Raw genomic sequence first — 54,265 nt, 5'->3', positions numbered from 1 at the left:
CGATTCAGCAAGAGCCTGGACTCCCTTTAGGAACCAGTTCCGCGCAGCGAAGTTAGCGTCCGCCGAAAACGGCGAAGGCCGTGAGAAGCGGCAGTTCGGAGCTGGCGATGACGATCCTCAAATGGGCGCTGATCTTCCTACTTGTCTCGATCGTGGCCGGCGTGCTCGGCTTTACCGGCATCTCGGCCGCCTCGGCCGACGTCGCCCGCTTCCTGTTCTACGTCTTCGTCGTGATCTTCCTGGTGCTGCTGATATTGGGACTCACGATCTTCAGGGCGTAGCTGATTTCATTCGTCATTCCAGGGCGGTCCGAAGGACCGAACCCGGAAGCTCGAGATTCCCGGTGCGCAATTGCGCACCTGAGGTCTGGTCCCTCGGACCATCCCGGAATGACAACATCGAGAGCTACCCCACTTCCTCGATCTTCACCTTGTCCGGATAAAACGCCAGATGGCCTGAAATCTCCGTCATCGCGGGGAAGGGCGTCTCGTAGGTCCAGATCGCGTTGTCCAGCGTCTTGCCGTCGGCCTTGACGCTGTAATAGTTCGCGTCCCCCTTGTAGGGGCAATGGGTCACACGGTCGGTACGCTCCAACAGGGCCATGTTGGTGTCCTCCCGCGGCACATATTGCACCGCCGGATATCTGGCCTCCTTCAAGGTCAGCGCCTTGCTGGTCTCGGCGATCACGATGTCGCCCGCGGTGACGCGGACGCGCCTCGGGTTTGGGGTGATGGTGATCGGGTGGTCGGGGCCTGGAAGCTTCATGATTTCACGCCTTTTCGATCAATCTGCCGCGCGCGGCACTTTGTCGTGCCTTTGTCCTGATGGGATCAGGGATATAGTGCCGGAAAGCGTGACGTAGAAGTCCGTTCACGCTAAGTTTGGCCTTGCCGGCGAGGGGACCCCGGCAGCGAATCGATGATGAGGCTGCTGTGCAGCCAAATAAGGAGCAAGACCCGAATGCCCATGGACGCCCACGATATCGAGGCGATGATCAAGGCAGCGATCCCCGATGCCGAGGTGACCATCCGTGACCTCGCCGGCGACGGCGACCACTATGCCGCGACCGTGATCTCGGAATCCTTCCGCGGCAAGTCGCGCGTCCAGCAGCACCAGATCGTCTACCAGTCCCTGCGTGGCCAGATGGGCGGCGTGCTGCACGCGCTGGCGCTGCAAACCGGCGTACCAGGTACCTGACGAAGCTGCACCTGACCTGACCAGCGCCACGGGGGACGATGATGGCTGCGGACAATCCGCACGGCGCGATGTTCCGCGTCATCACGCCGAACCAGCACAGCCGCGTCACCAATGCCGAGCTGTTCTTCGACCTCGTCTTCGTCTTCGCCGTCACGCAGATCTCTCACGCGCTGCTGCACCATTTCACGCCGCTCGGCGCGGTGCACGTCGGGGTGCTGTTTCTCGCGGTGTGGTGGGTCTGGGTCTTCACCGCCTGGGTCACCAACTGGCTCAATCCCGAGCTGACGCCGGTCCGGCTGCTGCTGTTTGCGATGATGCTGGGCGGCCTCGTGCTGTCGACCACGATTCCGACCGCCTTCGAGGGGCGTGGCCTGTGGTTCGCCATTGCTTACGCGGCCATGCAGGTCGGACGTACCGCGTTCTGGCTGTTCGCAACGCCGGCGCACAGGACCCTGGTGCGGCACAACGCGATCCGCATCCTGGTCTGGCTCTCCGTCTCCGCGATCTTCTGGATCCTCGGCGGCCTCGCCCATGACGAGGCGCGGCTGTGGTTCTGGATCGCCGCCCTGACGATCGAATACATCTCGCCCGCGGCCCGCTTCTGGGTCCCCAGGCTCGGCTTCTCGTCGGTCGAGGCCTGGGCCGTCGAGGGCGGCCACATGGCCGAGCGCTGCTCCCTGTTCGTCATCATTGCGCTCGGCGAGGCGGTCGTCGTCAACGGCGCGACCTTCGCCGAGCTGGAATGGACCGCGGCCAACATCCTGGCCTTCGTCTCGGCACTGGTCGGTGCCATCGCGATGTGGTGGGTCTATTTCCACAAGGGCGCCGAAGCCGGGTCCGAGTGGATCTCGAAGTCCACCGAATCCGGCCGTCTGGCGCGGCTCGCCTACACCTATCTGCACCTGCCGATCGTTGCCGGCATCATCCTGACGGCGGTGTCGGACGAGCTGGTGCTGAAGCATCCGACCGGCCATTCCGACATTCGGACGGTTTTGAGCACGATCGGCGGCCCGCTGGTGTTTCTGGTCGGCACCATCCTGTTCAAGCACTCGGTCCGCGGCTTCCTCCAGCTTTCGCACGGCATCGGCATCATCCTGCTGCTGGTGCTGTGGTGGTTCGCGTCGGAACTGTCGCCGCTATGGCTCTCGATCGCGACGAGCGCGATCATGATCGTGGTGGCGGTGTGGGAATCGGTGTCGCTGGGGGCGAAGGTGGAGGAGGCCGAGGAGCGTTGAACGCGGACCTGCGCAAGCGCCTCGTCCTTCGAGACGACCGCTCCGCGGTCTCCTCAGGATGAGGCTCATCAGCATCGGTGCACGTTGAAACTGTCGCCGCACAGTCGGTCCTCATCCTGAGGGCCCGCCTTAAGGCGGGCGTCTCGAAGGATGTGCTGCGGAGGGAAGAAGATCTCAAACAGCGGCGTCGGAGCTCTTACCCCGCGACCTCCAGCGCGTGCACCGAGAACATCTTCGCCGCATCCGTCCAGCTCTCGCGGACGCGCCAGCCCGCGCCCTGGGCCAGCGCGGCAAAGCGCTCGATGCTGTATTTGTAGCTGTTCTCGGTGTGGATGCTCTCGCCCGGGCGGAACGAGAAGCTGGTGCCGAGCAGGCGCACGGTCTGGCTCTTCTTGCTGATCAGGTGCATCTCGATGCGGTGCCGCTCGCGATTGTAGATCGCGCGATGGGTGAAGGCGGACAGGTCGAAATTGCCGCCGAGCTCGCGGTTGATGCGCACCAGCACATTGAGGTTGAAGCGCGCGGTGACGCCGGACGCATCGTTATAGGCGTCGAAGAGGATCCGCTCGTCCTTCTCGAGATCGGCGCCGATGATCATCTGCGCGCCTTTGCCGAGGATCTTGCGCGCGCTTCTCAGGAAGGCCTGCGCTTCCTGCGGCTCGAAATTGCCGATGGTCGAGCCGGGGAAGAAGCCGACCTTCGGTAGGGAGGCGACGGCCACCGGCAGCTCGAACGGCGTGGTGAAGTCGGCTGCGACCGGATAGATGCCGAGCGCCGGGAAATCCCGCTTCAGGCCGCTCGCCTGTGCCTTCAGGAAGTCGCCGGAGATGTCGACGGGGACATAGGCCGCGAATCTGCAATGATTGAGCAGCAGGCGCACCTTCGTGGTCGCGCCGGCGCCGAACTCGACCAGCGCGGCGTGCTCCGGGATGATTCTTGCGATCTCGCTGCCGCGCTCCTTCAGGATCGATAGCTCAGTGCGCGTCGGATAATATTCCGGCAGCTTGGTGATCGCCTCGAACAGCTCCGATCCGGTCGCGTCATAGAAGTATTTCGGCGACAGCCTTTTCGGCTGCTGCGAGAGGTCCTCGATGGCCTCACGGGCGAAAGCGGTGGTCTGCTCGTCGGGAAGATGGGCTTCGGCCAAAGCGCTGGCGTGCACATTCATGATACTCTCCTGAACGCGCTGTCCGGCGCGCATCTGTCGTCGGAATTTTTCAGTCGTAATCGGCAAGCCGCAGTCCGGTGAACTGCCAGCGGTGGTGCGGATAGAAGAAGTTACGATAGGTGATACGGCTGTGGTCCGCCGGAGTTGCAAGCGAGGAGCCGCGCAGCACCAACTGGTTGACCATGAACTTGCCGTTGTACTCGCCGAGCGCGCCCTCGACGGCGCGATAGCCGGGGTAGGGCGCGTACGAGCTGCGGGTCCATTGCCAGACAAGGCCGAAGGCGTCGTTGAGCTGGCCGGTGCGGGCCGCGACTTCCCATTCCATCTCGGTCGGCAGGTGCTTGCCGGACCAGCGCGCGAACGCATCCGCCTCGTAATAGCTGACGTGGCAGACCGGCGCGTCCGGATCGACCGGCTTGAGGCCGGCCAGCGTCATCACCTGCCATGCGCCGTCGACCTCGCGCCAATAGCCGGGGGCCTGCCAATCTTCCTTGCCGGCCGCGGCAAAGCCGTCCATCAGCCACAGGGTTGCGGTCCGGTAGCCGCCATCCTGCATGAAGGCGAGCCACTCGGCATTGGTGACCAGATTGCGGGCGATCCTGACCGGACCGACCAGGGCGCGGTGCGCCGGCTTCTCGTTGTCGAAATGAAAGCCGTCGTCGACATGGCCGACGGTGTGGATGCCTTCGTTCAGCGTCAGCCAGTCATCGCCGCCGCGCGTGGTGGCCGGGAAGCGCCAGTCCGGATCATAGGCCGGGTAGATCGGGTTTTGCGCAAAGGCATGCAGGATGTCGGTGAACATCAATTCCTGATGCTGCTGCTCGTGGTTGAGCCCGACCTCCACCAGCGGCGCGATTGTGCGCAGCTTGTCCGCTCCGGCCTCGCGGAAGAATTTGCTGACGGCCGCATCGACGTATTTGCGATAGGCGCCGACCTCGTCGGCGCTGGGGCGCGTGATGTCGCCGCGATGATTGCGGGCATGCCGCGGCCCGGCGCTGACGTAATAGGAATTGAACAGGAACGCGAAATCGGGATGGAAGGGCCGGTAGCCGGCAGCATGCTCGCCGAGCAGGAATTGCTCCCAGAACCAGGTGGTATGGGCCCGGTGCCATTTGGTCGGGCTGGCATCGGGCATGGACTGGATCTGCTGGTCCTCGGGCGACAGCGGCGCGGCCCGCCGTTCGGTCTCATTGCGAACGCCGAGGAACGCCGCTTCCAGGCGCTGGGCGAGGTCGTCCTGGTGGGAGGACGGTGACGAAAGCTGGGGCGCAACCGTGGCTGAGGCTTGTTTCGTCACGTTTTTCTCCAGACAGGACAAGAGAACGTTGTTGGCGTTGCCCGGTTCCAAAACCGAGGTTCGTCCTAGATAGGGGCTCCGTTACGGTATGAAAGTCCTCTGCGGCGATGATATTAATGTCATCAGCCTATGGACCCGGCGGGCTCAACCCGGCCGCCCAAGGACCCGTCGCCGCCATTTTACTTTGGATGCACAACGGTTTGGGCTACATATATAGGCAGGTATCGGGTTAAATCGGCGGAGCCGGCCCGAAGCAATTGGTGAGGGCTCTGCCCCAGAAGGACACGGATATGAGCATCGCGGAATTCATCGACAATGAAGTGAAATCCAACGACGTGGTTCTGTTCATGAAGGGGACGCCGCAATTTCCGCAGTGCGGTTTCTCCGGCCAGGTCGTCCAGATCCTCGACCATATCGGTGTCGGCTATAAGGGCCTCAACGTTCTCGAATCCGCCGAGCTCCGCAACGGCATCAAGGAATATTCGAACTGGCCGACCATTCCGCAGCTCTACGTGAAGGGCGAGTTCATCGGCGGCTGCGACATCGTCCGCGAGATGTTCCAGGCCGGTGAATTGCAGCAGCTCTTCTCCGAGAAGGGCGTCGTCGTCGCGGCCTGACACGTGACCGTGCTGACGCGCCGGATTGGCGGCGCGGAGCTCGAAGTCATCGTCGCCGATATCACCACATTGAGTGTTGACGCCATCGTCAACGCCGCGAACACGTCGCTCCTTGGCGGGGGCGGCGTGGATGGCGCGATCCACCGGGTAGCCGGGCCCGAGCTCGTCGCCGAATGCCGCATGCTCAACGGTTGCAAGACGGGCGACGCGAAGATCACCAGGGGCTATCGGCTCAAGGCCGCGCATGTGATCCACACCGTCGGTCCGGTGTGGAATGGCGGCACGCTGGGCGAGGACGATCTGCTCGCCTCCTGCTATCGGCGGTCCATGGCGCTTTGCGCGAAGCACGAGCTGATCTCGGTGGCATTTCCCGCGATTTCGACCGGCATTTATCGCTTTCCTGCCGAACGGGCGGCCGATATCGCCGTGCGCACGACGATCGAAGGGCTGGCTTTGGCGCCGACCGTCGCTCGCGTCGTGTTCTGCTGCTTCTCCGAGCCGAGCGCCAAGCTCCATGCCGAGACGCTTGCGCAACACGGCGGCCCTTGTGCCGATTGAGCTGGTCAGTACACTCCGAGCGCCATGTTCCGGGGAGGGGATATGATTTCACGATCTGGGTTGCGTGTGCTCGCCTGCGGCGCGCTGCTGTCGCTTGCCGCGATGTCGCTGGCGCGCGCCGAGGGCACCTACGAGATTCCAGCCGGCGCCCACTTCAATCAGGAAAAGCTCGGCAGGATCACCGAGTTCTTCAAGAACGAGGTCGCGACCGGCAAGATCGCCGGTGCAAACGTGCTGATCCAGCAGCATGGCAAGCCGGTCTATCACGAAATCTTCGGCGTGCAGGACGTGGTCAGCAAGGCTCCGATCACGGACAAGACCATCTTCCGCCTGTTCTCGATGACCAAGGCAATCACGGCGGTGGTCGCGATGCAATTGGTCGAGGACGGCAAGATCAAGCTGGATGATCCCGTCTCGAAATACATTCCGTCCTTTGCCAACGTGAAGGTCGGCGTCGAGAAGAAGGCGGAGGACGGCACCAAGTCGCTCGAGCTGGTGCCGCCGAAGCGGGCGATGACCGTGCACGATCTGATGACGCACACCTCCGGCATCACCTACGGCTTCTACGGCGACAGCCTGGTCCGCAAGGCCTATCGCGAGGCCAACATCTATGCCGGCGATTTCGATCTGGCCGAGTTCGCCGAACGCATCGCCAAGCTGCCGTTGCACAACCAGCCGGGCGCGCTCTGGCAATACGGCCACTCCACCGACGTGCTGGCGCGTGTGATGGAGGTCGCTGCCGGCAAGCCGCTGATCGACATCATGCGCGAGAAGCTGCTCGATCCTCTCGGCATGGTCGATACCGGCTTTTTGGTCACGGACCCCGAGAAGCAGAAGATTCTGGCCCAGCCAGTGCCGAACGATTCCGATTTCCGCGTCGGCCGCATCAATGATCCCACGGTCGTCAAGAAGATCATGTTTGCCAGCGGTGGCATGGTCACGACCATGGCGGATTACAAGCGCTTTTCGCAGATGCTGCTCAACGGCGGCAGTCTCGATGGCAAGACCATTCTCAAGCCTGAGACGTTCAAGCTGATGGTGACCGATCAGGTCGGCCCGGGCTCCGGCGTCGAGCGCGACTATTTCTACTTTCCCGGCGACGGTTTCGGCTTCGGCCTCGGGCTTGCCGTCCGTACCGATCCCGGCAACGCCAAGCCGCCGCCGCCCGGCAACCTCGGCGAACTGAAGTGGGACGGGGCCTCCGGCTGCTATTTCGTGATCGACCCCAAGCAGGACATGTTCTTCGTGCTGCTGGAGCAGACCCCAAGCGAGCGCCAGCGCGTGCAGCGAACATTGAAGCAGCTGGTCTATGAAGCCATGGAGAACTGACATGAACGGGCGCCGCGCGCTCTTCGCGGCGCTCGTCTTTTTGTTCGGCGCCGTAGGTGCACGGGCGGGCTCAGAGGGCCGCGCACACAGCTTCACGCCCGAAGGCCTGGCAAGAGTCTCCGACTACATCAGGAACGAGATCGCGACCGGCAAATTTCCGGGCGCGATTCTGCTGCTCCAGCAACACGGCAAGCCGGTCTATTACGAGAATTTCGGCGTCCGCGACGTTGCGACCGAACTTTCGATGAGCGCGGATACGATCTTCCGCCTCTATTCGATGTCCAAGCCGATCACCTCAGTCCTGGCGATGATGCTGGTCGAGGAGGGTAAGCTTGCGATCAGCGATCCCGTCTCGAAATACATTCCGGCCTTTGCCGGCATGAAGGTCGGCGTCGAGAAGAAGGCCGAGGACGACAAGGTCTCGCTGGAGCTGGAGCCGCTCAAGCGAGCGGTGACGATCGAGGATTTGATGCGGCATACCGCCGGGATCCCTTACGGCTATTATGGCGGGGACCTGGTGAACAAGCTCTATGCCGACGCCGGACTGTTCGACAGGAATTCGACCAATGCCGAATTCGTCGCGAAGATCACTGCACTGCCGCTTGCCGAACAGCCCGGCACGATCTGGGATTACGGCCACTCCACCGACGTGCTCGGGCGCATCATCGAGGTGATCTCGGGGGAATCGCTGTTCGAGTTCGCGAAGAAGCGGCTGCTCGACCCACTCGGGATGAAGGACACGGCGTTTTACGTCGCCGATCCCGCCAAATGGCCGCGTATCGCCGAGCCGATGCCGCAGGATCGGGCGATCAGCCCGATCACGCAGGTTCGCGATATCAGGAAGCCGCTGCGATGGGAGTCGGGCGGCGGCGGTCTCGTCGGCACGGTCGGCGACTATGCGCGCTTCTCACAAATGCTGCTCAACGGCGGCACGCTTGAAGGTCGACGCTACCTGAAGCCGGAAACCATCGCCTTGATGACGTCGGATCACATCGGTCCCCAAACCCGCATCGAACGCGACAAGAACTACTATCCGGGTGAGACCAGCGGCTACGGCCTCGGCTTCGCCGTGCGTATCGCGGTGCCGCCGGGCACGAAGTGGCCGCTTGGCGAATATCGCTGGGACGGCGTCGGCGGCACCTTCTTCTTCATCGATCCTGAGGACGACCTGTTCGGAATCTTCATGGTGCAGACCCCCTCGCAGCGCGGCCGGATCCAGCTCGCGCTGAAGACGCTGATCTATCAGGCGATGGGGCGGTAGACTCTCGTTTTGACGCGTTTTCTTTACGCGAACCGGTATCCACTTCGCTCGAAAACGCTCCGATTACGCCCCGCGCACGATCTCGCGCACGTAGCCGATCGTCTCCTCGATCTGGCTCGCATCGACGTCCAGATGCGTGCAGGCCCGGATGCGGCCGTCCATCATCGCGAGCGTGACGCCGCGCTGGCGCAGCGCTGCGACCATCTTGTCGCCGGGGATGCCGGCGCCGTCGGGCTTGAAGAACACGAGATTGGTCTCGGGCTCCTGCACCTCGATGCCCGAGATCTGCGACAATCCGCGCGCGAGCGCCCGCGCATTGGCGTGGTCGTCGGCGAGGCGGTCGACGTGGTAGTCGAGGGCGTAGATGCAGGCCGCGGCGCAGATGCCGGCCTGCCGCATCGAGCCGCCGAGGCGCTGCTTCCACTGCCAGACCGCGTCGATGAAGGCGCGCGAGCCTGCGAGCACGCCGCCGATCGGCGCGCCCAGGCCCTTGGAGAAGTCGATCCAGGCCGAGTCCCAGCCCGCGGTCATGTCGCGCGGGGAGATGCCGCTCGCAACGGTGGCGTTGAGCAGGCGTGCGCCGTCCATATGGGTGACGAGGCCGTGCTGCCTGGCGATCGCGACGATCTCGTCGAGCACCGCCTTCTTCCAGATCGTGCCGCCACCGATATTGGCGGTCTGCTCGACGCTGACGACGGTCTGCGGCGGCTGGTAGCGCGTGCGCGGATGCAGCGCCTTGCGAAACGTCTCCGGCGTGAACTGGCCATCGGGGCCCTTGAGCTGGGTGACCTGGAAGCCGCCGATCGCCGCATGCGCGCCGCCTTCGCGCGCGATGATATGCGCGGTCTCATGGGCGAGGATCTCGTCGCCGGGGCGGCAATGCACCAGCGTCGCGGTGACGTTGCACATCGTGCCCGAGGGCATGTAGACCGCCGCCTCCTTGCCGAGCAGATCGGCCACGCGTTCGCACAGCGCGTTCACGGTCGGATCGTCGCCGACCTGCTCGTCACCGACCTCCGCGCGCGCCATCGCCTCGCGCATCCCCGCCGTCGGCTTGGTCTGCGTGTCCGACAGCAGATTGATGCGCACCGGCGGCGCCTTGGGATCGACGGCGGGAGGGGTGTAGAGCATGGCTTGTCTCGTCATTTTATCTAGTCGAACAGCTGCGGTCTGATGTCTTGCGCGCCGTGAAGAATGGCACGGATTTCGACGTGGTCGGATTGCACCGTGTAGAAAATCAGATGGGATTGGAAGCGGAAACGTCGATAGCCTGCCGCAAGCTCGTCCACTTGTTGGCCGATCAGGGGGAAGTCGGCCAGAAGTCCGAAGGAACGGATCAGGCCCGCGTAGTAGGCCTCTGCCTGATATTTGCCGAAACGGCTCTCGGTGAAGTCGTAGATGTCGATCAAATCGGCCCGGGTGCGCTCCGATAACCGGTACTCAGCCATGGCGGCGTTGAGCAACGCGTTCGCGCGCGGCGGCGAGGATGTCGTCAGGGGTGTCCAAGGTGAACTTGTTGCAATCTGCCTGAGCGAACAGCGCTTGATAACGGCGGACCTGCTCGTCGCGGGGCAGCTTAGCCCATGCTTCAAGCTCCGCCTCGGAAGGCGTTGCCGACGGGCTGATGTTGGCGAGCTGGTCGGTCGTCTGGGACATCGACAGCACGATACCACAACAAAAAGGCCCCGGAAACCGGGGCCTTTGAATGTCGTTCTGCCGAAGCTATCAGCGCGAATAGAATTCGACGACCAGATGCGGCTCCATCTGCACCGGGAACGGCACGTCGGAGAGGCCGGGGATGCGCGCGTACTTCGCGGTCATCTTGCCGTGGTCGACTTCGAGATAGTCCGGGACCTCGCGCTCGGGAAGCTGGCTGGCTTCGAGCACGTGGGCGAGCTGCTTGGAGCTTTCCTTGACCTCGACCACGTCGCCGACCTTGAGCTGATAGCTCGAGATGTTGACCTTGCGGCCGTTCACCTTGACGTGGCCGTGGTTGATGAACTGGCGTGCGGCGAAGATCGTGGAGACGAACTTGGCGCGGTACACGACCGCGTCGAGACGACGCTCCAGCAGGCCGATCAGGTTCTCGCCGGTGTCACCCTTGAGGCGGCTGGCCTCGACATAGATGCCGTGGAACTGGCGCTCGCTGATGTTGGCGTAATAGCCCTTCAGCTTCTGCTTGGCGCGCAGCTGCACGCCGAAGTCGGAGAGCTTGCCCTTGCGGCGCTGGCCATGCTGGCCGGGGCCGTACTCGCGGCGGTTCACGGGGCTCTTCGGGCGGCCCCAGATGTTCTGGCCCATACGGCGATCGATCTTGTACTTCGCCTCACTGCGCTTAGTCATCGCGTCCTCTACAGGTCATGGTTTGAGGAAACGCGCCCTCCTGTGTGACGGGATGGTCCCGGCACCGACAGGTCCGATCCCCAAAGCTTAAGGGAGAGGACCACGGGTCGCGAAACGCTTCGCGGGCCGAAACGGCCCGCGAGCAGGCGGCTTTTAGGGGAGTTTGGGGTTGGCTGTCAATTCTTTAGCCGGTCAGTCCTGAGCGTGCGACAACGGTATTCTTATGTCCTGACCGCCCGGACCGGCTTTGACCCCGCCGCCCGCAATTCGGCAGCAATTTCAGTGTTCAGGGCCTGTTCCAGCCGGGTCAGGACCCGCGCGATCGGGGCGGCGTCGGTGACGCGGTGGTCCCAGCGGATCACGACGTGGATGGTCTGGTCCGGCTGGACCAGCCCATAGCTCACGACAAAGGGGCCCGGCGTGATCGGGTGCAGCTCGCCGCCGCCATAGGCCGCCACCGAGCTCACCCCGAAGCTGCCGAACCAGTTGCCGCGCTGACGGCCCAAATTCAGACCGACGGCCCAGGACAGGCGCCGCAATGGCAGCGGCAGGCGCGTCGCCCGCATGATCTTGCGGAACATCGGGACGTCCTCGATCGGGGCCGTCTTGCCGCGTCGGATTTCCGCATCGATGGCTGCCAGCGAAAGAGCCTCAGGAGCGGCGATTCGCTGCGGCAGCACACATTCCTCGCCATCATCGACCCGCGCGATCGCGACCGTCGCCACGCTCTTCGGCAGCTCATAGAGGGCCGGCCAGGGCCATTTCGTGTAAACCGTGCGCAGGATCGGCTCGTCCTTTGCAACCAGGGCGAAAGCCTTGACGAACATCGCGGCCCAGCCGGCGGGCGCGGTTGCGCCCGCGCGGGCCTCCAGCAGGGGGCGGATATTGAGCGAACGGGCCAGTGAAACGAAAGGTACGCCCATCGAGGCGTGCATGAGGTCGCAGATCAGACGGCGCCGCAGCGAAATGGTCTTGGGCGTCCCGCGCATAGGCCTCCGGTTCCAAATCAAAGATCAAAATATGTGCAGCGAGCGGAGCCCGCCCGCTCGCTCTAGCATGAACCAATCCGCTTGGGGCCGGTCGGTTCGCCGCACTAGGCATCGCCAAAGACGAACCTCACTTAGACCAAAAAATCATCTATTTTCAATTGTTTATATCTTGAGCGCGCGGTCCTGGCGACGCCGCGGTAATGATTCAATCGGCTCGTTCAGCGCCTGACCCCCTCGTATGCCGCCATGATGCCGCGCTGGAACAGCGACCAGTCGAAGCCCAGCGCGATCGCGCGGTAGCCGCGGTCGATCAGCGCATTGGCCTGGTCGGCGCTGCGCGCCACCCCGCCGATCGGCACGCCGCTCCTGAGGATGCCGGCCTCGGCACGCGCGATCAGGTCCAGCAATTGCGGATCGTCCATCTGGCCGCGCTTGTTGATGGAGGTGGCGAGATCGCCGGGACCGATCACCGCGACGTCGATACCGGGCGTTGTCATGATCTCGTCGATGCGATCGACCGCATCGACGTGCTCGATCGTGATCATGCAGATCATCTCCTCGTCGGCAGAGGCCATGTAATCAGGCATCGACTGGCCCCAGCGGAACGGCGCGTGGAAGGGGCCCCAGAGCCGGTCGCCGCGCGGCGGGTAGCGCACGCTGCGCACTGCCTTCTCGGCATCCGCCCGGCTCGTGATCATCGGGAAGTTGATGCCGAAGGCACCGATGTCCATCGGCGCTTTCGCCAGCCACGGCTCGTTCGCGGCGATCCGCACCAGGGGCGTGCACGGTGTACCCGTGGTCGCGGCGATCATCGCATGTGCTTCGGTCAATCCAATCGGGCCGTGCTCGAGATCGACGATGATCCAGTCCAGCGAGCGCGCCATGATCTGCACCATCTGCACGCTCGGGATGGTCGCGATCGCGCCGAAGGCGGGGCGGCCCTCGCGCCACAATTGACGGAGGCGGTTCAGCGGCTTTGCGGGGACCGACATGGAAAAACCTGCGGGACGATGGCGACGGCAAAGCCTAGCAGCGCGCCGCTAGGGCGCAAGCTCAGGCCAGCGCGCGTCCGCCGAAGAACGCCGTCAGCGTGGCGCTGAGACCATGCACGCGGTTCGATGTAAAAATCATCTCGGCGCCGGACTGCACGATGCCGCCGATCCGCTGGCCGAGCAGGTCGGAGACGCGGCGGGCGATCGCGGGCGCCGGATCGATCCAGTCGACCGGCCAGGGCGCGAGCATCTTCATCCGGTCGAGCAGCAGCGGGTAATGCGTGCAGGCGAGCACCACGGTGTCGGTGCGCGATGTTGCATCCGAGGGGTCGCCGACGAAGCAGGGAGCGAGCTCGGCGAGGATGGCTTCGTCGCTGATCGGAGCCCCGCTGAGCTCGGCTTCGGCCAGCGAAGCGAGCGCGGGCGAGCCGACCAGCGTCACCTCGCATCCTTGCGCGAAATCGCGGATCAGCGCCTTGGTGTACTCGCGCTTCACCGTGCCCTTGGTGCCGAGCACCGAGACGCGGCGGGTCTTGGACTGCGCGCAGGCCGGCTTGATCGCCGGCACGGTGCCGACGAAGGGCACGGAATAGGCGGCGCGCAGGTGAGACAGGACCAGGGTGGACGCCGTGTTGCAGGCGATGACGACGAGGTCCGGATCATGCCGGCCGATCAGCTCCCCCATCAGCGGCACGACGCGGGCGATGATCTCGTCCTCGCTGTGGTGGCCATAGGGGAAGAAGGCGTCGTCGGCGACATAGACGTAATGCGCGTCCGGGCGGGCGGCTACGACCTCACGCAGCACAGTGAGCCCGCCAAGGCCGGAATCGAACACCAGGATCGTCGGAGAATTGGTCACGTCGCCACCCTAGCCCGGCATGGTTACCATTCGGTTTTTGGGGCGATTTTGCGGCGTGGGGCCGGGACCGCAGGTCGGGACGCCGAATTTCCGGCTTATGCGATATTCGCCATCGGGTCGGCCGAAGCGGCAAGGGGGCGTCCGCCCGCAGGTTGACAGCTCACACTAGCCGCGGAACAAGACGGCGTTTCGCCGGTCGGCGATCTCGCAGAGAAAGCAACATGCTCACGGTCCACCATCTCGGTAAATCGCAATCCGAACGCATTGTCTGGCTCTGCGAGGAGCTCGAAATTCCTTATGAGATGAAGCGTTACACGCGCGATGCCGCGACCATGCTGGCGCCGGCCGAGTACAAGGCGCTGCATCCGGCCGGCACGGCGCCGGTCATCACCGACGGCGAGCTGGTGCTTGCGGAATCCGGCGCCGTCGTCGACTACATCGTTGCTAAATACGGCAACGACCGGCTCGTGCTCGGTCCCAATGATCCCGCCTTCGCCCAATTTCTGTATTGGCTTCATTTCGCCAACGGCACCTTGCAGCCCGGCATGGGGCGGATGATGATCCTGAGCCGGCTCGATCTCGCCAGGGACAACCCGACCCTGCTCGCCATGAAGGGGCGCCTCGACCGCGCCTACGATCTTCTCGACGCACGGCTTCGCGAGTCCGAATATCTGGCGGGCAGCGCCTTCACCACGGCCGACATCATGACGGTGTTCTCGCTCACCACGATGCGTTATTTCCAGCCCTATGATCTCGCGCGCTGTCAGAATGTGGTCAAATATCTCGGCCGTATCGGCGCCCGCCCGGCATACCGTCGCGCGATGGAGAAGGGCGATCCCGGCATGGCGCTGCTCTTGAGTTGAGCGGCAGCGCTTACGCGATCCTGTTCGTGGTGGTCCCGCGCTCGGATGCCAGCTGCTTCTGCAGGCGGTCGATGTTCTGCAACAGGCGCTGGCTGGTCAGCACCAGGAAGTAATAGCCGAACTGCGGATCCTGGAAGTAGATCTCCAGCAGCCGGTCATAGGTGATCGTCAGCACCTGGCCGTCCTCGATGCATTCAACCGTTCCCGTGCGCCGGTTGTCCGGTGTGAGGAAGCCGAGCTCGCCCATCAGCGCTCCGGGCAGGATCTCGACGTTGATCTCCTTGACCAGGAACTTGCCGGTGACGGTGAGGAACATCTCCTGCGCGGGATCTCGCAGCTTGAAGAGGATGTCGCCGCGGCGATATCTGCGTTCGGTCATGAACGGCTTGAGCCATTCGATCGACATGTCGCCTTCGGCCGCATGCCGCGCCTTCTTGACCAGCTTGAGCATCTGCCGCAGGCGCAGGGCGTTGATCGGCAGCAGCAGCAGATAGAGCAGGAACGTGGCGACGTTGGCGGTGAGTGCGCCGAAAGCGGCGAAGAACGCGCAGCCGATCATGTTGGCGACGCGCAGGGGCACCATCGTCCGCATCAGGAGGGTGGCGACGAAGAAGCCGGCGCCGACCGCTGCGAACAAATTGGCGAACGTGATGTTGTGGACAAAGATCTCCAGCAGCCGATTGAAGATCGCGTCGTAGGTGACGTTGTCGGGATCGAGGCCCATCTGGACCAGGATTTTCGCGATCCTGAGGTTGTCCGTGGCCGCCTCGAGGATGCGGTCGAGGATCGACGAAATGTCTGCGCTGCCGGACGGCATGGTACTAACCCCACGTAAGGCATTCAGTCCTGGTCGGCACCCGTATAGCCGAAATCGAATGACGGCCGCTTGAATGACGCTTCCGGCCATCGTGCCGCAAGAGGCAAATTTTAGCCTGATCGGGCGTTTCGGCAATTGCCCGTTGGTTGCGCGTCTGGCCGCGGAGGCCGTGATTCGGGCCAGCCGCGGAGGATCCGGCGTCGCGGACGGGCTTGGGCGACAGCGAAGGGCGACCTTCGCTTACGGCTTGGCGGCGGGTTGCACGACCTGCTGCTCGACGAGACCAAGGCGCCCCGGCAGCGAGCCGGCGCGCAGCAGCATGGCGACGCTGTTGGCCTCCTCCAGGGTGAAATTGCCGGAAATCTGGCCGGAGCCGCCGGTGATGGGCTCGCGGATCACGGGAGCGGAGATCACCTTGTCATCGAGCACGATGGCAAAGGGCTTTCCGACGTTCTCTGCCGTGATATGGGCAAAGCGCCGCGTGCCGCGGCCGTTGAAGCGGAACGAGGCGATCGGCTCCTTGCTCTCGCCGGTCAGTCCCGGGCCGGCATAGCTGATATCGCCGCCCTCGAGCGCGCTGTCCTTGGCGACGAGATAAGGACGCTGGTCCTTGAAGCCGAGCAGGACTTCCGTGCCCGCCGGCGGCGTGCCCGATTGCGCCTGCTCTGCGGACATCGAGAGGTCAATCAGGCGGAAGCCGACCTTGACCTTCCTGGCGAAGATCGCGGCGATTTGCTCGGGCTCCATCATCCCCGGCAGGAAGATACGGATGCGGTCCGTCCCCTCAGGTTGGACGCTGGCGAACTTGACGCCGGCGTCCTTGAGGCGCTGCTCGATCATGGCGATGGAATCTTCGACGAGATCGCGCAGCCGCGCAGCGGATGCGGCATCGGTCGGCGCAAGCCTGACCAGCCCGTCGCCGGCGTCGGTGACGGTGAGCGCGTGCGTGGGCAATCCCTCCGCCGCCGCGACGAGCTTGCGCGTGAGCTGTTCGCGGCCTCTGGCGTCCGCGATCCTCACGTCGACGCCGCCGTCGCGGATCGCAAGTCCGGAGAACGCGATGCGGCCCTCGCGCAGGATCTTGTAGACGTCGTCGCGCAAATCCGTGACGACCGCCTCGCGCAAGGCGTCGGCGTCCACCCTGTAGACGATGCGCGATCCGCCCAACTTCTCCATCTTGTCGGCGATGAAGGCCGCGACCTTGACGCGCACCTTGTCGAGCTGGCTGTCGGCAAGCGCGACGCCGGGCAGGGCGATCGCCGATACCGTCGCAAACGCAGCGATCAGCCGTGTGATCCGGTTCCGCAGGGGCATCGTCATGGTGACCTCGTGTCTTGCGGCAGGGCGCTGGCGGGCGAATTCAGTGCCAGTTCTTGGTCCCCGGATCAGGCGCAGAGGTTCAAGCGCCATTGCGGCTGGGCAATGGACGAAATGGAAATCATCCATCATTCTGGTCCGGGTCGGCCGGGCATTAGGCCGAGCCCTTCGCCGAACCAAAACGTCAAAAGATACGTGGCGGGGACAAGCATCTGAGGGAGGACGGAATTTCATGGCGGGCATCCACGCGCTCGATCGGTTGATCGGCAACGACTATCCGGCTCTGCTCACGGACGAGGAGGTCCGGGCGTTCGAGCAGGTTCCCTACGCCGACCGCGTCGCGGCCGAGAGCACCTATGACGCCATCAGGCTTGGTGCGGAGCGCAATCCCGACGGGGCGGCGATCCAGTTCCTGCAAAATGCCGATCCCGCCGACACGCCTTTGGTCGTCACGCACCGCGATTTCATCGCGCGCGTCACCCAGGCCGCCAACATGTTTCACGCGCTCGGCGCTGGGAAGGGCGACGTCATCAGCTTCATGCTGCCGTTGGTGCCGGATGCGTTCGTCACTCTGTTCGGCGCCGAGGCCGCCGGCATCGCCAATCCCGTCAATCCGCTGCTCGAGCCGCACCAGATCGCCGAAATCCTGGAAGCTGCGAACACCAAGATCCTGGTGGCGCTCGGGCCGATGCCCGGCACCGACATCTGGCAGAAGGTCGAGCAGATCCGCCCGCAGCTGAAGCATCTGAAGGCCATCGTGCAGGTGTTCGGCGGCGGCGATCCGGCCAATGGCATCTTCGCCTTCAGCGACCTGATCAAGCAGCAGTCGTCGGATCGGCTCGTCAGCGGACGCAAGATTCGCGGCAGCGACATCGCCGCCTATTTCCACACCGGCGGCACCACCGGCACGCCGAAGCTGGTGCGGCATACCCATGCCAACCAGGTCTATCAGGCCTGGGCGCTCAATCTGCTGTTGCAGGGGAAGCCCGGCGCCAACCTGCTGTTCGGCATGCCGCTGTTTCACGTCGGCGGATCGCTGACACAGGTGCTTACGATGCTGTCGGGCGGGGGCTCGCTGGTCGTGCTGTCGCCGAGCGGCTGGCGCAACCCGAATGCGGTGAAGAACATCTGGCAGCTCGTCGCGCGCTTCAAGCCCGAAGCGCTGTCGAGCGTGCCGACCGTGCTCGCCGCGACGCTCGCGGTGCCGCCGGGGAACACGGACATCTCGAGCCTAAAATATGCGGCAGGGGGCGGCTCGGCTATTCCGGTCGCCGTCGGCTCGGCGATTCAGGAGAAGCTGAAGCTGCCGGTTGTCGAGGTCTACGGCATGACCGAGACCTCGAGCGTGCACACGCTCGCTTATCCGGGCCGGCCGATCCGGCTCGGCTCGGTCGGCCTTCCCATGCCTTACGCGCGGGTGCGCATCGTGCAGTTCGACGCCGATGGCCGCCTGATCCGCGACTGCAAGCCGGACGAGATCGGGGTCGTCATCATGGCCGGCCCCGGCGTGTTCAGCGGCTATCTCAACGACGAGCACAACAAGGGCGCTTTCATCGACGGTGTCTGGGTCAATTCCGGCGATCTCGGCCGGCTCGATGCCGACGGCTATCTCTGGATCACCGGCCGCGCCAAGGATCTCGTGATCCGCGGTGGCCACAACATCGACCCGGCGCCGATCGAGGAGATCATGTTCCGTCATCCCGCCGTCGGCTTCGCCGCCGTGGTCGGCCAGCCCGATGCTTACGCGGGCGAACTGCCGGTGGGCTATGTGCAGCTGAAGCCCGGCGCAAAGGTCGAGCCGGGCGAGCTGGAAGCCTGGGTGCGCGAGCGCACGCCGGAGCGCGCCGCAGTTCCGGTGCAGGTCATCCCGATCGACCCGATGCCGGTGACGGGCGTCGGCAAGGTGTTCAAGCCGCAACTGCGCTGGGACGCCGCCGCGCGCGTGTTCACCAAGGTGCTGGCGCCGCTAGTCGAGCGCGGCATCGATTGCAAGGTCAAGGTCGGTCCGCACGGCAGCCACGGCTCGATCGTGACCGTGACGCTGACGGGCCTGCCGGCGAGCCAGCGCGAAGCGGTGGAGAGCGAGGTGCACGCACTGCTCGCCCCATTCGTGATGCGCCACGAGGTGGTGCAGGCATAGGTATGATGGCACGTCGGATCGACCAAGCTCGCGCCGCGCCTGTGGGGCGAGGCCCGACTGCATTAGCCATAAGCCGCAATCGAGGAGTTTATGTGATCGACCTCACATAGGAAAATTTGGCTTTCATCGATGCTCCGGATAGTCTCAGGGAATTGCATCCGGGGGGACGCAAGTGATTCCGTTTCGGCTGTTTGGTTTATTGATTTTTGCGACCTTGCTGGCCTGCGGATCGGCACATGCCGATCGGCGGGTCGCGCTCGTCATCGGCAATTCCGCCTACAAGAGCGCGCCCAAGCTCACCAATCCCGTGAACGATGCCACCCTGGTCGGCGGCATGTTCAAGAAGGCGGGCTTCGATTCCGTCGACGTCCGGTTGGATCTGAGTGCGAGCGAGATGCGGCGCATGTTGCGCGAGTTCGCCGGCAGGTCGCGCGACGCGGAAATGGCGGTGATCTATTATGCCGGCCACGGCATCGAGCTCGACGGCAACAATTATCTCATTCCGACCGACGCCACGCTGGAGACGGATGGCGACGTTCTCGACGAGACCATCCCTGTCGAGCGCGCATTGTTCGCAGTCGAGCCCGCCAAGCAGCTGCGTTTGATCATCCTTGATGCCTGCCGCGATAACCCGTTTGCGAAGACGATGAAGCGCACGCTGGCCTCGCGGGCGATCGGACGGGGCCTTGCCAAGGTGGAGCCAACCAGCCCGAATACGATGATTGCCTTTGCCGCGAAGGCCGGCTCGACTGCATCCGACGGCGATTCTCGCAACAGTCCGTTTGCTACCGCGCTGGTCGAGCACCTGCCGAAGCCGGGCCTCGATCTGCGCAAGGCGTTCGGCTTCGTACGCGACGACGTGCTCAAGACGACCGGCTACAAGCAGGAGCCTTACGTCTACGGCTCGCTCGGCGGCGACGACGTGCCGCTCGTGGTGAAGCCGGCGGCAACCGGTCCGCAGGCAAACCCGCAGGACGCCGTTCGCAGGGACTACGAGCTCGCGCTCCAGCTTGCGACGCGCGATGCCTGGGAAGCCTTTTTGGCGGCGTATCCGGACGGCTTCTATGCCAACCTCGCCAAGGGACAGTTGAACAAGATCGGCGCCGAAGAGACGCGCGTTGCTGCCGAGCAAAAGGCCAAGGCGGCCGAGCACGAAAAGGCAAGGCTTATTGCCGAGCGCGCCCAGAAGGCCGAGCAGGAGAAGGCGGCTGCTGCGGCCAAGGCCGCCGAAGAGGCGCGAATCGCTGCGGAGAAGCAAAAGCAGATCGAACAGGCCAAGGCGGAAGCGGCCGAGCAGCAGCGCAAGGCCGCCGAGGCGGCGGCCGCGAAAGCGCTGGCCGAGAAACAGGCGGCAGAGAAGGCCAAGGCCGAGCTGGCGGCCAAGCAGGCCGCCGAGAGAGCGGAGCAGGGCGTAAAGCCGGCCGCCGATCGGCAGATTCCTGAGGTCGAGAACCAGAAAGTTGCTGCGCTCTCGCCGGGGCCGAAGTCGACCTTATCGGCGGCCGAACTCGCGAAATCCGTGCAGAGCGAACTGCGCCGCGTCGGCTGCCTGACCTCAGCGGCGGAGGGCGAGTGGAGCTCGGCCGCGCAGCGTTCGCTGACGCTCTTCAACAAATACGCCGGCACCCAGTTCGACGTGAAGCTCGCCAGCATCGACGCACTCGACGCGCTGAAGGCAAAGCCGGGACGGGTCTGTCCGCTGGTGTGCAATTTCGGCTTCAAGGCCGACGGCGATCAATGCGTGAAGATCACCTGCCGCGCCGGCTATCGCGTCGGCGACGACAACGAGTGCGAGAAGGTGCAAGAGAAGAAGCCGGTCGCGACTCGCGAGGAACCGAAGAAGCGCGATCAGGACAGGAAAGAGGCGGAATCTGCGGCACCAAAGTCGCAAGCGTCCGGTCAGATGATCTGCAATCAAGCCGGCTGCAGACCGGTCGCAAAGGGCTGCCGTCTTGGTACGGTGGCTAGTCCAGGCAGCGGAGTCATGAAGATGACTGGCGAGATCTGCAACTGACCAGACCGCGCCTCGTCTCGCATTAACAAGACTGGTCCTACCCCGCCGGCATCCGCGTTTCGACCAGGCGCGCCCAGAACGAGGCGCCGTGGCCGAGGATGTTGTCGTTGAATACGTAGGCCGGGTGGTGGCACTCGTTGCCGTCGCCCATGCCGACCAGCACCATCGCGCCGGGGCGTGCTTCCAGCATGAACGAAAAGTCCTCGGCGCCCATCATCGGGACGAACTTGTCGTTGACGCGATCGGCGCCGACGATATCGCGCGCGACGTCGGCGGCAAGGCCGGCCTCGCGGGCATGGTTCATCGTCACCGGATACATCCGCGTGTATTTCGTCTCGGCCGAGCCGCCATAGGCGCGGGCGATGCTGTCGGCGACTTCGCCGATGCGGCGTTCAACGAGATCGCGCACCTCAGGGTCGAGCGTGCGCACGGTGCCGGCAAGCTCAGCGACCTCCGGGATGATGTTGAAGGCGGTGCCGGAGTGGAATTGCGTGATCGAGATGACCGCGGACTTCAACGGATCGACGTTGCGCGCCACGATCGATTGCAGCGCACCCACGATCTGCGAGCCGATCAGCACGCTGTCGACCGACTTAGGCGGACCGGCGCCGGCGTGGCCACCCTTGCCGCGAACGGTGATCTGGATGTTGTCGGAGGAGGCGAGCATCGGCCCGGGCGTGGTGGCGAAATGGCCCTCGGGCAGGTTCGGCATGTTGTGCATGCCGTAGACCTCCTGGATGTTCCAGCGCGTCATCAGCCCGTCCTCGACCATGGCCTTGCCGCCGCCGCCGCCTTCCTCGGCGGGCTGGAAGATCATCACGGCCGTGCCATCGAAATTGCGAGTCTCGGCGAGATATTTGGCCGCGCCCAGCAGCATCGCGGTGTGGCCGTCATGGCCGCAGGCGTGCATCTTGCCGGGTACCTTGGAGGCATAAGGCACGCCCGACGTCTCCATGATCGGCAGTGCGTCCATGTCGGCGCGCAGGCCGATGGTCTTGCCGGATGCCGACTTGCGGCCACGGATCACGCCGACCACGCCGGTGCGGCCGATGCCCGTCACCACCTCGTCGCAGCCGAATTCGCGCAAGCGATCGGCGACGATGCCGGCGGTGCGGTGGACTTCGTAGAGCAGCTCGGGGTTCTCGTGGAAGTCGTGGCGCCAGGCGGCCATTTCGTCGGAGAGGGCGGCGACGCGGTTGACGATGGGCATGAGGGAATCCGTTTTTTGTCGTCGTTTGTAGGGTGGGTTAGCCCTGCAGATGCGCATAGCGCATCTGCGCGGCGTAACCCATCATTGTTTGTCTCCGTGGGAGCGAAAGAGGTGGGTTACGCCCAGCGGACTGCGCTTCGCGCAGGCCGCAAGGCTAACCCACCCTATACGATCCTACGCTTCTCCGAACACGCGCTTGAAGATCGTGTCGACGTGCTTGAGGTGATAGCCCAGGTCGAACTGCTCCTCGATCTCGGCGTCGGTGAGATATTTCTTCACCTCACTGTCCTTCTTCAACAGCTGGAGGAAGTCGCCTTCGCCGCGCCAGACCGGCATGGCGTTGCGCTGCACCAGCTTGTAGGCGTCCTCGCGGCTGGCGCCCTTCTGGGTCAGCGCCAGCAGCACGCGCTGCGAATGCACGAGGCCGCCGAGGCGGTCGAGGTTCTTCTGCATGTTGGCGGGATAGACCAGCAGCTTGTCGATCAGGCCGGCGAGGCGCACCAGCGCGAAGTCGAGCGTCACGGTCGCGTCGGGGCCCATCATGCGCTCGGCCGAGGAGTGCGAAATGTCGCGCTCGTGCCAGAGCACGACGTTCTCCAGCGCCGGCGTCACATAGGCGCGCACCATGCGGGACAGGCCGGTGAGGTTCTCCGACAGCACCGGGTTGCGCTTGTGCGGCATCGCGGAGGAGCCCTTTTGTCCCTCCGAGAAGAACTCTTCGGCCTCCAGCACTTCGGTGCGCTGCATGTGGCGGATTTCCACCGCGATGCGCTCGATCGAGGAGGCGATCACGCCGAGGGTCGAGAAATACATGGCGTGACGGTCGCGCGGGATCACTTGCGTCGAGATCGGCTCCGGCACCAGGCCCATGGCTTTCGCGACATGCTCTTCGACGCGCGGGTCGATCTGCGCGAAGGTGCCGACGGCGCCGGAGATGGCGCAGGTCGCGACTTCCTTGCGTGCCGCGATCAGGCGCTCCTTGGCGCGCGTGAACTCGGCATAGGCATAAGCGAGCTTGAGGCCGAAGGTCACGGGCTCGGCATGGATGCCATGGCTGCGGCCGATGGTCGGCGTCATCTTGTGCTCGAAGGCGCGCTTCTTCAGTGCGGCCAGCACCTTGTCGAGGTCGGCAAGCAAGAGGTCGGCGGCGCGGGTGAGCTGGACGTTGAGGCAGGTGTCGAGCACGTCCGAGGAGGTCATGCCCTGGTGGACGAAGCGCGCCTCGGGGCCGACGATCTCGGCGAGGTGGGTGAGGAAGGCGATGACGTCGTGCTTGGTCTCGCGCTCGATCTCGTCGATGCGGGCGACGTCGAAGACGGCGTCCTTGGCCTTGGCCCAGACCGTCCTGGCGGCCTCCTTGGGGATGGTCCCGAGCTCGGCGAGAGCGTCCGCCGCATGCGCCTCGATCTCGAACCAGATCTTGAACCGGGTCTGCGGCTCCCAGATCGAGGCCATTTCCGGGCGGGTGTAGCGGGGGATCATTGGGCGGCTCCAGGAAGGTGGGCGGGCGGTCCCGAAAAGGGCGGCGCCGGCCAAAATGCTTTTTACGCCGTGATTTAACAGAGCGGGCAGGGCGAAACAAACGATCTGGGCCTTCAGGAGAGGGGGATCGCCGACCTTTCCACCGGACCGGCCGGCCGGGATGGCGGCGCCTGGGCGCAGATATTAACTGTCAATCACGGATCATTGACTGACAGATATTGAAATCTGTCAGCGAGATGTGTATATCCGTTCCGGGACGCTCCGATTGGGCGTCCCGCGACAGCCCCGGGGAGCCCGACATCCACAGCGGATCGGAGGGCGGATTGAAGAACGGGACCGCGGACGAATGGAGACTTGGACAATGACGACCGAAATCCTCAATTTCACCGGCGCGATTGGGCATTGGCTCAATTTGCTGGTGGCGCGCCAGATCGCGGCGCAGGCTGCAAAACTGCCTCATTAAGGCATAGGCTTTCCGAACGACCGGCACGGGCGCTTCGGAAGCAGCCCTACTGCCGGGTAACTGAGCCCCGAACGGGAACATGGTGCTGGCATGAATGAAGCCGTTGTCTTGACGCCGGAGCGGATCCTCGAAGTCACCGAGGACGTGCTCAGGCGCTACGGACTTGCCAAGGCCACCGTGGTCGACGTTGCCCGTGCGCTCGATGTGAGCCACGGCAGCGTCTACCGCCATTTCCCCAGCAAGGCCTCGCTGCGCGAGGCCGTTGCCAAGCGCTGGCTGGACCGCATCGATGCCCCGCTGCTGGCGATCGCCAAGGAGCAGGGGCCCGCGCCTGACAGGCTCGAGCGCTGGTTGCGCACGCTGTTCGCGGCCAAGCGTTCGCGCGTGCTCGACGATCCCGAGATGTTCGAAACTTATCTAACCCTGGCCCGCGAGGCCTGCGCGGCCGTCAAATGCCACAAGGACACCATGATCGACCAGATCGCGGGGATCCTGACTGACGGCGTGAAGAACGGCGAATTCGCCGTGGACGACGTCAAGGCGACCGCGCGCGCGGTCTTCGATGCGACCGTCCGCTTCCACCATCCGGCTCATGCCGAGGAATGGAAGGACGCCGATCTCTCCGCGCGCGTCGATGCGACACTGGCGCTGCTGCTGCGTGGGTTGAAGGCGGCCTAAGGCCGCCTTTCACGCCTTGGTCTTTCAATCAACCTCGCGTCTTCTGGAGAGCGGCGCCGTCGCGGAGCGAGGGTGCCGAATGTCTTCGCGTGTGGAAGGCAGGATCGGACGACGGCACGACCGGAGGACTATCCGGATAGGCATTGACTGCGATTTCGACGGCGTCCTTTGACCGCCTTCGAAGCCGGTAGAATGTCAGTTCCTGATCGAACATCGGGCAGCGAAAGTGGACGATGGCCGTGTCCGGCAGGCGGCAAAGTTCGTCGATGAGCTCGCCTACGGTGATGATCGGGGGATGGTCGATTGCCTTGGGGTGACCCTTACTCATGACCCTTTACTCCTTCTCTGCCGTACTAACCGGAGCCGGATCGGAACCGTTCCAATTTCGTTCAGCAGATTGAAGCACCCTCGAGGGCTGTGCGGCAGCTTTGCTGCTAAATCCTCGTCAGCCCGCAGGTCGCGGCGAGCCGCACCAGCTGCGCATCGGTGCGCGCGCCGGTCTTCGACTTGATCAGGTAGTGATAGTTCTGCACGGTCTTGACGCTGAGATTGAGATGCGCCGCGATCTCCTCGGTGGTGGCGCCGCCGGCGAACTGGCGCAGGATCTCGATCTCGCGCTCACCCAGTTGGTCCAGCACCGAGCCGGTCGGCGACAGGCTGTCCTCTGCCAGCACATGTGCGATGTCATCGCTCATGGCGCGCTCGCCGCGGGCGACGCTGCGGATGGCGTTGACGACTGCGGACGGCTCGCTGCTCTTGGTGACGAAGCCGGATGCGCCGGCGCCGAAGGCTGATTTCACCAGCACGGCCTCGTTGTGCATGGTGAAGACGAGAATGCGTGCACGCGGGCTGCGCGCGCGGATGTTGCGAATGGCCTCCAACCCGCTCGCGCCGGGCATAGAGATATCCAATACGACGACATCGGGGTCATGCGCCTTGAACGCGCTGTAGGCGTCCGCGGCGTTGTCGGCTTCGGCCACGACATGCAGATCGCCCTGGCTTTCCAGCACGCGCCGGTAGCCTTGCCGCACGATCGGATGGTCGTCGACCAGCAGCACGGAGATGCCTGTTGCCGCCACCTCGCTCATTTCCGCCTCACGCAGCGAGCGGAATGGTTGCGGCCACGCTGAGGCCGCCGCGGGCGGGCAGGATCGACAGCGATCCGCCGGCCGCCGTGACGCGCTCGCGGATACCGGTCAGGCCGAAGCCGGCCGATTGCGCGACGCGCTCCGCATCGCCGCCGCCGTCGTCCTCGACGCGGATCAGCAGCGCATCCTCCTCGCCCGCGCGCCGCTCGACGCGGAGCGAGATCTCGCGCGCTGCACTGTGGCGCAGCGCGTTGGTCAGGCATTCCTGTGCCACGCGATAGGCCGTTGTGGCGGCCGGACCGCTGATGTCGGTGAGGTCGCCCCTGAGATCGAGCTGGATCGCCGGTCGCGCCGCGCTGTGCGAGCGCCAGCTGTCGACGAGATTGACGAGGCTCGCCTCGAGCCCGAGCTCCTCCGGCAGCGGATTGCGCAGCCGCCTCAGCGCATCGCGCAGCGAGGCCATCAGATGGTGCGTCGCCTGCGAGATCATGCGCGCGTCCTGCGCGATCCCATCGTCCTTGCTCTGCTTCGTGCTCGCCGTCTCGATCGTGTTGGCGAAGGCGAGGATGGCGGACAGGTTCTGCCCGAACTCGTCGTGCAGCTCGCGGGCGAGCGCGCGGCGCTCGTCGTCGCGGATCTCGATCAGGCGCCGCGTCAGCGCGGCGCGCTGCTCGGTCGCTTCCTCCAGCCGGCCGCCGAGCTCGCCGACGGCGCTGCCGATCATCGCCAGCTCCATGGAGCGGAAGCGCGGCAGCCTGGTGCGATACTGACCGCGCGCCATGCGCTGAAGCGCGGTGACGATCGCGCGCGCCGGCGCAAGTGCGTGCGCGATGGCGAGCGAGGCGAGCAGGGCGATCGCCGCCGCCATCAGCAGCGCGACGTCGATGACGTTGAGGATGTAGTCCCAGGCGAGCGAGATCGCGGCGGTAGCATCCGGCGTCGCAACGACGGTGCCGGCGGCCGCAGCGCGCGGACTGACGGGCCGCACCACCTCGGCGTGGCTGCCGAGGAAGGTCGGCACGATGGCCGCGAACCAGCGTGGCGGCGTCTTGCCCAGCCCCTCGCTCTGGCCGCAGAGCGGCTTCTCGAAGGCCGCGGCGGGCTGGAACTCGACGCAGACGCCGGGTGAGATCAGCTTCATCGTCTCCAGGGTACGCCAATCCGGAACCGGCAGTAGATGCTCGCGCGCCCTGCTGCTGCGCAACAACAGCTCGCGCCAATACAGCGCCTGAAGCGCCTGCGCGACCCGCTGCGCCGAAGCCGCCGTCGCCCGATCGACGCTGCGATAGGCCTCGAACGTAGCCCATATTGTCGCGGCTGCCAGGCACAGCGCTACGATCAGAAGCAGGCGGGCGACAAGCTGAAGCACGAGGCGCATGCGATCACCCCCGACGTTTGGTAAGGTCAGCCTAACAACGCCGCCGTGCCTTGCCAATCGCAGCGAACGCCGGGATTGCAGCTCGGGCAAATTTCCCAAGCCGGATTGGGCATGGGTCTTTGGACCTGAAACGGCGGCTTTGATCTAATCGGCGAGGACACGTTGCAGGCCGGTGCTTGCAAGCCAGGAGCGGTGCAGCATGAGTTCGATGACGATTGGACCAATTGCGAGCCAGGCTGCCGATCCATCCGAGCGCAGCGCGTTGCTGTTCTGGATGATCTTCACCGGGCTCTCGATCTTTGCCGTCGTGCTGTTGTGGCGCTTCGGCTTGATCCATCTGATGCTGACCTCGGACCGCACTTACATTTCCAGCGTCATCGCGGCGCTTTACATTGTCACCTGCGGCCATTGCTTCCTGCGGACGCGGGCGATCGCGCGGGAAGGGGCGGCGGCGCGGCGCTGCCGCGCAGTGCTGTCGGCGGCCGGCGGCAGCAAGGCGCTCGATGCAAGCGCTGTGGCGCTGCCGCGCGGACTGGTGCGCGACCACATCGAAAGCCTGGTGACCAAGGCCGCCGCGCAGGGCTATCGCCCGGTCGATCAGACGCTGCTGCTGCGGACGCTCGCCGACCGCCTGCGCGGCTCCAACGGGTTCGGGGCCTTCGTCTCGGATACGCTGATGAAGCTCGGCCTGCTCGGCACCATCATCGGCTTCATCATCATGCTGGCGCCGATCGCGGGGCTCGATGCCGCAGACAAGGTCGCGATGCGCTCCTCGATGGGCTTGATGAGCGACGGCATGGCGGTCGCGATGTACACGACACTCGCCGGCCTCGTCGGCTCGATCCTGGTCCGCATCCAGTACTACATGCTGGATGCCGCGACCCAGCGGGTGTTCTCGGATGCGGTGGTGCTGACCGAGACTTATGTGACGCCGGTGCTCGAGCGAAAAGGCGCTGGAACGCCGTCATGATGGATGATTTCGGTCTCTATCCGCGCGAGGAGCCGTTCGACCCGCTGGGCGTCATGCTGTTCAAGGCGCTGCAGGTGATCGCGTTCCTGTTCTTCCTGGCGTTGCTCGCGGTCTCTCCGGATGCCAAGGACGGCAAGATCGACTCCAAGGCGGAGTTCATGATCACGCTGGACTGGCCGGACAGCCACCCCGACGATCTCGACCTGTTCGTGCAGGATCCCGCCGGCAACATCGCCTGGTATCGCCACCGCGAGGCCGGCTTCCTGACGCTCGACCGCGACGATCGCGGCGGGGCCAACGATTTCATCATCGTCAACGGCAAGAAGATCGCCTCGCCCATCCGCGAGGAGATCGTCACCGTGCGCGGCATCCTCGCCGGCGAATACACCGTCAACGTCTCGCATTTCGTTGCCACCACCGGCGAGCCTGTGACGGCCAATGTGAAGGTGCAGAAGCTCAATCCAACCGCGCAGGTGATCTTCGACAACAAGTTCACGCTCGACCATACCGGCGACGAGAAGACCGCGGTCCGATTCCGCATCGATGCGGAAGGCAAGGTCGTCAATGTCGATCAGCGGCCGAAATCGCTGCTGGAGACGTTCCGCAGCAGCTGGCGCAACGGCGCCGACGTCGACCCCAAGACCGGTGTGAGCAGGAACGCTGTGAGGGTGCGCCGTGAGTAATCCGCAGACGGTCATCCTGACGCTGTCGGTCGCTTATGCCGTCATCGGCGCGCTGCTGCTGGTCGTGCTGGTCTATGCGCGGCTGCACTGGTCGCTGAAGGCGGTCGCCGTGGTCGTGACCAGCACCTTCTACATCTTCAGCTTCACCGAAATGCGCGGGCTGCTCGGCTGGGCCAGCTCCGACCGGCTGCCTGTTACCTTCAAGCTGCTGAAGGCCCGTATCGTCGAGCCGCATTCGCTTCAAGGCGATCCCGGCTCGATCTATCTCTGGGTCGAGGCGCTGGACGAGGACAATCGCCCGAGCGGCATCCCGCGCGCCTTTCGTGTGCCCTACAATGACCGGCTGGCCGACAAGACCCACGCCGCGGAGAACGAGATCGCGGCCGGTCATCCGCAAGGCGGGCGCGCCGCGGATTTCGGCGGCGGCGACGGCAGCCTGATCGACATGGTCCGGGAGTATGTGACGCCCAAGACCATCCTGGAGACCAGCGGCGGCGATTCCTCGACCGGCGAGTTCAATGCCCCGCCGGCCGGTGCCCAAGGCGCCGTGTTCACCCCGATTCCGCCGCCTCGGATGCCGCCGAAGGACGAGCAATAGGCCCTTCACCATCACGGCAGGGCAGTGCTGGCAAACGGCCCGGTGCTGGCGCATCTTGTTGACGTCCCTCAATTTGGCCTCATCGGCCTCGAGTAGGGTTTTGAGGGTGGAGGGTGCGTGCTTCTCGCTGTCTTCTCGGATATCCATGGCAACCGGCAGGCGTTCGAGGCCTGCCTGAGGGTTGCCCGCGCCAGGGGCGCGGAGCAGTTCGTCCTGCTCGGCGATTTCGTCGGCTATGGCGCCGATCCGGAATGGGCGGTGGACACCGCGATGCAGCTGGTCGCGCAGGGCGCCGTCGCGGTGCGCGGCAATCACGACCAGGCGATCAATTCCACGGCCGAGACCATGAACACCGAGGCGCAGATCGCGATCGAATGGACCCGCGGCCGCCTCGACACCGCGCAGCGGCGGTTCCTGGCCGAATTGCCGATGCAGGTGGAGGACGATGGCCGCCTGTTCGTGCACGCGGAAGCCTCGCATCCGCAGCGCTGGCACTATGTCCGCTCGACCGTGGACGCCGCCAAGAGCCTGATTGCGACGCAGGCCCACGTCACCTTTTGCGGCCACATCCACAGGCCGGCGCTCTATTCGATGTCGGTGACGGCGAAGATGACGAGCTTCGTGCCGAAGACCGACGTCCCCGTGCAGCTCCTGCGCGGACGGCAATGGCTCGCGGTGCTCGGCTCGGTCGGCCAGCCCCGCGATGGTGATCCGTCGGCGGCCTTCGCGCTGTTCGACACGGTGTCGAGCCAGATCACCTATTGCCGTGCGCCCTACGATATCGAGACGGCCGCGAGCCGGATCCGCGACAACGGCCTGCCGCATTGGCTCGCCGACCGGCTTTCGCAGGGGCGCTAGAGGCCGATGCCGAAACCCCTGGTCAGATCAGGTGCGGAGATCGACGGTTACACCATCGGCGAATGTGTGCATGCCGGCGGCATGGCGACGCTGTGGACCGTCACCCATCCCGGCATCGACGTGCCCATGCTGATGAAGATCCCGCGGGTGTCGGAGGGCGAGGACCCCGCCGCGATCGTCTCCTTCGAGATGGAGATGATGATCCTGCCGCGGCTTGCGGGGCCGCACGTGCCGGCCTGCTTCGGCACCGGCGATTTTGCCCGCCAAGCCCATGTCGTGATCGAGCGCATTTCAGGTGCCACGCTGTACAAGCGGCTCCCCGACCTGCCGCTGCCTTATGACGAGGCACGGCAGCTCGTCGCCAAGATCGCGACAGCGCTTGCCGATCTGCATCGGCAGAACGTGATCCATCACGACATCAAGCCGAGCAGCATCATGTTTCGCGAGAGCGGCGAGGCGGTGCTGATCGACTACGGCCTGTCGCATCACAACCACCTGCCGGACCTCCTCCAGGAGGAATTCCGCCTGCCTTACGGCACCGCGCCCTATATGGCACCCGAGCGGCTGCTCGGGGTGCGCGACGATCCGCGCAGCGATCTGTTTTCGCTCGGCGTGCTGCTCTATTTCTTCACCACCGGCGAGCGGCCGTTCGGCGAGGGCGAGACGCTACGGGCGATGCGGCGCCGGCTGTGGCGCGATCCGCATCCGCCGCGGAAGCTTCGCGCGGATTATCCGCCCTGGCTTCAGGAGGTGGTGTTGCGGTGTCTGGAGATCGAGCCGGTGTGGCGCTATCCGACGGCGTCCCAGCTCGCCTTCGATCTCGCCCATCCCGACAAGGTCAAGCTCACCGCGCGCTCGGAGCGGGTGAAACGCGATTCCCTCGGCGTCGCCTGGCGGCGGCGCTTCAACCAGGGCGCCATGGCGCCGCGTGCGAAATCGGACGTCGCAGCCCAGATCGCATCGAGCCCGATCCTCGCCGTTGCGCTCGACACGGCGGAGGGCGCTCCGGAGCTGAACGAGGCGCTGCGCGTGACCACCGAGCGCATCCTCGCCACCTTGCCCTCGGCGCGGCTTGCCTGCGTCAACGTGCTCAAGCTGAACCGGATCGCGATCGATCGGACATTGGACCAGCAGGGCTCCAACAAGCATATTGATCGCCTGGTCGCGCTCAGGCATTGGGCAACGCCGCTCAAGCTGGACGAGAGCCGGCTGTCGGCTCACGTGCTGGAGGCTGTCGACCCCGCCGCCGCGATCCTGGAGTTTGCCGAGGCCAACCAGGTCGACCACGTCATCATCGGCGCCCGGCAGAGCTCGTTCCGGCGCACGCTGCTCGGCAGCGTGTCGGCCAAGGTGGCCTCGGAGGCGAGCTGCACCGTCACCGTGGTGCGGCCGCCGCGGATGGCTGGGGAAGGCGGCGGGCCGGAGGCCGGCGAAGGTTAGGCCGGCCGGGGCGATTTGCGGGGCTGGATCAGGCTGCGTGGACGGCCATGGCGCGCTTGCGGCGGATCGGCCAGGAGAATTGCGGCCCCGGCTCGCCGTGATCCGCGCTGCCGCCAAAATACTGGATGATCTCGCGGCAGGGCTCGCAATTGAACAGGTTACGCGACGCGGACGCCTTGGTCATTTCCTTCAGGCAATTCGGGCAATGCGGTTTCATGGGGCGGTCCGGAAAAGAAGTCTCAGTGGCGGCGCGGCGAGCCAAGCGAACGCTCGAGGTCCGAATTGTCGAGCCCGGCATTATCGTCCAGCGTGCCATCGGTGCGCTCGAGGCGGCCGAAGAAATCATCGAGGCTCGGATGCGGGCGCCGTGGAATCCGGCACCTGCGCTTCGGCTGACGCTTCACGAGTGCGATCTGCATGGATGTCAGCCCCTGTCGCGGGCGCGGCCGATGTTGCGGGCCGAACGGGCCGGGGCCTCGACCGGGCCGGCCGATGGACCAAACACGACAAACGCACTGAAACCAATCCACAACGCCACGCCAGTCCAAACCAGGGTCGTCGTCATGATGTGCTCCCGCGAAAACAGGCAGGAATCACTTGCAGTGATTTGCGCGAATCAGTGAAGTCCGGATGAGTACGGACCACGGTTACAATTTTAAGCTTTGCGCGTTGCAGAACCCGTAGAAGCCGCAGTTCTTTCCGGGTGCGACCGACGTACTTTGCCGGTGCGCGCATGATCGAGGATATCCCGGATGCGCCGTGCGTCTCGAACACAGCGAAACCCATATCGCCCGGTGTAGTCGGTATCGGGCGAACGGGTCGAGCACCCTGACGCAAAGTTGAGGTGGCCGACGCCGCCGCCGATGTCGAGGATTTCGAACACTGCATCCATGGCGTCGAACGAAGTAGCAGTCACGCTGCGTCTGCTCCAGGCCGTGCGCACGATCAGCGCGCGGCGGTCGGTGATCACATAAAGCGTCTGCAGGTCTTGCAGCAGCATCACGAACGGAGCTGCAACCATCCCAACTCCAAGCATCGCGAGAGGTTGGGTCGCTTGGTCGATCCAATCGTTCCTGACGGCGATGACTGTCAGCAACAGCCAGGGGAATCCGATCCACCAGAGCAACCGCCACATCATCATGCGGGCAACGCCGTCGGGCTGACCCTGCCAGACCACCTGCTCCCCCTCCTGAAGGGTCTCGGCGAGCAGGCGCCGCAGGCCTGCGCAAAACAGAGTGGTGCGGAGTTCATCCATCCCCGTTGGTCGCAGCGGCCGCAGCACCGGTTCGGATAGCGATGGTCTCAGATTGCCTCGCCGCGTGCCCCAAGTGCCGCGTTGCGGATCGCGGCGATGTTGGCCTTGTAGGCGTCCTGCGTGCCACCCTTGAACACCGAGGTGCCGGCGACGAAGGCGTTGGCGCCGGCCGCGGCGAGCGCGCCCGCAACATCGGGGCCGACGCCGCCGTCGACCTCGATGTCGATCGGACGGCCCGCTACCATTGCCCGGATGTCGCGGATCTTGTTGATCGCGGAGGGAATGAAGGCCTGGCCGCCGAAGCCCGGATTGACCGACATCACCAGCACGAGGTCGACGAGGTCGAGGACGAATTCGAGCGCGCTGATCGGCGTCGCCGGATTGAGCGAGACGCCGGCCTTCTTGCCGAGCGCGCGGATCGCCTGGAGCGAGCGGTGCAGGTGGGGACCCGCCTCCGCGTGCACGGTGATGTGGTCGCAGCCGGCTTTGGCGAAGGCCTCGAGATAGGGATCGCAGGGCGAGATCATCAGATGCGCGTCGAAGATCTTCTTGGTGTGCGGGCGCATCGCCTTGATGACATCAGGGCCATAGGAGATGTTCGGAACGAAGTGCCCGTCCATCACGTCGAGATGGATCCAGTCGGCACCGGCGGCGTCTACACTGCGCACCTCCTCACCGAGCTTGGAGAAGTCCGAGGCCAGGATCGAGGGCGCGATGGCCAGTGGGCGGGGGGCGAAAGCTTGTGTCATGGCGCGTTTTCCCGTGGCGGACGGACGACGAATGGCCTCGCCTAACATGGGCCCTTGTGGCGGGCAATGCAGGAGGGACGCGCTTCCTGTGGGCGGAAATTTCTGCCGCTGGCGGCATGAATTGCCGATGTTCCCGCGCCCTGCACGACCTGATGGGTGCGGATTTCATTGAGCTTTTCGCGATGGCACGGTGCTTGCTGACTTCAGCCGGAGAACATTGATCGCGGCATGTCGCATCCCGTTGGAGTTGTGCAATGTTGTTAGCCCTAGGTGCGGTATCGAGCGCGCTCGACGCGATCCAGTCGCTGACGAACTCGAAATCGTCCTCGGCGGCGCACAAGACGGGCGCCTCGCAGAGCGCGCCGGTCAATCCGTTCGCAATCGACAGTGGCAGCAGCAGCACGGCCGGCGCGACCTCGTCGGTCAATGCAGGCAAATATCCGCAGATCTCGTCGGAGACGATGAACGCGCTGTTCGCGGCGCAGAGCCAGTCGGCCGACGGCGCGGCCTCGTCGAACTCGACCTCCTCGACGTCGAAGAGCCGGGAGGCTGCGCTGAAGGATCTGTTCTCGCAGATCGACGCGGACGGCGACGGCAAGATCACCCAGTCCGAGTTCGAGGGCGCGCTCGGCGCGGGCGGCACCAACCTGGCCCAGGCCGACGACGTGTTCTCGAAGATGGATGCGAATGCGGATGGCAGCATCAATCTCGGCGAGATGACGAAGGCGCTGAGGGGCGGTCACGGCCGTGATCACGCGCAGGGCGCGGGCGATGGCTCGGATTCCTCGTCGCAATCCAGCCGCGGCTCGACGTCGACCACGACGACCAATGCCGACGGCTCGACCACCACCACCGTCACCTATGCCGACGGCTTCAAGATGTCGACGACGGTGCCGGGCGCCGCCAGCGCGTCGAATGCGAAAGGTGGCGGCAACTCGCCTTATGACTGGTTCGGGCAGATGATGCAGCGCCAGGCGCAGGCCACTGCGGGAGCGGCGGCTTCATCGATGTCGATCAGCGTGTGAGTGCATCCTGAAGCTAGAGCATGATCCGGAAAAGTGCGTAGCGTTCTCCGAAAAGATCATGCTCAAACAATAACCTAAAGCGCGATGACGATTCATCCTCATCGCATCGCGCTTTAGCTCGCATATTCGTGCGTGATGTCACGATAGGCATAGCGGTCGCGGATCTCGCGATTGAAGAACGTTCCTTTTGCGCGCGCATCCCCGAACGCGGCAGCGACCTCGGGCGGAACATCCTCATAGACATAGAGGCGTCCGCTGACGAACGTCACCTTCAGCTCGCGTGTATCGGGCGCATAGCGAAAGAAGCGGATCACGGAAGAGGGCATGGCCGCACACCTTGTCCGCCGGGTAACGCTTTGGGGGCCGTTTCGTTTCTCGCCTAGCCGAACCGGTCCTTCCAGGCCGCCTGCGCGCCCGGAAAGGGCAAGGCCGTCGCGCTGTAGACGCCGCGGGCGATCGCGCGGGCGACCACGTTGGCGGCGATCGTGCCGAGCTCGGTGAGGCCAACCAGCGGCTCGATCGGCTTTTCGCACGTGGCGGCGGCAAACAGCACGTCGCCGTCGGTCGGCGCGTGCACCGGATAGATCGCGCGGGCGAAGCCGGTATGCGCGATCATCGCCAGCCGCTTGGCCTGGGGCTTGGTCAGCACCGCGTTGGTTACGACGGCGCCGATGGTGGTGTTTTCGCGCGCGCTCGCGGCAGGTCCGCCCTTGATGCGCATGCGGAGCATGTCCTCGGTGAACTTGTCCGGCAGGCCGCGTCCGCCGAATTCGCCGTCCACCTCGAACGGTGCCGCCCAGAACCACGGGCCATTGCCGACGGTGACGCTGCCCACCGCGTTGACGGCGACGACCGCCGCGACCTTGATTCCGCCCGGCGTCACGGCCGACGCCGAGCCGAGCCCGCCCTTGAACGTCGCGGTGGTGGCGCCGAAGCCGGCGCCGACGCTGCCAAGGGCGAAATCCGCGCTGGCGGCGGCGGTCGCCGCGGCATAGCCGAGGTCGCGATAGGGCGAGAAGCGTCCCCAGGCCTTGTCGCCGCCATTGAGCAGGTCGAACAGGATCGCCCCCGGAACGATCGGGATCAGCGCTTCGCGAACCCGGTGGCCGCGGCCCTGCTCGGCGAGCCAGGCCTGCACGCCGCCGCCGGTGTCGAGGCCGAAGGCCGAGCCGCCCGACAGCGCGATCGCGTCGACGCGCTCGACGGTGTTGGCAAGATCGAGCAGTGCATCCTCGCGCGTGCCGGGGCCGCCGCCGCGAACGTCGATCGCGGCGATCGCGGGAGAATCGAAGATGATCGCGGTCGCGCCGGAGCCGACTTTCGGGTCCTCGGCATGGCCGACCCGGACGCCGGCGATGTCGGTGAGAAGGTTCTTCACGGCGGCCTCGTCGTCGAGAGCAATTCACGATCTGCGATAGCGCAGCAATGCCGCGGGCTCAACAGGCGAGCGCGGTCCTCAGCATCTTGGCGAGCTCGGACTTGCGGTAGGGCTTGGCCAGCAGCAGCACGCCGGAATCGAGCCGGCCGTGATGGACGATGGCGTTTTCGGTGTAGCCCGAGGTGAACAGCGTCTTCAAATCTGGGCGGCGCTTGTGCGCTTCGTCGGCCAGCTGGCGGCCGTTCATGTTGCCGGGCATGATGATGTCGGTGAACAGCAGGTCGATGGTCTCGTCGCTGTCGATGATATTGAGCGCCTCGGCGCCGTTGGCGGCCTCGAGCGCGGTATAGCCGAGACTTTTGACCTGCGTCACGACATACTGCCGCACCAGCGCATCGTCCTCGACGATCAGGATCTTCTCGTTGCCGCCGGTGATGGGCGCATTCTGGAGCGCCTCGAACTCGGTCTCCTGCACCCCGGTCGAGCGCGGCAGGTAGATCTTCACGCTCGTGCCGTGGCCTTCCTCGCTGTAGATCTTGATGTGGCCGCCCGACTGCTTGACGAAGCCGAACACCATGCTGAGGCCGAGGCCGGTGCCCTTGCCGACCTCCTTGGTGGTGAAGAAGGGATCGAACACCCGGTCGATCAGCTCGGCAGGAATGCCGCTGCCGGTGTCGCTGACGGCGATCATCACGTAATTGCCGGCGACGACGTCGGGATTCATGCTGGCATAGCCGTCGTCGAGGAAGATGTTGCGGGTCTCCAGCACCAGGGTGCCGCCCTCGGGCATGGCGTCGCGCGCGTTCAGCGCGAGATTGAGGATCGCGGTGGACAACTGGCCCGGGTCGACCAGCGTCGGCCAGGCATCCTCGGTGAGCTGCGGCATGATGCTGATCTGCTCGCCGAGCGTCGGATGCAGCAGCTTGGCGGCTTCGAGCACCAGTGCGTTGACGTCGATCTCCCGCGGCTGGAGCGGCTGCTTGCGGGCGAAGGCGAGCAGATGCTTGGTCAGCTGCGCGCCGCGCTCGGCGGCGTCGTCGATCAGCTTGGTGATGGCGGCAAGCTCGGGCCGGTCGGCGACCGCGTCGCTGAGAATGCCGATCGTGCCCGTGATGACGGTCAGCACGTTGTTGAAGTCGTGGGCGACGCCGCCGGTCAACTGGCCGATCGAGTCCATTTTCTGGACCTGCCGGAGCTGGGCTTCGGCGGCCTGCTTGTCGGTGAGGTCGCGGCCGATGAAGAAGTGGCGCTTCACCGGCTCGGACCACGTGCCCATCCAGTTCAGCGAGACCTCGTGACCGTCGTAATGGTAATAGCGCGCCTCGAAGCTGCGCTTGACCGCGCCGCGACGGGCTGCGCGCATCTCGCTCCGCGTCTTCTCGAGATCGTCGGGATGGATGAACTCGATCGCGCTGTGCCCGACCATGTCCTCGGGGCTGTAGCCGAGAATGTTCTGCACGCTCGGGCTGACCTGGATGAAATTGCCGTAGCCGTCGGTGACCAGGATCAGGTCCTGCGATGTCTCGAAGATGCGCTGCCGTTCCTCGGTCTCGCGGCGCAGCTTCTCTCTGGCCTGCTTCTCTTCGGTGATGTCATGGGCGATCTTGGAAGCGCCGATGATCTCTCCATCGTCGGTCCGCAGCGGTGAGATGTTCAGGACGACGTCCAGCGGGCGGCCGTCTTTACGGGTTCGGACGGTCTCGTGCTGGGCGATCGACTCGTTGCTGGCGATCCGGTTGAGGATGCTCCTGACTTCGCCCTTGCGATCCGGCGGCACGATGATGTCGATCGGCTTGCCGACGGCCTCTGTGGCGGAGTAGCCGAACAGATGTTCGGCGGCCTTGTTCCAGCCGGTGATGATGCCGTCGAGCGACTTGGTGATGATCGCGTCATTGGACGATTCGACCACTGCGCCGTACAGCGCGAGGCGCTTGCCGAAATAGTCGCGTTCCGAGGCCGATTGCTGGCGCAGCCTTCCGACGAGGCCCACCGTACGCGCCTGCAGGCGGACATTCTCGATCAGAAGCACCGCGAGCACGAAGGTCGCCGCGGCGAGGCCGTAGAGCCGGCCGGCATAGAAGCCGAGATCGAAGCGCGCGACGTTGACGATCGCCGACAGTGCGATGTCGAACAGCCAGGCGCACATGACCACCATGAGCCAGATATCGATCACCGTATGCGGCCTGCGGAACCAGAGCGAGACCAGCGCGGCAAAGCTCAGCGACCACACGAAGGACACAACTCCGATCATGGTCGCCGTGTAGCGGCCCTCGCTCAGCAGGACCGGCAACCGATCGTGCTGTGCGGTGACGATCCAGGCGAAGACGGCCATCGCGGCGATGACGCAGAGCACGCTGCCATAAATCGCGTTGCTTGCCGCGCCGCGGATCCGGGGGCCACCGTCCTTTTCCTTCAGCCAGGCAAACGCCATCACACAGAGCGGAAAGCCGGCGTGCCAGACCATGTAGAGCCAGACCGTGGTCTGCCGGCCCGCGCCCAGGAGTCCGGTCGGTGCGAACAGCCCGGGGAAGGTGAGGGCATGAACCAGCGCCGCCGCGGCGGTGAAGAGATAGCCGCTCGCGAGCCACAGCAGCGCGCGGGTCCGCAGGATCGCAAATTGCGATAGCAGCAACACGGCCGTGACGATGTCGCTCACGGCCAGCGCGGATTGATAGCTGGCGACGAAGGCGGGGACCGGCAGGAGCGGGGTACCGGCGAAGGGCACGGCCGCGGCGAACAGCAGGGAGGACACACCGACAATCGTCAATGCTGCAGTGCGGTCGGTCGAGGTGGCCGGCAGGGTCGACAGAAAGGTGGTTCGGTCGATCGTTGCAGGCACGTCCAGTTCGCGCGCCTCGGTGTTGAGCAGGTCGGGTTTGAGCATCTCCGCTAGTCTCATTCGCCGGCAATCCGTTCATCGTAGCGGGTTTTGGGCGCGGGTCGTGACGGAACCGGTTTGCGACTCAACCGAGGGTTACAGCTTACCTAATTTCGGTGGATGCGCGGAACAGGGATCAGTAAGGTGCGCTTTACGGGGCGGGGTCATAATGCCCATCCGCTGCGGCGGGTTCCAGGTTTGAAACAGGCGATTTTGGTTTCGAGATCGGGAGTTGCTCCGATGCCACGCGTGCTCATCATCGACGACCAGAAGGACGTCCGTGCGATGATCGCGATCGTGCTTCGGGTCAATCGTTTCGAGGTCGTGGAGGCCGAAAGCGGCGCGGCGGGTCTGAAGGCCTTTGCGGAAAGCCCCTTTGACGCGGCGATCGTCGACATCTTCCTCGGCGATACCAATGGCGTCGATGTCATCACGGCCCTGCGCGAGCGCGCGCCGGCGCTGCCCGTGATTGCGGTATCCGGGATGACGGCGCTCGATTTCATGGACCAATCGCCCCACCTCGCCAACGTCGCCTGCCTGCAAAAGCCGTTTCGGCCGAACGATCTGCTGCAAGCGCTCCGCAAGGCCCAGGCCGCGGCGGGCGGCGAGATCTCGGCCGCGGTCTGACCGGGCAAAAGAACGCCCCGGCAAGCCGGGGCGCGGTCGCGATGGCAGAGCCTTCGGGGATCGCTGATCGGGATCCCCGACGAGCTTCCTTGATCAGGAACCCTTGATCAAGAACCCTTGGCGCCGAGCTCGGCGTAATTGCCCTTGGCGTCCCACTTGTAGACGACATAGTCGATCTGCTTGAGGTCGCCCTTGGCGTCAATTTCGATCGGGCCGAGCACCGTGTCCCACTTGCCGGCCTTGATGGTCTCCATGACCTTCTTGGCGTCGGTGGTGCCGGCCTTCTTGACCGCCTGCGTCCAGACCTGCAGCGCAGCGTAGGTATAGAGCGTATAGCCTTCCGGATCGATGCCCTTGGCCTTGAACGCCTCGACGATCTTCTTCGCGGTCGGCTTGTTGCGCGGATCGGGACCGAAGGTGAACAGCGTGCCTTCGCCGGCGGGACCGGTGATGGAGGCGTACTCCTTGTCGGCGAGCGCGTCGCCCGACATCAGCACCGTCTTCAGGCCCTGATCGCGCATCTGGCGCAGGATGAGGCCGGCTTCCTGATGGTAACCGCCGACATAGACGAGCTCGACATTCTCCTTCTTCAGGCGCGAGACGATCGCGTTGAAGTCCTTGTCGCCCTTGTTGTAGCTCTCGTAGAGCTTCTCGGTGATGCCGGCCTTGTTGAGCGCCTTCTTGGTCTCGTCCGCAAGTCCCTTGCCGTAGGTGGTCTTGTCGTTGAGGATGGCGATGTTCTTGCCCTTGTAGTTCTTGGCGATGTATTGCGCGGCGATCAGGCCCTGCTGGTCGTCGCGGCCGCACACCCGCGCCACGTTCCACAGCTTGCGCTCGGTGAAGAGCGGGTTGGTCGAAGCCGGAGTGATTTGCAGGACGTTGCCGTCCGCATAGGCTTCAGAGGCCGGGATCGAAGACGACGAGCAGAAATGGCCGGCGACGAACGGGATCTTGGCGCCGGCGATCTTTTCCGCCACCGAGCGGGCCTGTTTCGGATCGCAGGCGTCGTCCTCGGCGTTGAGCGCGAGCTTCTTGCCGTTGACGCCACCGGCGGCGTTGATGTCGGCGATGGCCATCTCGGCGCCGTTCTTCATCTGGCGGCCGAAGGCGGACTCGCCGCCGGTCATCGGGCCTGCGACTGCGACGGTGACATCCTGCGCGAATGCCGCGCTCGACAGCGCGAGCGATGCGCCGAATGCTAGACCGATGAGCTTCAGTGATTTCATGAGATACCTCGCGGGTGGTCGCCTGTGGAAGTTGCCGGGCATGCCCGGTTCAAACCGGCGCCATTCTTGAATGAATTCGAGGAGAAGTCACCGGCAAAATACGGGCATAGGTCAAGATATCTAGCCGCATTCTCGCGCAGGGCGGGGCCGGTCAGTGCCGGCCGCCTTCCAGATAAGCGGCGCGGATCTCGGGGCGCTGCAGCAATTCGGCGCCGCTGCCGGCCAGCGTGATCAGGCCATTGACCATGACATAGCCGCGGTGGGCGAGCTTGAGGGCATGGTTGGCGTTCTGCTCGACGATCAGCACGGTCAGGCCGTCCTGCCGGTTCAGTGTGCGGATGGCGTCGAAAATCTGCCGCGCGATGAGCGGGGCGAGCCCCAGCGAGGGTTCATCGAGCATGAGCAGGCGAGGGCGGCTCATCAAGGCGCGGCCGATCGCCAGCATCTGCTGCTCGCCGCCGGACAGGGTTCCGCCGCGCTGGGCGAAACGCTCCTTCAGGCGGGGAAACAGGGCGAACACGCGCTCGAGCGTGCTCTCCCGTTCCGCCGGCGTGCTCTCGGTGACGTCAGCCCCCATCTGGAGGTTCTCGGCGACGCTCATGCGCGGGAAGATGCGGCGGCCTTCGGGCGACTGCGCGATGCGCAAATGGGCGATCTCGTGGGTCGGGACGGCCGTGATGTCCTTGCCCTCGTACAGGATCTGCCCGGCGCGGGCGCGCGGCTTGCCGAAGATCGTCATCATCAGCGTCGACTTGCCGGCGCCGTTGGCGCCGATCAGCGCGACGATCTCGCCGGAATTGATGTCGACGTCGACGCCCTTCAAGGCCTCGATCTTGCCGTAGGCCGCGCGCAGGCCCCGGATCGCGAGCAGGGGGGATGCCGCCGTCACGATCCGCTCTCCATGACGGCCATGGCCTCTTCCTCGTCGGCGCCGAGATAGGCGGCGATCACCTTGGGATCGTCGCGCACCTCGCGCGGCGTGCCTTGTGCGATCTTCACGCCGTGATCCATCACCACGATGTGGTCGGAGATCTCCATCACGACCGACATGTCATGCTCGATCAGGAGGATCGACGTTCCCAGCTCGTTGCGGATCGAAAGCAGGAGCTCGTTCAACGCGGCGCTCTCTCGTGCGTTGAGGCCGGCAGCCGGCTCGTCAAGGCACAGGAGTGCAGGTTCGGTGCACATCGCGCGCGCGATCTCGAGGCGGCGCTGATCGCCATAGGCGAGATTGCCGGCCGCATCGTCGGCGCGGTCGAGCAGGTTGACCCGCTTCAGCCAGTCGGTGGCGAGATCGATCGCGCGCTTTTCGGCGTCGCGATAGGCGGGCGCGCCGACAAGGCCGAGCAAGGTGAAGCCCGAGGCGCGCATCAGCATGTTGTGCTGCGCCACCATCAGGTTTTCGAGCACGGTCATCCCGGGAAACAGGCGGATATTCTGGAAGGTGCGCGCGACCTTGGCCTGTTTGGCGATACGGAAGTCGTTGAGCCGCTCGAGCGCGATTTCCCTGCCGTCATCGTGGGTGAGGCGGATGGCGCCGCCGGTCGGCTTGTAGAAGCCGGTGATGCAGTTGAACACGGTGGTCTTGCCGGCACCGTTCGGTCCGATCAGCGCCGTAATCTTGTGCCGCTCCGCCGCGAACGACAGGTCCTGCACGGCAACGATGCCGCCGAAGCGCATGGTGAGCTGATCGACGTTGAGGATCCGTTCGCCGCTCATCCGTGGCCTTCCTTGACGAGGTCGGAGGAGATGGCCTGCGCCTTCTTCAGATAGACGGTCGGCGCGCGATGGCCGACGAGGCCCCGTGGCCGCCAGATCATGATCAGCACCATGGCCCAGCCGAACACCAGCATGCGATAGGTCTCGAGGCCGCGGAACAGCTCGAACCCGCCGATCATGGTCAGCGCCGCGAGCGCGACGCCGAGCTGCGAGCCCATGCCGCCGAGCACGACGATGGCGAGCACCAGCGCCGATTCCTGGAAGGTGAAGGATTCCGGGCTGATGAAGCCCTGGCGGGTGGCGAAGAAGGCGCCGGCGAAGCCGCCGAACATCGCGCCGGTCGCGAACGCCGTGAGCTTGGTCGTCGTGGTGTTGATGCCGAGCGCGCGGCAGGCGACCTCGTCCTCGCGCAAGGCCTCCCAGGCGCGCCCGATCGGCAGCCGGCGCAGGCGGATCGTCACCCAGTTGGTGAGCAGCGCCAGCGCCAGGATCAGATAGAACAGGAAGACGATACGGTGGGTCGGCGAATACTCGATGCGGAGCATGGCGGCCAGCCCATCGTCGGTGTTGCTCAGCGGAATGCCGAACAGGGTCGGACGCGGAATACCGGATACGCCGTTCGGTCCGCCGGTCAGACTCTGCCAATTGATCAGGACGAGGCGGATGATCTCGCCGAAGGCGAGCGTCACGATGGCGAGATAGTCGCCGCGCAGGCGCAGCACGGGAAAGCCGAGCAGCACGCCCCAGAATGCGGCGAGGATGCCGGCGAGCGGCAGGCAGATCCAGAACGACCAGCCGAAATTGGTGGCGAGCAGCGCGTAGGAATAGGCGCCGACCGCATAGAAGGCGACGTAGCCGAGATCGAGCAGGCCGGCGAGCCCGACCACGACGTTGAGGCCCCAGCCCAGCATCACATAGGTGAGCACGAGAATGGCGAGGTCGAGGATGTAGCGCTGGTTATAGAAGATGACGGGCACCAGCAGCGTGAAGATCAGCAGCGCGGGTGCAAGGTAGCGGCCGACCAGCGACATGCCCTTCTGCACCGCTGGTGGCACCAGCTTCTCGGTGCCGGCCGGGCCGATCCATTGCCTGAGCAGCTCGATGACGATCGAGCCGCCGAACACGGCGGCGACGAGGGAGGCGAGCTCGCCGAATCGCGTCCAGTAAGTGAGCTGGCCGTCGGAGCCCGCCTCGGTGCGGATGCCGACCATCAGCGAGAATAGCACCAGCGCGATCACTGCGTTGATGAAGGCGGTCTTGAGGAGGGCGGGGATGCCCGTTGCAGGTTTGGTCGTGTGGGTCGAGGGAGCTGTCACGCGCGTCAGACTTTTTCGACTTCGGGACGGCCGAGCAGGCCGGTCGGCATGAAGATCAGCACGACGATCAGGATCGAGAACGCCGCGACGTCCTTGTACTCGACCGAGAAATAGGCCGACCAGAACGTCTCGATCAGGCCGATCGCGAGCCCGCCGAGCATGGCGCCGGGCAGCGAGCCGATGCCGCCGAGCACGGCGGCAGTGAAGGCCTTGATGCCGGCGACGAAGCCCATGAAGAAGTCGACCAGGCCGTAATACAGCAGGTACATCAGGCCCGCGACGGCGGCGAGCGCGGCGCCGATCACGAAGGTCATGGAGATGGTGCGGTCGACGTCGACGCCGAGCAGCGCCGCCATGGTCTGATCCTGCTCGCAGGCGCGCATGTCGCGCCCGAGCCGGGTGCGCGACACCAGCCAGGTGAAGATCGCCAACAGCACGATGGTGGTGAGGACCACCATGATCTGGATGTTGGAGAGCTGGATCACGAAGCCGTCGGCGCTCTCGTGCAGCGTATAGCCGCCGGTGATGAAGGGCGGGATCGGCTTGACGCGGGCGCCTTGCGCCACTTGCGAATAATTCGTCAGCACGAACGACATGCCGATGGCCGACAGCATCGGGGCGAGGCGGAAGGAATGGCGCAGCGGCCGGTAGGCGATGCGCTCGATGGTCCAGCCATAGAGCGCGGTGATTGCCATCGACACCAGCAGCACCACGAGCAGGATCACGGGAACGGCCGTGAGGCCGAGCGAGATCAGGATCAGGAAGGTGATGAGGGCGATGAAGCCGCCGATCATGAAGACGTCGCCATGAGCGAAGTTGATCATGCCGACGATGCCGTAGACCATCGTGTAGCCGATCGCGATCAGGCCGTAGATGGAGCCGAGCACGAGGCCGTTGATGAGCTGCTGGGCGAAATAATCCATAAGCTGCCGTACCCAAACTTGACGCGGCTCAAAGGGAGCTCTTGCAGAGAGTTCTTGGGCCCCGGCAGCCCTTGAGCGTTCACATGGTTTTGTAACAGGAGGGAACTGGCGGCTGCAACTGGCCCGGTCTCCGCCTTAAGGCTTGTACAGAGATCATTTTGCCGCCGGGTTCCCGCACCTGCGAGGAACCGGGTTCCGCAGGCAACCAAAGTGGATGCGGGCCGTTGTCTTCCCTCTGACGTCCAACAAGGGAGTTTCCCCGAATGACGAAGCAGCAGAACCAGAATCCGGGTCAGCAGAACCAGAACCCCGGCCAGCAGCGCCCCGGGCAGCAGCAGGGCGGCGGTCAGAAACCCGGACAGCAGCAGCAGAACGATCCGATGCGCCAGGGTGATCGCCCGGGCCAGCAGGGTCAGCAGGACAAGTAGTTTGGGAGCCCAGAAGTAAGAGGGTGAGGCCCTGCCGAGAGGCGGGGCCTTTTTCTTATTGAAGAGTCGTTCCGGGGCGACTCGAAGAGCCGAACCCGAAAATCTCGAGATTCCGGGTCTGGGGCTGCGCACCCGAATGACGCCACGGGAGCAGGCAGTTAAGGTAAACAAAGGGTTTAAATTGCCGCCACAGTCTGATGCGAGTTAGCTCCGGCATGACCGCCGCCTTCCATCGAAGGCGCGGCAAACCAGGCGGGAAGCGGCATGTTCAGGAACTGGCGGATCGGCTCGGTCAACGGCGCGCTGCTGGCGGCCTATTTCATTCCCGTATGGAGCCTCGTCGCCTTCAACATCATTGTTGCGCCCGTGCACGGCCTTTACGAGCGGCCGAGCGTCGCGGTGGCGCTGTATCTGAGCGACCACCTGCAGATGGCGGGCATGGACACGGTGCGTGCCGCCTGGCTGCTGGCGCTCGGACGGCTGACCGTGGTGGCGTTCTTCGCGATCTATCTCGTGCTGCTCTGCATTCCCCGAACCCGCAAGGGCGGCGGCAGTGACGAGGCGCTCGGTATTGCGCTGGCGATCGGCAGCCTGATCTCCTTTGCCAGCATGGTGATGGCCTCGAAGGTCGGCGAGCTGGCCGCGCTTCGGCTGCACGCCACCGAGCTTCTGCTCTTGCTCGGTGCGGCCATCGTGGTCGTGATCGAGAAGCCGGCGGCTGCGCCGAAGACGGCCGAGGCCGCCGCGCCGCCGAATATTCAGCCTTTAGGTCTTGAGCAGGCCGAGCTCCTGCACAATCGCTGAGGCTTCCTTGACGGCGTGGTTCGCCGCCGGCACACCGCAATAGATCGCCTGCTGCAGCAGGATCTCCTTGATGTCGTCGGGCGTGAAGCCGCCCTCGGCGAGCGCCGCACGCACGTGCAGGCGGAATTCGTCCCATTGCCCGAGCGCGACCATGGTGCCGATCACGAGCACGCGCCGCGTGCGTTCGTCGAAATGCGGCCGCGTCCAGATCTCGCCCCAGGCGTAGCGGGTGATCAGGTCCTGGAAGTCGGTGTTGAACGCATTGCGGTTCGCGATCGACTTGTCGACCCAGGCATTACCCAGCACCTTGCGGCGCACGTTCATGCCGGCATCGCGGCGCTTCTGGTCGTCCATTGTTTCCTCCTTCGTCATTGCGAGCGCAGCGAAGCAATCCAGGATATTTCCGCGGCGGCAGTCTGGATTGCTTCGCTGCGCTCGCAATGACGAGTTGTGAGATCAGCGCTGCGTCAGGAACCCCACCACCGCATCCGTGAACGCATGCGGCTGCTCGACGTTCGAGATGTGCGCGGCGTCGATGATGGTCATGCTGGCGCCGGGAATGTTGGAGCGGATCAATTCGGCCGCCGAGATCGGCGTCGCCACGTCGTGGCGGCCGGCGATCACCAGCGTCGGGCTCTTGATCTTCGGCAGCAGCGCGCGCTGGTCCAGCGTCGACAGCGCCTCGCAGCAGGCGAGATAGCCTTCAACGGGGGACGCCAGCAGCATCGATTTCATCTTTGCGGTGATCGCAGGCTCGCGCTCGCGGAAATCCTGGGTGAGCCAGCCCGCGATCACGGCGTCGGCGACCGCGGCGATGCCGCCTTTTTTCACCGCCTCGATTCGTTCCAGCCATCGGGTCGGCTCGGCATAATAGCAGGAGGTGTTGGCGAGGATGAGCTTGCCGAACCTTTCGGGCGCGTTAGCGCCGAGCCATTGCCCGACCATGCCGCCCATCGACAGGCCGCACCAATGCACCTTCTCGATGTTGAGATCGTCGAGGATCGCGAGCACGTCGCGGCCGAAGCGCTCCATCGTGTAGGGGCCGGGCGGAACGTTCGACTTGCCGTGGCCGCGGCGGTCGTAGCGGATGACGCGGAACACCTGCGTCAGCGCTTTCACCTGTGGCTCCCACATCTGCAGCGTGCAGCCGAGCGAGTTCGACAGCATCAAGGTCGGCCCGCCGTCGCGGCCTTCGACGGAGACGTTGAGGAGGCATCCGTCGGCATCGATCATGGGCATGCGGCGTCTCCACTCCTAATCTTGATCGAGGTTGTCGAGCAGCCGGTCGATCAACGCCTGTGACGCCCCTTGATAGGCCATCGGCTCGAACAATGCCGCAATTTTTTCCGGCGTAAGGTGCGCGGTGACTTGCGAATCGGCCGACAGCACCTCGCGCAGATGCTTCTTCTCGGCGACGGCGCGCTTGCTCGCGGCCTCGACGAGATGATGTGCATCGCTCTTGCCGATGGCTTCGGCGAGCGCGAAGGTCACGGCCTCCGCCATGATCAGCCCGTGCGTCGCATCGAGATTACTGCGCATGCGCGCCGCATCGACCTCGAGACCCTCGGCGATGTCGACGACGGCAGCCAACGCGCCGGAGGTGACCAGCATCAATTGCGGCAGCGTCGGCCATTCGGCGTGCCAGGGGCCGGCACTGCGTTCATGGTCCTGCACCTGGGCGGCGAAAATCGTCGCGGCGAGCTGCGGGGCCATGGTCGCGGCGCCCAGCGCGCTCGCGGCGGCGACCGGGTTGCGCTTGTGCGGCATGGTCGAGGAGCCGCCGCGGCCTTCGCCGGCCGGCTCGAACGCTTCGGCGACGTCGGTCTGCATCAGCAGCGAGACGTCGCGCGCGATCTTGCCGCAGCTGCCGGCCAGAATGGCGAAGCAGGATGCAGCCTCGGCGATGCGGTCGCGATGGGTATGCCAGGGCGCCTCCGGCAGCGGCAGGTTCAGCTCCTGCGCCAGCCGTTCGGCCACCGCGAGCCCCTTGTCGCCGAGCGCAGCGAGCGTGCCGGCGGCGCCGCCGAATTGCAGGGCGAGGCCCTCGCGGGAGAGCCGCCGCAGGCGGCAGCGGGCGCGGGCAAGGCTCGAGGCGTATTCGGCGGCCTTCAGCCCGAACGGCATCGGCAGCGCGTGCTGGAGCCAGGTCCGCGCCACCATCGCGGTATTGCGATGGCTGCGCGCCAGCGCGGCCAAGCCCTTGATGGCGCGGCTGAGGTCGGCGTCCAATGCGGCGATGCCGGCGCGCAGCGTCAGCATGGTCGCGGTGTCGATGACGTCCTGGCTGGTCGCGCACCAATGCACGTAGCGCGCGGCCTCCGCGTCATTCTTGCCGACATTGGCGGTCAGCATCTTGACCAGGGGAATCGCGAGATTGCCCGATCCCGTCGCGGCCTCCGCCAGTGCGGCGAGGTCGAAGCCATCGGCCTTGCATGCCGCCTCGATCGGTCCGACGGCGGATGCCGGAATCACCGCGCTGGCGGCCTCGGCGCGTGCCAGGGCTGCCTCGAAATCGAGCATGTTCTGCAGGGTCGACCGATCGTCGCAGATCGCGCGCATGGCGGCGCTCGACAGCATCGGTGCGAGCAGGGGGGAGATGGATGTGCTCATGTTGCGCGCGACCTAATCATCATGGCCCGGCCCTGCCAATCCCCCACCGCCCGCACACGTCATTTTGCAGTTGCGAATATGCATTGCACGTGACCGGGCGCCGGCCTTTTCTTTGCCGCGTCGCTGCGTTACTTGATCAGCACTATAGTTGCGCGATCCGGGAGGCACCCTCATGGCCATGACGATGAACGGCGAAGTCCAGCTTGCGGCGCCGCGCGAGGCCGTGTGGGCCAAGCTCAACGATCCCGAGGTGCTGAAGGCCTGCATCCCCGGCTGCGAGGAGCTGGAGAAGACCGACGACGGCGGCTTCCGCGCGACGGCGAAAATGAAGGTCGGACCGGTGTCGGCGCGCTTCAAGGGCAAGGTCACGCTGTCCGATCTCGACCCGCCGAACGGCTACAAAATTTCCGGCGAGGGCGAGGGCGGGGTGGCCGGATTCGCCAAAGGCGGCGCGGCCGTCAAGCTCGCCGAGAAGGACGGCGGCACGCTGCTCTCCTACGACGTCGAGGCGCAGATCGGCGGCAAGTTGGCGCAGCTCGGCCAACGCCTTATCAATGGCGCCGCCAAGAAGCTGGCCGACGAATTTTTCGCGAACTTCGCCAAGGCGGTGCAGGGCTGAAGGTCCAATACCTTTAGCATAGCGCCTTCGGCATGGCGCCTTGCGCCCTGGGCGATGTTGCCCCGGGGCATAATGGCCCATATGATGGGTTGGAATAATTATAAGAACCGCTTCGACGGGACCCGTTGGGGCGCTGATAGAGAGTGCTTATGGCAAAAATCTCCCTCATCGTGAACGGTAATCCTGTGACGGCCAACGTCGATCCCCGCACGCTTCTGGTGCAATTCCTGCGCGAGAATCTGCGGCTGACGGGCACCCATGTCGGCTGCGACACCTCGCAGTGCGGCGCCTGTGTCGTGCATCTCGACGGCAAGGCCGTGAAGTCCTGCACCACGCTTGCGGTGATGGCCGACGGTCACGAGGTCAAGACGATCGAGGGGCTCGCTGCCGACGGCGCGCCGCTGCATCCGATGCAGGAGGCCTTCCGCGAGCACCACGGCCTGCAGTGCGGCTTCTGCACGCCGGGCATGATCATGACCGCGATCGACATCGTGCACCGCAAGGGCCACGAGCTCGACGACCACACCATTCGCGAGGAGCTCGAAGGCAATCTCTGCCGCTGCACGGGCTACCAGAACATCGTGGCGTCGATCTCCGCCGGCGCCAAGGCGATGGCGAAATCCGATCTCGCGTAACGCGCACCCCGCGATCAGGACATTCAAATGTACGAATTCAAATATCATCGCCCCGGCACCGTGCGCCAGGCGGCCAACCTCCTGGTGAAGAACGAGGACGCCAAGGTGATCGCCGGCGGTCACACGCTGCTTCCCGTCATGAAGCAGCGCCTCGCGAGCCCACCGCATCTGGTCGACCTCTCCCACATCGAGGGGCTCAACACGATCGAGATGAAGGGCCGCTCGCTGGTGATCGGCGCCACCGCCAAGCACGCCGAGGTCGCGACCTCGGCCATCGTCGGCGAGGCGATCCCGGCGCTGGCGAATCTCGCCGGCGGAATCGGCGATCCCGCCGTGCGCCACAGGGGCACGATCGGCGGCTCGCTCGCCAACAACGATCCGACGGCCGACTATCCCGCCGCGGTGCTCGCGCTCGGCGCCACCATCGTCACCAACAAGCGCCGGCTCAAGGCGGAAGAGTTCTTCCAGGGCCTGTTCACGACCGCGCTCGAAGCGGACGAGATCATCACCAAGGTGATGTTTCCGCTGCCGAAGAAGGCCGCCTACGTCAAGTTCCGCAACCAGGCCTCGCGCTATGCGCTGGTCGGCGTGTTCGTGGCGCGGCGTCCGTCGGACGTGCGCGTTGCCGTCACCGGTGCGGGCTCCGAAGGCGTGTTCCGCGTCACCGCATTCGAGGAGGCCCTAAAGAAGCGCTTCGCCTCGAAGGCGCTGGAGGGCATCGCGGTACCGGCGGAAGGACTCAACAGCGACATCCACGGCAGCGCCGAATACCGCGCGCATCTCATCGGCGTGCTGACGCGCCGCGCCGTCGATGCCGCCAATGCCAAGGAATGAGCTGACCTCATTCCTCGGTCCAGACCTGTCCCGGTGAGGGCGTAGCGAGACTGGCTTTTTCATGACTTCAGCGGCCACTTCTTCCGGTGCTTTGCCGGCATCGGTCGATGCGATGCTCGAACTCCTGACGTCGCGCGGCTATCTGGCCGAGCGCTCGCTGGCGACGGTGACGTATCTGTCGCTGCGCATGGGCCGGCCGCTGTTCCTGGAAGGCGAGGCCGGCGTCGGCAAGACCGAGATCGCAAAAGTGCTCTCGGCGGCGCTGGGGCGGAAGCTGATCCGCCTGCAGTGCTATGAAGGCCTCGACGTCTCTTCCGCGGTCTACGAGTGGAACAGCGCCGCGCAGATGATCGCGATCCGGATGGCGGAAGCCGCCGGCGACACCGATCGCGATCAGCTTTCGAGCGACATCTTCGCGGATCGCTACATGATCAAGCGGCCGCTGCTCCAGGCGCTGGAGCCTGATGTCGCGGGACCGCCGGTGCTGCTGATCGACGAGCTCGACCGCGCCGACGAGGCGTTCGAGGCGTACCTGCTCGAGATCCTCAGTGACTTCCAGGTGACCATCCCTGAATTCGGCACGGTGAAGGCACCGCACCCGCCGATCGTCATCATCACCTCCAACCGCACTCGCGAGATCCACGACGCGCTGAAGCGGCGCTGCCTCTATCACTGGGTCGATTATCCCGCCGCCGAGCGCGAGCTTGCGATCGTCAAGACGCGCGTGCCCGGCATCTCAGCCAAGCTGTCGCAGCAGGTCGTGCGCTTCGTGCAGGCGCTGCGCAACCAGGACTTCTACAAGTCGCCGGGCGTCGCCGAGACCATCGATTGGGCCACCGCCCTGTCCGAGCTCGATGCCCGCTCGCTGACCCCGCAAGTGGTCGGCGACACGCTGGGCGCGCTGCTCAAGTACCAGGACGACATCACCCGCATGCAGGGCGACACGCTGCAGAAGGTGCTGAAGGACGCGACGAGCGAGAATTGATCTCGCGTCAGATTGAGTTCGTCATTCCGGGGCGCGCGTCAGCGCGAACCCGGAATCCATTGGGCAGCGGCGACGGTGGATGAATGGATTCCGGGCTCGCGCCAAGTGGCGCGCCCCGGAATGACGGAGCGAGGATAGACCATGGCCATCAACCACCTTGCCCCCGAAAAGACCGAGCAATTCGCCGACAACATCGTCGGCTTCGCCCGCGCGCTGCGTGCCGCCGGCATGCCGGTCGGGCCGGGCGCCGTCATCGATGCCATGAGCGCGCTGCAGGTGATCGACATTGGCAACCGATCCGACGTCTTCACCACGCTGGAGGCGATCTTCGTCAAGCGTCACGAGCATGCGCTGATCTTCAAGCAGGCCTTCAACCTGTTCTTCCGTGCCTCGGAAGAGTGGAAGCACATGCTGGACTCGGTGCCGCTGCCGGACGAGGCCAAGAAGAAACCCCAGGCCGGCGCCCGCCGCGTCCAGGAGGCGATGTCGCAGCCGCGCATGACCGAGACGCCGCAGCACCAGGAGCAGGATTTGCGCCTGTCGGTTTCCGACAAGGAGATCCTGCAGAAGAAGGATTTTGCGCAGATGAGCGCGGCGGAGATCGCCGAGGCGCTCCGTGCCGTCGAGCGGATGCATCTGCCGCAGGCCGAGCTCTTGACGCGCCGGCAACGGCCCGATGCCCGCGGCCTGCGCCTCGACCTGCGCCGCACGCTGCGCGCATCTTTACGCACCGGCGGCGACATCATCGACCTCCATCGCCTCGGGCGGATCGAGAAGCCGGCGCCGATCGTCGCGCTGCTCGACATCTCGGGCTCGATGAGCGAATACACTCGCCTGTTCCTGCATTTCCTGCATGCGATCACCGATGCCCGCAAGCGCGTCTCGGTGTTCCTGTTCGGCACGCGCCTCACCAATGTCAGCCGCGCGCTGCGCCAACGCGATCCGGACGAGGCGCTGGCGAGCTGCTCGGCGTCGGTCGAGGACTGGGCTGGCGGTACCCGCATCTCGGCCTCGCTGCATAACTTCAACAAATTGTGGGCGCGGCGGGTGCTGAGCCAGGGCGCCATCGTGCTCCTGATCTCCGATGGGCTGGAACGGGAGGCCGATTCCAAGCTCGCCTTCGAGATGGACCGGCTGCACCGGTCCTGCCGGCGGCTGATCTGGCTGAACCCGCTGCTCCGGTTTGGCGGCTTTGAGGCCAAGGCGCAGGGCATCAAAATGATGCTCCCCCACGTTGACGAATTCCGGCCCGTGCATAATTTGAGTTCGATCCAGGAGCTGATCACCACGCTCTCCCAGCCGCTGCCCCCGCATCACCGCAGCCTGATCCGCTCCGCAGCTTGAGAGGCCAGCCATGCTCGATCGCGACGAGGACATCCTGAAGGCGGCGGAGGACTGGCAGAAGGCCGGCCGAGGCGTTGCGCTGGCGACGGTCGTCGAGACCTGGGGCTCGGCGCCGCGTCCGGCGGGCTCCAGCCTCGTCATCAACGACGAGGGCACCTTCCTGGGCTCCGTGTCCGGCGGCTGCGTCGAGGGCGCCGTAGTCACCGAGGCCATGGACGTGATCGAGAGCGGCAAGCCCAAGATGCTGGAGTTCGGCGTCGCCGACGAGACCGCCTGGAATGTCGGGCTGTCCTGCGGCGGCACCATCCGCGTCTTCGTCGAGAAGGTCGGTTAGCCGTGAAGCTCGATATCCTGCACGAGCTCAATGCCGAGCGCGCCGCGCGCCGACCGGTGATCCTGGTGACCGACACCGAGAGCGGCGAGCAGCGCCTGGTGAAGGCGAAGGATTTCGCCAGGGATCCGCTGCGCGCCGAGCTGGACAAGCAGCTTCGCACGGGCAAGAGCGCCAGTGTCGAGGCCGCCGGCAAGAAGCTGTTCCTCAACGTCTATGCCCCGACGGCAAAGCTCGTCATCGTCGGCGCGGTCCATATCAGCCAGGCGCTGGCGCCGCTGGCGCGCTCGCTCGGTTATGACGTCACCGTGGTCGATCCGCGCACGGCCTTCGCGAGCCCGGAGCGCTTTCCGGACATTCCGCTGATCGCCGAATGGCCTGATACTGCGCTGCCGCCGCTCAACGTCGACGCCTACACGGCGTTCGTCGCGGTGACGCACGATCCCAAGATCGACGACCCCGCGCTGCTGCACGCCTTCGAGCGCAACTGCTTCTACATCGGCGCCCTCGGCTCGCGGAAGACGCATGCCAAGCGTGGCGACCGGCTGCGGGCGCAGGGCGCCAAGGAAAGCGACATCGCGCGCATCCACGCGCCCATTGGCCTTGCGATCGGCGCGGTCTCGCCATCCGAGATCGCGGTGGCGATCATGGCCGAGATCACGGCCGTGCTTCGGCTGCCTCCCAAGGAAAAAGAAGAAGCGGCATGAAGTTCGGCCCGGCGAGCCCGAGGGATGC

61 protein-coding genes (1 of these 61 only partly in view) are annotated in these 54,265 nt (G+C 65.0%); 28 read left to right on the top strand and 33 right to left on the bottom strand.

Annotated features, from left to right (window positions below):
- Window positions 1-107: 107 nt before the first annotated feature.
- On the top strand, window positions 108-281 hold the full coding sequence (locus AB7M16_RS06935) for a DUF1328 domain-containing protein (RefSeq protein ID WP_172782960.1): 174 nt from the start codon (window positions 108-110) through the stop codon (window positions 279-281).
- A gap of 124 nt (window positions 282-405) precedes the next feature.
- Here the strand turns inward: AB7M16_RS06935 and AB7M16_RS06930 are convergent, their stop codons facing one another.
- Window positions 406-765, bottom strand: a complete 360-nt coding sequence (locus tag AB7M16_RS06930) for a DUF427 domain-containing protein (RefSeq protein WP_260371385.1) — start codon at window positions 763-765, stop codon at window positions 406-408.
- A gap of 195 nt (window positions 766-960) precedes the next feature.
- Here AB7M16_RS06930 and AB7M16_RS06925 point away from each other — a divergent pair, with 195 nt between their 5' ends.
- Together AB7M16_RS06925 and AB7M16_RS06920 are read left to right on the top strand one after the other, a co-directional pair.
- Entirely contained in the window at window positions 961-1,197 is a 237-nt protein-coding gene (locus AB7M16_RS06925) for a BolA family protein (RefSeq protein WP_011088461.1), read from the top strand.
- 41 nt (window positions 1,198-1,238) lie between these two features.
- Window positions 1,239-2,432, top strand: a complete 1,194-nt coding sequence (locus AB7M16_RS06920; protein WP_453947138.1) for a low temperature requirement protein A — start codon at window positions 1,239-1,241, stop codon at window positions 2,430-2,432.
- 196 nt (window positions 2,433-2,628) lie between these two features.
- Here AB7M16_RS06920 and egtD read toward each other — a convergent pair whose 3' ends face one another.
- The gene (gene egtD, locus AB7M16_RS06915; protein WP_212258024.1) at window positions 2,629-3,600 is read right to left on the bottom strand and encodes an L-histidine N(alpha)-methyltransferase; all 972 of its coding nucleotides are present in this window, start codon (window positions 3,598-3,600) and stop codon (window positions 2,629-2,631) included.
- Between the two features lie 49 nt (window positions 3,601-3,649).
- Window positions 3,650-4,948 carry an ergothioneine biosynthesis protein EgtB gene (gene egtB, locus AB7M16_RS06910; protein ID WP_453943461.1) on the bottom strand — a complete coding sequence of 433 codons (1,299 nt, stop codon included), beginning with the start codon at window positions 4,946-4,948 and terminating at the stop codon, window positions 3,650-3,652.
- Between the two features lie 239 nt (window positions 4,949-5,187).
- Here egtB and grxD point away from each other — a divergent pair, with 239 nt between their 5' ends.
- Genes grxD through AB7M16_RS06890 form a run of 4 tightly spaced genes read left to right on the top strand, consistent with a single transcriptional unit; the run spans window position 5,188 to window position 8,662 of the window.
- Window positions 5,188-5,514 (top strand): Grx4 family monothiol glutaredoxin, encoded by a 327-nt coding sequence (gene grxD, locus AB7M16_RS06905; protein WP_018647423.1) that lies wholly within the window; start codon window positions 5,188-5,190, stop codon window positions 5,512-5,514.
- Between the two features lie 3 nt (window positions 5,515-5,517).
- The gene (locus AB7M16_RS06900) at window positions 5,518-6,072 is read left to right on the top strand and encodes an O-acetyl-ADP-ribose deacetylase (RefSeq protein ID WP_453943460.1); all 555 of its coding nucleotides are present in this window, start codon (window positions 5,518-5,520) and stop codon (window positions 6,070-6,072) included.
- 42 nt (window positions 6,073-6,114) lie between these two features.
- Window positions 6,115-7,401, top strand: coding sequence for a serine hydrolase domain-containing protein (locus tag AB7M16_RS06895; protein ID WP_260379873.1), 1,287 nt, complete (start codon window positions 6,115-6,117; stop codon window positions 7,399-7,401).
- A gap of 1 nt (window position 7,402) precedes the next feature.
- Entirely contained in the window at window positions 7,403-8,662 is a 1,260-nt protein-coding gene (locus AB7M16_RS06890) for a serine hydrolase domain-containing protein (protein WP_453943459.1), read from the top strand.
- Between the two features lie 63 nt (window positions 8,663-8,725).
- Here AB7M16_RS06890 and AB7M16_RS06885 read toward each other — a convergent pair whose 3' ends face one another.
- From AB7M16_RS06885 to murI, 7 genes are all read right to left on the bottom strand, one after another.
- Window positions 8,726-9,793, bottom strand: coding sequence for a threonine aldolase family protein (locus tag AB7M16_RS06885; protein ID WP_212258030.1), 1,068 nt, complete (start codon window positions 9,791-9,793; stop codon window positions 8,726-8,728).
- Window positions 9,794-9,813: 20 nt separating this feature from the next.
- The gene (locus tag AB7M16_RS06880) at window positions 9,814-10,125 is read right to left on the bottom strand and encodes a type II toxin-antitoxin system RelE/ParE family toxin (protein ID WP_246571517.1); all 312 of its coding nucleotides are present in this window, start codon (window positions 10,123-10,125) and stop codon (window positions 9,814-9,816) included.
- Complete coding sequence (locus AB7M16_RS06875; protein ID WP_210268087.1) at window positions 10,103-10,318, bottom strand: hypothetical protein; 216 nt, start codon at window positions 10,316-10,318, stop codon at window positions 10,103-10,105. Before AB7M16_RS06875 ends, AB7M16_RS06880 begins: the two co-directional genes overlap by 23 nt.
- Window positions 10,319-10,387: 69 nt before the next feature.
- Window positions 10,388-11,005, bottom strand: a complete 618-nt coding sequence (rpsD, locus tag AB7M16_RS06870) for a 30S ribosomal protein S4 (protein ID WP_172782969.1) — start codon at window positions 11,003-11,005, stop codon at window positions 10,388-10,390.
- A gap of 221 nt (window positions 11,006-11,226) precedes the next feature.
- The gene (locus AB7M16_RS06865) at window positions 11,227-11,994 is read right to left on the bottom strand and encodes an acyltransferase (protein WP_260379870.1); all 768 of its coding nucleotides are present in this window, start codon (window positions 11,992-11,994) and stop codon (window positions 11,227-11,229) included.
- Between the two features lie 218 nt (window positions 11,995-12,212).
- On the bottom strand, window positions 12,213-12,986 hold the full coding sequence (locus tag AB7M16_RS06860) for an HpcH/HpaI aldolase family protein (protein ID WP_453943458.1): 774 nt from the start codon (window positions 12,984-12,986) through the stop codon (window positions 12,213-12,215).
- Window positions 12,987-13,047: 61 nt separating this feature from the next.
- The gene (gene murI, locus AB7M16_RS06855) at window positions 13,048-13,845 is read right to left on the bottom strand and encodes a glutamate racemase (RefSeq protein WP_439366709.1); all 798 of its coding nucleotides are present in this window, start codon (window positions 13,843-13,845) and stop codon (window positions 13,048-13,050) included.
- A gap of 221 nt (window positions 13,846-14,066) precedes the next feature.
- Between murI and AB7M16_RS06850 the strand changes: the two genes are divergently transcribed.
- Window positions 14,067-14,708 carry a glutathione S-transferase family protein gene (locus AB7M16_RS06850; RefSeq protein WP_453943457.1) on the top strand — a complete coding sequence of 214 codons (642 nt, stop codon included), beginning with the start codon at window positions 14,067-14,069 and terminating at the stop codon, window positions 14,706-14,708.
- Between the two features lie 10 nt (window positions 14,709-14,718).
- On the opposite strand, the gene AB7M16_RS06845 is transcribed toward AB7M16_RS06850, so the two are convergent.
- Both AB7M16_RS06845 and AB7M16_RS06840 read right to left on the bottom strand, forming a co-directional pair.
- Window positions 14,719-15,525 carry a Crp/Fnr family transcriptional regulator gene (locus tag AB7M16_RS06845; RefSeq protein WP_172782974.1) on the bottom strand — a complete coding sequence of 269 codons (807 nt, stop codon included), beginning with the start codon at window positions 15,523-15,525 and terminating at the stop codon, window positions 14,719-14,721.
- A 240-nt stretch (window positions 15,526-15,765) separates the two neighbouring features.
- Entirely contained in the window at window positions 15,766-16,845 is a 1,080-nt protein-coding gene (locus AB7M16_RS06840) for a SecDF P1 head subdomain-containing protein (protein ID WP_453943456.1), read from the bottom strand.
- Between the two features lie 229 nt (window positions 16,846-17,074).
- Between AB7M16_RS06840 and AB7M16_RS06835 the strand changes: the two genes are divergently transcribed.
- The gene (locus AB7M16_RS06835; RefSeq protein WP_453943455.1) at window positions 17,075-18,982 is read left to right on the top strand and encodes an acyl-CoA synthetase; all 1,908 of its coding nucleotides are present in this window, start codon (window positions 17,075-17,077) and stop codon (window positions 18,980-18,982) included.
- Window positions 18,983-19,154: 172 nt separating this feature from the next.
- Entirely contained in the window at window positions 19,155-20,996 is a 1,842-nt protein-coding gene (locus AB7M16_RS06830) for a caspase family protein (protein ID WP_453943454.1), read from the top strand.
- 37 nt (window positions 20,997-21,033) lie between these two features.
- Here the strand turns inward: AB7M16_RS06830 and AB7M16_RS06825 are convergent, their stop codons facing one another.
- On the bottom strand, window positions 21,034-22,206 hold the full coding sequence (locus AB7M16_RS06825) for a M20 aminoacylase family protein (RefSeq protein ID WP_453943453.1): 1,173 nt from the start codon (window positions 22,204-22,206) through the stop codon (window positions 21,034-21,036).
- A gap of 174 nt (window positions 22,207-22,380) precedes the next feature.
- Complete coding sequence (gene purB, locus AB7M16_RS06820) at window positions 22,381-23,688, bottom strand: adenylosuccinate lyase (protein WP_439366714.1); 1,308 nt, start codon at window positions 23,686-23,688, stop codon at window positions 22,381-22,383.
- Between the two features lie 553 nt (window positions 23,689-24,241).
- Here purB and AB7M16_RS06815 point away from each other — a divergent pair.
- Window positions 24,242-24,829, top strand: a complete 588-nt coding sequence (locus tag AB7M16_RS06815; protein WP_453943452.1) for a TetR family transcriptional regulator — start codon at window positions 24,242-24,244, stop codon at window positions 24,827-24,829.
- Window positions 24,830-24,857: 28 nt separating this feature from the next.
- On the opposite strand, the gene AB7M16_RS06810 is transcribed toward AB7M16_RS06815, so the two are convergent.
- The 3 genes from AB7M16_RS06810 to AB7M16_RS06800 form a co-directional block, all read right to left on the bottom strand.
- Window positions 24,858-25,157: a hypothetical protein gene (locus AB7M16_RS06810; protein WP_172782981.1), complete on the bottom strand. Its 300-nt coding sequence runs from the start codon at window positions 25,155-25,157 to the stop codon at window positions 24,858-24,860.
- 106 nt (window positions 25,158-25,263) lie between these two features.
- A complete protein-coding gene (locus AB7M16_RS06805) occupies window positions 25,264-25,917 on the bottom strand; it encodes a response regulator (RefSeq protein WP_212258040.1) in 654 nt (217 codons plus the stop codon).
- Between the two features lie 7 nt (window positions 25,918-25,924).
- A complete protein-coding gene (locus AB7M16_RS06800) occupies window positions 25,925-27,295 on the bottom strand; it encodes a sensor histidine kinase (protein ID WP_453943451.1) in 1,371 nt (456 codons plus the stop codon).
- 199 nt (window positions 27,296-27,494) lie between these two features.
- Between AB7M16_RS06800 and AB7M16_RS06795 the strand changes: the two genes are divergently transcribed.
- From AB7M16_RS06795 to AB7M16_RS06775, 5 genes are all read left to right on the top strand, one after another.
- Window positions 27,495-28,265 carry a MotA/TolQ/ExbB proton channel family protein gene (locus tag AB7M16_RS06795; protein WP_172782984.1) on the top strand — a complete coding sequence of 257 codons (771 nt, stop codon included), beginning with the start codon at window positions 27,495-27,497 and terminating at the stop codon, window positions 28,263-28,265.
- Window positions 28,262-28,948 (top strand): hypothetical protein, encoded by a 687-nt coding sequence (locus AB7M16_RS06790; protein WP_172782985.1) that lies wholly within the window; start codon window positions 28,262-28,264, stop codon window positions 28,946-28,948. Before AB7M16_RS06795 ends, AB7M16_RS06790 begins: the two co-directional genes overlap by 4 nt.
- Entirely contained in the window at window positions 28,941-29,546 is a 606-nt protein-coding gene (locus AB7M16_RS06785; RefSeq protein ID WP_453943450.1) for a hypothetical protein, read from the top strand. The genes AB7M16_RS06790 and AB7M16_RS06785 overlap by 8 nt, the downstream gene beginning before the upstream one ends.
- Before the next feature lie 117 nt (window positions 29,547-29,663).
- Window positions 29,664-30,404 carry a metallophosphoesterase family protein gene (locus AB7M16_RS06780; protein ID WP_453943449.1) on the top strand — a complete coding sequence of 247 codons (741 nt, stop codon included), beginning with the start codon at window positions 29,664-29,666 and terminating at the stop codon, window positions 30,402-30,404.
- A 6-nt stretch (window positions 30,405-30,410) separates the two neighbouring features.
- Window positions 30,411-31,844, top strand: coding sequence for a protein kinase domain-containing protein (locus AB7M16_RS06775; protein WP_453943448.1), 1,434 nt, complete (start codon window positions 30,411-30,413; stop codon window positions 31,842-31,844).
- Between the two features lie 28 nt (window positions 31,845-31,872).
- Here the strand turns inward: AB7M16_RS06775 and AB7M16_RS06770 are convergent, their stop codons facing one another.
- The 5 genes from AB7M16_RS06770 to rpe form a co-directional block, all read right to left on the bottom strand.
- Entirely contained in the window at window positions 31,873-32,061 is a 189-nt protein-coding gene (locus AB7M16_RS06770) for a hypothetical protein (RefSeq protein WP_025037262.1), read from the bottom strand.
- 22 nt (window positions 32,062-32,083) lie between these two features.
- Complete coding sequence (locus AB7M16_RS06765) at window positions 32,084-32,263, bottom strand: hypothetical protein (protein ID WP_453943447.1); 180 nt, start codon at window positions 32,261-32,263, stop codon at window positions 32,084-32,086.
- Window positions 32,264-32,268: 5 nt separating this feature from the next.
- Complete coding sequence (locus AB7M16_RS06760; protein ID WP_172782990.1) at window positions 32,269-32,409, bottom strand: hypothetical protein; 141 nt, start codon at window positions 32,407-32,409, stop codon at window positions 32,269-32,271.
- A gap of 90 nt (window positions 32,410-32,499) precedes the next feature.
- Entirely contained in the window at window positions 32,500-33,099 is a 600-nt protein-coding gene (locus tag AB7M16_RS06755; protein WP_453943446.1) for a hypothetical protein, read from the bottom strand.
- Window positions 33,100-33,146: 47 nt separating this feature from the next.
- Entirely contained in the window at window positions 33,147-33,848 is a 702-nt protein-coding gene (gene rpe, locus AB7M16_RS06750) for a ribulose-phosphate 3-epimerase (RefSeq protein ID WP_453943445.1), read from the bottom strand.
- A 254-nt stretch (window positions 33,849-34,102) separates the two neighbouring features.
- Between rpe and AB7M16_RS06745 the strand changes: the two genes are divergently transcribed.
- Window positions 34,103-34,873 carry an EF-hand domain-containing protein gene (locus tag AB7M16_RS06745; protein WP_453943444.1) on the top strand — a complete coding sequence of 257 codons (771 nt, stop codon included), beginning with the start codon at window positions 34,103-34,105 and terminating at the stop codon, window positions 34,871-34,873.
- A gap of 113 nt (window positions 34,874-34,986) precedes the next feature.
- Here the strand turns inward: AB7M16_RS06745 and AB7M16_RS06740 are convergent, their stop codons facing one another.
- Genes AB7M16_RS06740 through AB7M16_RS06730 form a run of 3 tightly spaced genes read right to left on the bottom strand, consistent with a single transcriptional unit; the run spans window position 34,987 to window position 39,135 of the window.
- Entirely contained in the window at window positions 34,987-35,199 is a 213-nt protein-coding gene (locus AB7M16_RS06740; RefSeq protein ID WP_260379851.1) for a KTSC domain-containing protein, read from the bottom strand.
- A 53-nt stretch (window positions 35,200-35,252) separates the two neighbouring features.
- Window positions 35,253-36,251 (bottom strand): P1 family peptidase, encoded by a 999-nt coding sequence (locus tag AB7M16_RS06735; RefSeq protein ID WP_453943443.1) that lies wholly within the window; start codon window positions 36,249-36,251, stop codon window positions 35,253-35,255.
- Between the two features lie 58 nt (window positions 36,252-36,309).
- Window positions 36,310-39,135, bottom strand: coding sequence for a PAS domain S-box protein (locus AB7M16_RS06730; protein ID WP_453943442.1), 2,826 nt, complete (start codon window positions 39,133-39,135; stop codon window positions 36,310-36,312).
- A gap of 234 nt (window positions 39,136-39,369) precedes the next feature.
- On the opposite strand from AB7M16_RS06730, the gene AB7M16_RS06725 reads away from it, so the two are divergent.
- Complete coding sequence (locus AB7M16_RS06725) at window positions 39,370-39,756, top strand: response regulator (RefSeq protein ID WP_453947137.1); 387 nt, start codon at window positions 39,370-39,372, stop codon at window positions 39,754-39,756.
- Window positions 39,757-39,863: 107 nt separating this feature from the next.
- On the opposite strand, the gene AB7M16_RS06720 is transcribed toward AB7M16_RS06725, so the two are convergent.
- From AB7M16_RS06720 to AB7M16_RS06700, 5 genes are all read right to left on the bottom strand, one after another.
- Entirely contained in the window at window positions 39,864-40,982 is a 1,119-nt protein-coding gene (locus tag AB7M16_RS06720) for a branched-chain amino acid ABC transporter substrate-binding protein (RefSeq protein ID WP_172782997.1), read from the bottom strand.
- 151 nt (window positions 40,983-41,133) lie between these two features.
- Complete coding sequence (locus AB7M16_RS06715) at window positions 41,134-41,871, bottom strand: ABC transporter ATP-binding protein (RefSeq protein WP_212258054.1); 738 nt, start codon at window positions 41,869-41,871, stop codon at window positions 41,134-41,136.
- Window positions 41,868-42,701 (bottom strand): ABC transporter ATP-binding protein, encoded by an 834-nt coding sequence (locus tag AB7M16_RS06710; RefSeq protein WP_453943441.1) that lies wholly within the window; start codon window positions 42,699-42,701, stop codon window positions 41,868-41,870. The genes AB7M16_RS06715 and AB7M16_RS06710 overlap by 4 nt, the downstream gene beginning before the upstream one ends.
- Window positions 42,698-44,017: a high-affinity branched-chain amino acid ABC transporter permease LivM gene (gene livM / locus AB7M16_RS06705; protein WP_212258056.1), complete on the bottom strand. Its 1,320-nt coding sequence runs from the start codon at window positions 44,015-44,017 to the stop codon at window positions 42,698-42,700. The genes AB7M16_RS06710 and livM overlap by 4 nt, the downstream gene beginning before the upstream one ends.
- A gap of 5 nt (window positions 44,018-44,022) precedes the next feature.
- A complete protein-coding gene (locus AB7M16_RS06700) occupies window positions 44,023-44,940 on the bottom strand; it encodes an ABC transporter permease subunit (protein ID WP_212258057.1) in 918 nt (305 codons plus the stop codon).
- A 263-nt stretch (window positions 44,941-45,203) separates the two neighbouring features.
- Between AB7M16_RS06700 and AB7M16_RS06695 the strand changes: the two genes are divergently transcribed.
- Together AB7M16_RS06695 and AB7M16_RS06690 are read left to right on the top strand one after the other, a co-directional pair.
- Window positions 45,204-45,368 (top strand): hypothetical protein, encoded by a 165-nt coding sequence (locus AB7M16_RS06695; RefSeq protein WP_172783002.1) that lies wholly within the window; start codon window positions 45,204-45,206, stop codon window positions 45,366-45,368.
- 264 nt (window positions 45,369-45,632) lie between these two features.
- Window positions 45,633-46,172, top strand: coding sequence for a hypothetical protein (locus AB7M16_RS06690; protein ID WP_453943440.1), 540 nt, complete (start codon window positions 45,633-45,635; stop codon window positions 46,170-46,172).
- Here AB7M16_RS06690 and AB7M16_RS06685 read toward each other — a convergent pair.
- From AB7M16_RS06685 to AB7M16_RS06675, 3 genes are all read right to left on the bottom strand, one after another.
- Window positions 46,134-46,526: a carboxymuconolactone decarboxylase family protein gene (locus AB7M16_RS06685; RefSeq protein ID WP_024340834.1), complete on the bottom strand. Its 393-nt coding sequence runs from the start codon at window positions 46,524-46,526 to the stop codon at window positions 46,134-46,136. The genes AB7M16_RS06690 and AB7M16_RS06685 overlap by 39 nt on opposite strands.
- A gap of 102 nt (window positions 46,527-46,628) precedes the next feature.
- On the bottom strand, window positions 46,629-47,411 hold the full coding sequence (pcaD, locus tag AB7M16_RS06680; RefSeq protein WP_453943439.1) for a 3-oxoadipate enol-lactonase: 783 nt from the start codon (window positions 47,409-47,411) through the stop codon (window positions 46,629-46,631).
- A gap of 15 nt (window positions 47,412-47,426) precedes the next feature.
- Entirely contained in the window at window positions 47,427-48,782 is a 1,356-nt protein-coding gene (locus AB7M16_RS06675) for a 3-carboxy-cis,cis-muconate cycloisomerase (protein ID WP_453943438.1), read from the bottom strand.
- 172 nt (window positions 48,783-48,954) lie between these two features.
- Between AB7M16_RS06675 and AB7M16_RS06670 the strand changes: the two genes are divergently transcribed.
- The 8 genes from AB7M16_RS06670 to AB7M16_RS06635 form a co-directional block, all read left to right on the top strand.
- Window positions 48,955-49,401: an SRPBCC family protein gene (locus AB7M16_RS06670; protein ID WP_036012850.1), complete on the top strand. Its 447-nt coding sequence runs from the start codon at window positions 48,955-48,957 to the stop codon at window positions 49,399-49,401.
- Between the two features lie 149 nt (window positions 49,402-49,550).
- The gene (locus AB7M16_RS06665; RefSeq protein WP_014494194.1) at window positions 49,551-50,036 is read left to right on the top strand and encodes a (2Fe-2S)-binding protein; all 486 of its coding nucleotides are present in this window, start codon (window positions 49,551-49,553) and stop codon (window positions 50,034-50,036) included.
- Window positions 50,037-50,063: 27 nt separating this feature from the next.
- Window positions 50,064-50,870, top strand: a complete 807-nt coding sequence (locus tag AB7M16_RS06660) for an FAD binding domain-containing protein (protein ID WP_172783006.1) — start codon at window positions 50,064-50,066, stop codon at window positions 50,868-50,870.
- A gap of 61 nt (window positions 50,871-50,931) precedes the next feature.
- Complete coding sequence (locus tag AB7M16_RS06655) at window positions 50,932-51,855, top strand: AAA family ATPase (RefSeq protein WP_172783007.1); 924 nt, start codon at window positions 50,932-50,934, stop codon at window positions 51,853-51,855.
- A gap of 141 nt (window positions 51,856-51,996) precedes the next feature.
- The gene (locus AB7M16_RS06650) at window positions 51,997-53,199 is read left to right on the top strand and encodes a vWA domain-containing protein (RefSeq protein ID WP_453943437.1); all 1,203 of its coding nucleotides are present in this window, start codon (window positions 51,997-51,999) and stop codon (window positions 53,197-53,199) included.
- A 10-nt stretch (window positions 53,200-53,209) separates the two neighbouring features.
- Entirely contained in the window at window positions 53,210-53,533 is a 324-nt protein-coding gene (locus AB7M16_RS06645; protein ID WP_008564652.1) for an XdhC family protein, read from the top strand.
- Between the two features lie 2 nt (window positions 53,534-53,535).
- Window positions 53,536-54,237 carry an XdhC family protein gene (locus tag AB7M16_RS06640; RefSeq protein ID WP_212258063.1) on the top strand — a complete coding sequence of 234 codons (702 nt, stop codon included), beginning with the start codon at window positions 53,536-53,538 and terminating at the stop codon, window positions 54,235-54,237.
- Window positions 54,234-54,265 carry the start of an NTP transferase domain-containing protein gene (locus tag AB7M16_RS06635; protein ID WP_453943436.1) on the top strand. 1,573 nt of this gene lie beyond the right edge of the window, so only the first 32 of its 1,605 coding nucleotides appear in the window; its start codon is at window positions 54,234-54,236; its stop codon lies off the right edge, out of view. The genes AB7M16_RS06640 and AB7M16_RS06635 overlap by 4 nt, the downstream gene beginning before the upstream one ends.

This window comes from Bradyrhizobium sp. USDA 372 (assembly GCF_053629095.1).
Note: the sequence above shows the minus strand (reverse complement) of the source record. Positions and strands in the feature narration are given on the sequence as shown.

What these genes read in the sequence shown, in the direction of transcription:
- AB7M16_RS06725 (WP_453947137.1), top strand. Translation starts at nt 39,370, where the DNA reads ATGCCACGCGTGCTCATCATCGACGACCAGAAGGACGTCCGTGCGATG.
- AB7M16_RS06740 (WP_260379851.1), bottom strand. Translation starts at nt 35,199, where the DNA reads ATGCCCTCTTCCGTGATCCGCTTCTTTCGCTATGCGCCCGATACACGC.
- AB7M16_RS06825 (WP_453943453.1), bottom strand. Translation starts at nt 22,206, where the DNA reads ATGCCCATCGTCAACCGCGTCGCCGCCCTCTCCGACGAAATGGCCGCC.
- AB7M16_RS06770 (WP_025037262.1), bottom strand. Translation starts at nt 32,061, where the DNA reads ATGAAACCGCATTGCCCGAATTGCCTGAAGGAAATGACCAAGGCGTCC.
- AB7M16_RS06920 (WP_453947138.1), top strand. Translation starts at nt 1,239, where the DNA reads ATGGCTGCGGACAATCCGCACGGCGCGATGTTCCGCGTCATCACGCCG.
- AB7M16_RS06670 (WP_036012850.1), top strand. Translation starts at nt 48,955, where the DNA reads ATGGCCATGACGATGAACGGCGAAGTCCAGCTTGCGGCGCCGCGCGAG.
- AB7M16_RS06805 (WP_212258040.1), bottom strand. Translation starts at nt 25,917, where the DNA reads ATGAGCGAGGTGGCGGCAACAGGCATCTCCGTGCTGCTGGTCGACGAC.
- AB7M16_RS06710 (WP_453943441.1), bottom strand. Translation starts at nt 42,701, where the DNA reads ATGAGCGGCGAACGGATCCTCAACGTCGATCAGCTCACCATGCGCTTC.
- rpe (WP_453943445.1), bottom strand. Translation starts at nt 33,848, where the DNA reads ATGACACAAGCTTTCGCCCCCCGCCCACTGGCCATCGCGCCCTCGATC.
- AB7M16_RS06875 (WP_210268087.1), bottom strand. Translation starts at nt 10,318, where the DNA reads ATGTCCCAGACGACCGACCAGCTCGCCAACATCAGCCCGTCGGCAACG.
- AB7M16_RS06835 (WP_453943455.1), top strand. Translation starts at nt 17,075, where the DNA reads ATGGCGGGCATCCACGCGCTCGATCGGTTGATCGGCAACGACTATCCG.
- AB7M16_RS06850 (WP_453943457.1), top strand. Translation starts at nt 14,067, where the DNA reads ATGCTCACGGTCCACCATCTCGGTAAATCGCAATCCGAACGCATTGTC.
- AB7M16_RS06840 (WP_453943456.1), bottom strand. Translation starts at nt 16,845, where the DNA reads ATGACGATGCCCCTGCGGAACCGGATCACACGGCTGATCGCTGCGTTT.
- AB7M16_RS06935 (WP_172782960.1), top strand. Translation starts at nt 108, where the DNA reads ATGACGATCCTCAAATGGGCGCTGATCTTCCTACTTGTCTCGATCGTG.
- AB7M16_RS06695 (WP_172783002.1), top strand. Translation starts at nt 45,204, where the DNA reads ATGACGAAGCAGCAGAACCAGAATCCGGGTCAGCAGAACCAGAACCCC.
- AB7M16_RS06700 (WP_212258057.1), bottom strand. Translation starts at nt 44,940, where the DNA reads ATGGATTATTTCGCCCAGCAGCTCATCAACGGCCTCGTGCTCGGCTCC.
- AB7M16_RS06845 (WP_172782974.1), bottom strand. Translation starts at nt 15,525, where the DNA reads ATGCCGTCCGGCAGCGCAGACATTTCGTCGATCCTCGACCGCATCCTC.
- AB7M16_RS06860 (WP_453943458.1), bottom strand. Translation starts at nt 12,986, where the DNA reads ATGTCGGTCCCCGCAAAGCCGCTGAACCGCCTCCGTCAATTGTGGCGC.
- pcaD (WP_453943439.1), bottom strand. Translation starts at nt 47,411, where the DNA reads ATGCCCATGATCGATGCCGACGGATGCCTCCTCAACGTCTCCGTCGAA.
- AB7M16_RS06645 (WP_008564652.1), top strand. Translation starts at nt 53,210, where the DNA reads ATGCTCGATCGCGACGAGGACATCCTGAAGGCGGCGGAGGACTGGCAG.
- AB7M16_RS06775 (WP_453943448.1), top strand. Translation starts at nt 30,411, where the DNA reads ATGCCGAAACCCCTGGTCAGATCAGGTGCGGAGATCGACGGTTACACC.
- AB7M16_RS06865 (WP_260379870.1), bottom strand. Translation starts at nt 11,994, where the DNA reads ATGCGCGGGACGCCCAAGACCATTTCGCTGCGGCGCCGTCTGATCTGC.
- AB7M16_RS06890 (WP_453943459.1), top strand. Translation starts at nt 7,403, where the DNA reads ATGAACGGGCGCCGCGCGCTCTTCGCGGCGCTCGTCTTTTTGTTCGGC.
- rpsD (WP_172782969.1), bottom strand. Translation starts at nt 11,005, where the DNA reads ATGACTAAGCGCAGTGAGGCGAAGTACAAGATCGATCGCCGTATGGGC.
- AB7M16_RS06885 (WP_212258030.1), bottom strand. Translation starts at nt 9,793, where the DNA reads ATGCTCTACACCCCTCCCGCCGTCGATCCCAAGGCGCCGCCGGTGCGC.
- egtD (WP_212258024.1), bottom strand. Translation starts at nt 3,600, where the DNA reads ATGAATGTGCACGCCAGCGCTTTGGCCGAAGCCCATCTTCCCGACGAG.
- AB7M16_RS06795 (WP_172782984.1), top strand. Translation starts at nt 27,495, where the DNA reads ATGAGTTCGATGACGATTGGACCAATTGCGAGCCAGGCTGCCGATCCA.
- AB7M16_RS06690 (WP_453943440.1), top strand. Translation starts at nt 45,633, where the DNA reads ATGTTCAGGAACTGGCGGATCGGCTCGGTCAACGGCGCGCTGCTGGCG.
- AB7M16_RS06765 (WP_453943447.1), bottom strand. Translation starts at nt 32,263, where the DNA reads ATGCAGATCGCACTCGTGAAGCGTCAGCCGAAGCGCAGGTGCCGGATT.
- AB7M16_RS06800 (WP_453943451.1), bottom strand. Translation starts at nt 27,295, where the DNA reads ATGCGCCTCGTGCTTCAGCTTGTCGCCCGCCTGCTTCTGATCGTAGCG.
- AB7M16_RS06650 (WP_453943437.1), top strand. Translation starts at nt 51,997, where the DNA reads ATGGCCATCAACCACCTTGCCCCCGAAAAGACCGAGCAATTCGCCGAC.
- AB7M16_RS06760 (WP_172782990.1), bottom strand. Translation starts at nt 32,409, where the DNA reads ATGACGACGACCCTGGTTTGGACTGGCGTGGCGTTGTGGATTGGTTTC.
- AB7M16_RS06730 (WP_453943442.1), bottom strand. Translation starts at nt 39,135, where the DNA reads ATGCTCAAACCCGACCTGCTCAACACCGAGGCGCGCGAACTGGACGTG.
- AB7M16_RS06810 (WP_172782981.1), bottom strand. Translation starts at nt 25,157, where the DNA reads ATGAGTAAGGGTCACCCCAAGGCAATCGACCATCCCCCGATCATCACC.
- AB7M16_RS06675 (WP_453943438.1), bottom strand. Translation starts at nt 48,782, where the DNA reads ATGAGCACATCCATCTCCCCCCTGCTCGCACCGATGCTGTCGAGCGCC.
- AB7M16_RS06755 (WP_453943446.1), bottom strand. Translation starts at nt 33,099, where the DNA reads ATGGATGAACTCCGCACCACTCTGTTTTGCGCAGGCCTGCGGCGCCTG.
- AB7M16_RS06685 (WP_024340834.1), bottom strand. Translation starts at nt 46,526, where the DNA reads ATGGACGACCAGAAGCGCCGCGATGCCGGCATGAACGTGCGCCGCAAG.
- AB7M16_RS06815 (WP_453943452.1), top strand. Translation starts at nt 24,242, where the DNA reads ATGAATGAAGCCGTTGTCTTGACGCCGGAGCGGATCCTCGAAGTCACC.
- AB7M16_RS06660 (WP_172783006.1), top strand. Translation starts at nt 50,064, where the DNA reads ATGTACGAATTCAAATATCATCGCCCCGGCACCGTGCGCCAGGCGGCC.
- AB7M16_RS06665 (WP_014494194.1), top strand. Translation starts at nt 49,551, where the DNA reads ATGGCAAAAATCTCCCTCATCGTGAACGGTAATCCTGTGACGGCCAAC.
- purB (WP_439366714.1), bottom strand. Translation starts at nt 23,688, where the DNA reads ATGATCCCCCGCTACACCCGCCCGGAAATGGCCTCGATCTGGGAGCCG.
- AB7M16_RS06790 (WP_172782985.1), top strand. Translation starts at nt 28,262, where the DNA reads ATGATGGATGATTTCGGTCTCTATCCGCGCGAGGAGCCGTTCGACCCG.
- AB7M16_RS06655 (WP_172783007.1), top strand. Translation starts at nt 50,932, where the DNA reads ATGACTTCAGCGGCCACTTCTTCCGGTGCTTTGCCGGCATCGGTCGAT.
- grxD (WP_018647423.1), top strand. Translation starts at nt 5,188, where the DNA reads ATGAGCATCGCGGAATTCATCGACAATGAAGTGAAATCCAACGACGTG.
- AB7M16_RS06720 (WP_172782997.1), bottom strand. Translation starts at nt 40,982, where the DNA reads ATGAAATCACTGAAGCTCATCGGTCTAGCATTCGGCGCATCGCTCGCG.
- AB7M16_RS06745 (WP_453943444.1), top strand. Translation starts at nt 34,103, where the DNA reads ATGTTGTTAGCCCTAGGTGCGGTATCGAGCGCGCTCGACGCGATCCAG.
- AB7M16_RS06895 (WP_260379873.1), top strand. Translation starts at nt 6,115, where the DNA reads ATGATTTCACGATCTGGGTTGCGTGTGCTCGCCTGCGGCGCGCTGCTG.
- AB7M16_RS06925 (WP_011088461.1), top strand. Translation starts at nt 961, where the DNA reads ATGCCCATGGACGCCCACGATATCGAGGCGATGATCAAGGCAGCGATC.
- AB7M16_RS06930 (WP_260371385.1), bottom strand. Translation starts at nt 765, where the DNA reads ATGAAGCTTCCAGGCCCCGACCACCCGATCACCATCACCCCAAACCCG.